This is a genomic window from Kitasatospora sp. NPDC058218 (assembly GCF_042882445.1).
Classification (GTDB): domain Bacteria; phylum Actinomycetota; class Actinomycetes; order Streptomycetales; family Streptomycetaceae; genus Kitasatospora.
This window is the reverse complement of sequence record NZ_JBHVWC010000026.1, coordinates 1-55928: the sequence shown is the minus strand read 5'-3', so window position 1 is coordinate 55928 and position 55928 is coordinate 1. Positions and strand designations below refer to the sequence as shown.

Sequence of the window (55928 nt, the reverse complement as noted above, 5' to 3'; positions counted from 1 at the left end):
GTTCCTCGCCACGGGGAGCCGGCCGGCCGTCGGCCTTCCCCGGTCCTTCGCCGTGTCCGCGCCGACCGCGTCCGCACCGGCGCCGGTGCGGACGCGGTCCGGGCCGAGCGGGGTGAGCAGGGCACGGCCGAGCAGAGCGGCCGAGCCGTCCAGCGCGGCGGCGAGTGCCGCCGCGGCCGAGGGCACCTCCCGGAGCCGCCAGAGCGCGCGGACGCTCGCCCAGGCCGCCTCCCGGGCGGCGTCGACCGACCAGGCGCCCAGCAGGTGGGTCAGCGGCTCGGCCCGCTCCAGGACGTCCGGTCCGGGCATCAGCTGCTCCCGGACGACCTCCTCCACCCCGGCCAGCAGGCCGTTGATCCGGTGGTAGTCCTCGGCGAGGTGCTCCGGCCCGCAGCCGAGCCGGTGGCAGGTGTCGACCACGGCGAGCGGCAGGTCGTGCTGGATGTGGGCGTTCATCCCGGCCAGCGCGAACTGCAGCGGGTGCACGCCCCGGTGCGCGCGCAGCTCGAAGAGCGGCCGCCAGCAGGCCGGGGCCGGCCGTCCGGCCGCCACCGCGTCCACGGCCAGCAGGTAGCGCCCGGCGAACACCACGTCCAGCTCGGCCATCGCGGCCGGGTCGGCGAAGTACGGGCGGCCGGGGCGTGGCGGCGTGCGGCGCGGCGGTGTGCGGCGGGGCGGGTCCGTGCGCGGCCGGGTGAGCCGGCGGCGCACCGCGTCCGTCACGGTGAGGTACATCCGGTTGAACACCGCCACGCCGTCGTCCGGGGGCAGCCCGGCTCCGATCTCCCGCAGCCGGACGATCACCCCGTCGACGGTGACCGCGCCGCCGGCCGTCGTCGAGGTCGCGGCAGTACCGGGCATGCGTCACCCTCCGATGTCGATCGTGCACTGATCGCATCATCGTGACAGCGGCCCGGGTGAACGGTCGGGCGCCGCGCGGAGACCGGCCCGGCGCGCCCCCGGCACGGTTCAGCCCAGCTCGTACTCCAGGACGTAGGTGTGCCCGCCCTCGTCGTCCGTCGACAGCTCGAACGTGCCGGTGATCCCCGTCAGCTCGCCGGCCCCGGTGCCCGCCACCACCCGGATGGCCAGCCGCTCGCCCTGGCTGCCCGGCGCCGAGTGCTGGAGCACGAACGAGCCCTTCCGCCCGTCCAGCTCGCCGGTGAAGTGCTCCACCGCGACGTACGCGGCCGGGCCGCCCGCGCCGTCCAGCACGGAGAGCATCCGCACCACGCTGGTGCCGGTCAGACCGCCCGTGAAGGCCTTGGTGATCCGGACCCGGCCGAGCGTCGTGCCCGGTTGCTCGTCCGTCTCCTCCGGTTCGAAGCCGGTCAGCTCGAACGATCCACTCGCGTTGCGCCCCATGGCCCTGTCCCCTCGACGCCGCAGCTCGGCCGGCACCCGCCGGTCCCGTCCACAGCCTGGCACGGGCCACCGACAGTCGCGCCCGGCCGGCCCGTGCGGCGGCGGGCGCCCGGGGCGGTCAGGTCTCCCAGCACAGCGCGAGGAGCGCCGCGTCGTCGGTCGGCCCGGCGTCGCCGAGCCAGTCGCCGACATCGGTGAGCAGCGCGTCCAGCACGGCCCCGGGGTTCGCCGCGGGCAGCCCGGCGAGCCGCTGCGCCAACGGGTAGAACCGGTCCGCGGCGTTGCGCGCCTCCGAGATGCCGTCGGTGTAGAGCAGCAGCAGGTCCCCCGGGAGCGGGTCGAAGCCGCCCGCCCGGTAGTGCCCGCCGATCAGCCCGAGCAGGCCCAGCGGAGGAGCGTGCTGCGGCGGCGCCAGCTCGGTCACCCGCCCCGCGCGGCGCAGCAGCGGGTGCGGGTGCCCGCAGTTGACGAAGCCGGCCCGCCCGCCGGAGCGCTCCACGTCGAACAGGAGCGCGGTCACGAAGCGCTCGTTGACCCGGCGGCCCGCCAGCGCGGCGTCCAGTCGCTCCGCCACCCGGGCGAGGTCCGGCTCGGTCCGGGCCGCCTCCCGGAACACCCCCAGGACGTCCGCGGCCGTCTCCACCGCGGGGAGCCCGTGTCCCTGCACGTCCCCCAGCAGGATCCGGATCCCGTGCGGGGTGTCCACCACCTCGTAGAGGTCCCCGCCGATCCGCGCCTCGGCCGCCGCCGCGGCGTACCGCACGGCCACCCGCAGCGGCCCGAGCCGCTCCGGCGGCGGCCGCAGCAGCGCCCGCTGCGCCGCCTCGGCCACCGTCCGCACCTGGGCCAGCTCGCGCTCCCGGGCGGACACCAGGACGACGTTGGCGGCACTGGCCAGGGTGGCGGCGAGGACGGTGATCAGCGCGGTGAGATGGACGGAGGTGGGCAGGCCGCTGTTGCTGAGCTCCAGCAGCACCACGGCGGCGGTGGCGACCGCCCCGGCGAACAGCGGGACCCGGGCCGAGCGGCTGGTCGCCCCCGCCAGCATCGGCGCCACCGCGAGGACGGGGGAGAGCGTCGTGCCCGGCCCGGAGAGCAGGTCGGCCACCACGGCCGCGACCAGCAGCAGGAACGCGCAGCAGAGCAGCCGGCGCGTCCGCCGGGGCAGGCGCAACGGCGGCAGCGCGTCCTGCGGGCCGTCTGCGGTCACACGTACACCTCCGGTGAGCGGGCGGCGGGGCCTCCATGTCCACTCTCCACCGGTCCGGCGGCCCCCGGCACCTCGGGCGTCCGGCGGCTCCGGCCCCCGCGGCGGCCCCGGTTAGGCTGGCCGCGAGATGAGACGCAAGCGCAAGGCACCGACCGCACCCCTCCCGCAGCGCCGGGGGGTGGACCCGGTGCACCTGCGGCTGCCGGCCGAGGGGCCGTGGCCGACCGTGCGTGCCTACCTGGCCGAGCGGCTGCCGACCGTCGACCCGGAGCGGATCGACGCGCTGCTGCGCGGGCGCGAGATCGTCGGGGTGGACGGCCCGATCGGGCCGGACGAGCCGTTCCGCCCCGCCGGGCACCTCTGGCTCTACCGCGACCTGCCCGACGAGGTCCCCGTCCCGTTCGCGCTGGAGGTGCTGCACCAGGACGACCACCTGGTGGTCGTCGACAAGCCGCACTTCCTGGCCACCACCCCGCGCGGCCGGCACGTCGTCGAGACGGCGCTCTCCCGGCTGCGCCACGGGCTGGACCTGCCCGCGCTCAGCCCGGCGCACCGGCTGGACCGGCTGACGGCGGGCCTGGCGATGTTCGTGGTGCGGCCCGAGGACCGGGGCGCCTACCAGACGCTCTTCCGCGACCGGCTGGTGCGCAAGGAGTACCAGGCCGTCGCGGCCTACGACCCGGCGCTCGCGCTGCCCCGCACGGTGCGCAGCCACATCGTCAAGGAGCGCGGCGTGATCGCGGCGCAGGAGCTGGACGCCCCGCCGAACAGCGAGAGCCGGATCGACCTGGTCGAGCACCGCGACGGGCTGGGCCGCTACCGGCTGCGGCCGCTCAGCGGGCGCACCCATCAGCTGCGGCTGCACATGAGCGGGCTCGGGGTGCCGATCCTGGGGGATCCGGTGTACCCGGTGGTGCTGCCGGAGCCGGCGCCGGACGACTTTCGCCGGCCGCTGCAACTGCTCGCCTCCGTGGTCGAGTTCACCGACCCGCTGAGCGGTCTGCCGCGCCGCTTCGAGACCCGCCGCACCCTGGCCGCCTGGGCCGAGCCGCGGTCCTGGGCGGCTCCCGGCCCGCTCGGCCGGCCCGACCCCGATTCCGATGCGGACCCCGACCCCGGTCCGGACCGCGGACCCGGTCTCGGTCCGGCGGTCTAGGCCGAACGGACGACCGGCCCCCCGGCCTGCGGGCCGATCCGGACCGGACCGGCCGGAGCGATCGTGGTGCCATGAACGCACCGCAGCACACCGCAGGATCCGCCGCCCCCGTCGCCCTGGTCACCGGTGCCTCGCGCGGCCTCGGCCGGGCGCTCGCCCGGGGCCTCGCCGCCGACGGCTGGCAGCTCGTGATCACCGCCCGCAACGCGGCCGAACTCTCCGCCGCCGAGGCCGAACTGGCCGCCACCACCACGGTGGTCGCGCTGGCCGGCTCGGTCGTCGACGACGACCACCGCGCCCGCCTCGCCGAGGCCGCCGCCGGGCTCGGCGGAGCACACCTCCTGGTCAACAACGCCGGCACGCTCAGCGGCTCCGACACGACCGACGTCCCGCTGCCGCGTCTCGCCGACGTCCCGCTGCCCGATCTGCTGGAGACCTTCGAGGTCAACGCCCTGGCGCCGATCGCGCTCACCCAGCTCGTGCTGCCCCAGCTGCGCAGGCACGCCGGGGCCGTCCTGAACATCAGCTCCGACGCGGCCGTCGAGGCCTACCCCGGGTGGGGCGGTTACGGGGCCAGCAAGGCAGCACTGGACCAGGCCTCCGCCGTCCTGGCCCGCGAGGAGGAGGCGGTGCGGGTCTGGGCGGTCGACCCGGGCACCATGCGCACCCGGATGTACCAGGACGCCTGCCCGGGCGAGGACATCTCCGACGAGCCGCTCCCGGAGACCGTGGTGCCCGCCCTGCTCGCCCTGGTGGGCGGCAGCCGGGCCTCCGGCCGTTACCGCGCCTCCCACCTGCCGGCCGTCGCCCAGGGCGAGCGATGACGGCGTCCACGGACCCGGGGATCGACGTCACCGTCCCGCCCGAACTCTCCGCCCGCGCCCCGGCGGAGGCGCGCGGCACCGCCCGGGACGGCGTGCGGATGCTGGTCGGCCGCCGGCGCGGGGCGACCGTCGAGCACCGCCGCTTCACCGACCTGCCCACGGTGCTGCGCCCCGGGGACGTCCTGGTGGTGAACAACTCGGCCACCCTGCCCGCCGCGCTGCCCGGCCGGCTGCCCGACGGCGGCCCGGTCGCGCTGCACCTCTCCTCGGCCCGGCCGGACCGTCGCGGTGCGTTCCTCGTCGAGCTGCGCCGTACGGCCCCCGGCGCGGCCGCCGCCTCCTACCCGCCGGACGAGTCCCCGGCCCGCCCGGGGCTGCGGGTGGCGCTGCCGGGCGGCGCCGCGGCCGAACTGGTCGAGGCGTTCACGCCCCGGCTCTGGCACGCCCGGCTCGACCTGCCCGAGCCGCTGTCCGGCTACCTGGGCCGCCACGGCAAGGCGATCCGGTACGGGTACGTGGACCGCGACTGGCCGATCGAGGCCTATCAGACGGTCTTCGCCACCGTCCCCGGCAGCAGTGAGATGCCCAGCGCCGCACGGCCGTTCACCGCCGAGGTGGTGGCCCGGCTGGCCGGGCGCGGCGTGCTGGTCGCGCCGATCACGCTGCACACCGGCGTCGCCTCGCCGGAGGCGCACGAGGCGCCGTACGCCGAGTGGTTCCGGGTGCCGGCCGCCACCGCCCGGCTGGTCGGACACGTCCGGGCCGGCGGCGGGCGGGTGATCGCGGTCGGCACCACCGCCGTCCGGGCCCTGGAGTCGGCGGCCGGCCCGGACGGGACCGTCCGGGAGGCGCAGGGCTGGACCGAGGTGGTGGTCACTCCCGAGCGCGGGGTGCGCGCGGTGGACGGCCTGCTCACCGGCTGGCACGAACCCCGCGCCTCCCACCTGCTGATGCTCGCCGCCGTCGCCGGCCGGCCGCTGCTCGAACGCTGCTACGCGGCGGCCGTCCGCGAGCGCTACCTGTGGCACGAGTTCGGCGACGTCAACCTGCTGCTGCCCGAGTAGGCCCTGCCCGATCGGGCGCTGTCCGGCCGGGGCCCGGCCGCCCCGACACCGTCGAGGGCCGCCGACCGGTCGTCAGCCGGCCGCCGGCGCGAACAGCGTGCGCGCCGCGTGCTGGGTGTCGAGGTACTCGCGGACGGCGGTGATCAGGCCGTTCTCGACGGTGAAGATGCCCAGGCACCGGTTGTCGTACGCGGAGCCGTTCGCCGCCGTCCCCCGCGCCGTCCACTCGGCGACCACCTGCGGGCCGTCGGCGAGCAGCCCGGTCAGGGTCACCTCCAGAACGGCGCCGGGTGCGAACAGGGTGCCCACCGAGCCGAGGAAGTCCTCGACGATGACGGCCCGGCCGCGCCAGACCCGGGACAGCGGCAGGTCGCCCGGGTACGACCAGGTGGCGTCCTCGGCGAACGAGGCCGCCGCGGTGGGCAGATCGCCGGTGGCGATGGCGGTGACGTAGCGCTCCACGACGGCGCGCGGGTCGAGCTGGTTCACGGGGGGCTCCTCTGGTCCGGTCGGGGGCGGCCACCCGGGCCCGCTGCCCGGGTGCGCCGTCCGGCGTCCTGCGGGAGCAAGCCAAGCCCCCGGTCGCCGGGACGGGCCAACAACCGTGCGGGAACGGCGACAAGCACCGGTTGTCGTGCCAGGTCGGGGCGGGTCTCCCGGGTGGGCTCGGGCCTACGGCGGCGTGGTGCCCGGCGGCAGCTCCAGCTCGAACCAGACCACCTTGCCGTCCCGGGTGCGGCGGCTGCCCCAGCGGTGCGCGAGCTCGTTGACCAGGTGCATGCCGCGCCCGCCCTCGTCCTCCTCCCGGGCGCGGCGGATCCGGGGCGACTCGCTGTCCCGGTCGGCGACCTCCACCGTGAGCAGCCGGTTGTGGAACAGCCGCAGCTGGACGGGGGAGCCGGCGTGCACGAGTGCGTTGGTGATCAGCTCGCTGGTGAGCAGCTCGGCCCAGTCGGCGAGTGCGCCGAGGCCCCAGCCGGTCAGCGTCTCCCGGGTGAAGCGGCGCGAGTGCGCGACCATCGCGTGGTCGTCGCTGAGCGAGAGGGTGGCGATCCGGTCGGTGCCGGTCGGCAGGGCCTGCGCCAGGATGATCGCGATGTCGTCCTCGCTGGTGCGGCCGGTGAGTTCGGCGAGCACCGCGTCGCAGGTCTGCTCCAGCGAGCGGCGCCGGTCGGCGATGGTCCGGCAGAGCAGGTCCAGGCCCTCGTCGATGTCCCGCCCCCGGCGCTCGACCAGGCCGTCGGTGTAGAGCGCCAGGATGCCGTCCTCGGGGAGGGTGAACTCGACGCTCTCGAAAGGGACTCCGCCGACGCCGAGCGGCGCGCCCGGGGGCAGTTCGATCAGCCGGGCCCGGCCCTCGGCGTCGGCCACCACCGGTGGCAGGTGGCCGGCGCAGGCGGCGGTGCAGCGCCGGTCCACCGGGTCGTAGATCACGCAGACGCAGGTGGCGAACTGGCCCTCGCCGATCTCCGCGGTGGCCTCGTCGAGCCGGTGCATCACCCGCTCCGGGTCGAGGTCGAGCGTGATCAACGTCCGTGCCACGGTGCGGAGCTGGCCCATGGTGGCGGCGGCGCGGATGCCGTGGCCCATCACGTCGCCGACGACCAGCGCCACCCGGCCGGAGGAGAGCGGGACGATGTCGAACCAGTCGCCGCCGACCTCGCTCACCACGCTGCTGGGCAGGTAGCGGTAGGCGATCTCCAGGCCGATCGTGCGGTGGATCTCCTGCGGCAGCAGGCTGCGCTGCAGGGTGAGCGCGGTGTCCCGTTCGCGGCGGTAGAGCCGGGCGTTGTCGATCGCGAGCGCCGTCCGCGCGGCCAGCTCCTCCGCCAGCGCCCGGTCCGCCGGCCCGTACGGCACCGGGTTGCGGGTCCGCAGGAACTCCGCGCCCCCCAGCACCATGCCGCGCGCCAGCAGCGGCACCATGAGATAGGAGTGCACCCCGGCGTCGAGGCCCGGCTGCACCCGGTCCGGCGAGGCCACGATCCGGCGCAGCGCCGCCTCGTCCACCTCCGAGACCAGGATCGAGCGGCCGGTGCGCAGGCTCTTCGCGTACACCTGCGCGGACTGCGAGGTGGCGCCGACCTGGTCCGCGGCGGCGGCCATGGTGCCGTCCGCGCCGGCCTCGCCGACGGCGACCGCCCGCATCAGGACGGAGCCGTCGTCCGGCACCGGGCTCGGGTCCTCGCCGCCGAGCACCGCGTCGCGCAGGTCGACGGTGACGAAGTCGGCGAAGCGCGGGATCACCACCTCCACCAACTCCTCGGCGGTGCGGTGCAGATCGAGCGTGGTGCCGATCCGGTTGCTCGCCTCGTTGAGCAGTGACAGCCGCTGCTGGGCCGCCCACGCCTCGTCCAGCGCGCGCTGGCGGGCGGCGGCCGCGTCGCGCTCCCGGGTGAACAGCAGCGCGTTGTCGATCGAGACGGCCGCCCGCACCGCCAACTCCCCGGCCAGCGCCAGGTCGTCGTCCTCGTACGGGCGCTCGACCACCGTCCGGTAGAAGGCGGCGACACCGACCGGCGAGCCGCGGGCGATCAGCGGCACCACCATGAACGAGCGGACGTTCTGCTCCTTCGCGGCCGCGGTGCGGACGGGGTCGTCGGCGAACCAGGCCATGCCCTCCTCGTCCATCCGCGGCACCAGCACCGGCTTGCGGTGGGTGAGGCTCCACGCGTACGGCGAGCCGGGCTCGAACCGCTGCACCCCGCCGGTGCGGTCGATCGGCTCCAGCGTCGAGCCGTGCGCCGAGTGGAACGCCATCCGGCGCAGTACGGCGGAGCCGTCCGCCGGGGTGCGGACCTCGCGCTCGCCGCGCACCAGGTCGTCCAGCACCTCCACCACCACGGTGTCGGCCAGCCGGGGTGTCGCGACCTCGGCCAGCTCCTGGGCGGTCTGGGCGAGGTCGAGGGTGGTGCCGATCCGCGCCGAGGCGACGTTGACCAGCGCCAGCCGCTCCTGCGCGGCCTTCGCCTCGCGCAGTGCCTGCTGGCGGGCCAGGACGGTCTGGTGCTGGCGCAGGTAGAGCCGGGCGTTGTCGATGGCGACGGCCGCCCGCGAGGCCAGCTCGTCACCGAGCGTGATGTCCGCCTCGGCGAAGGACTCGCGCTCGCCGCGCCGCGAGTACACCACCATGCCGAGCGTGGTGCCCCGGGCCACCAGGGGGGTGATCCGCACCGAGCGCGGGCGGTCGCCGAGGTAGGCCTGGCGGCGGCTCTCGGTGATCGCCGCGCTCAGCAGCGGCAGCTCCCAGGACGGCACCACCACCGTCCGCCCGGTCGCCAGGGCCCGCCCGTACGGCGAGTCCGGCGCCAGCTCGTGCACCGCGTCCACCGGCAGGGCCTCGGCGGGGTAGAGCGGGTCGGTGGTGGCGAGTGCGAGCCGGCGCACCAGGTGGGGAACGGTCGGGTCGAGCGGCTCCACGGTGCGTCCGGCGACCAGCGCCTCCAGCGCGAACACCCCGCTGATGTCGGCGACCCTGGGCACCATCGCGTCGGCCAGCTCGCGGGCGGTCTGCCGCAGGTCCAGGGTGGTGCCGATGGACGCGGTGGCGTCGACGAGCAGCGCCAGCCGCTCCTGCGCGCGGGCGGCGCGGGCGTCCGCGCGGAACCGCTCGGTGATGTCGATGACCGTCGAACTGACCCCGAGGACCTCCCCGCCCGGGTCCTCCAGCCGGAAGTAGGAGGCCGACCAGGCGTGGTCGTGCGCCGGGTCGCCGGGGGTGCGGCCGTGGGAGCGGGTGTCCACGACCGGCTCGCCGGTCTCCAGGACCCGCCGCATCACCGCCTCGCTCTCGGCGCCGTTGATGCCGGGCAGTAGCTCGGTGAGGCGGTGGCCCAGGTGCGCCTCGGCGGGCAGGCCGTTGACCCGGGCCAGTGCGTCGTTCAGCCGGACGAAGGCCAGCCGGCTGTCGTACACGGCCATGCCGACGGGGGACTGCGTGAAGAACCCGTTCAGCACGGCGAGGTCGGCCTGGATCCGGCGCAGCGTCGTCACGTCGGACGCGACGGCCAGGACCAGCGGGCTGCCGCCGGGCCCGGAGATCGGGTGGGTGCGGAACTCCAGGTTGACGTAGTGGCCGTCCCGGTGTTTCACCGGGAAGACGCCCGACCAGCCGCGGCCGTCGACGATCCCCTGGAAGAGCTCCAGGATCTCGGGCCGCTGGTCGTCGGTGGCCAGCAACTGTGCGGCCAGGGAGCCGATCGCCTCCTCGGCGCTGTAGCCGAGGAGGGCCTCGGCGTCGTTGCTCCAGTGCAGGATCCGGCCGTCCGCCTCGATCAGGGCGGTCGCGATCGGGACCATCAGCAGGGCGTCCTGACGCGACCCCCCGGTACCCGGCTGCCCCGGGCGCGGCGCCTCGGGCCCGCCGGTATCACGCTGCTCGTTCACCATGGCCAGAGAACCGCCCGGAGATCGTTTCTGCCAGCCCTGCCATCTTCCCACGGGGTGCCGCGGCCCCGCGCGTTCCGCCCGCCCCACCTGCGCCGCCCGCCCCACCTGCGCCGGACCCCGCCCGGCGCAGGACGCCGGCCGCGGTCCGACGTCCTGCGCGCGGCTGCTCGGGAGGCGAGGCCGGCCGCCGGCCGGTCAGTCCAGCGCCTCCAGCACGGTGGCGTTGGCCAGGCCGCCCGCCTCGCACATGGTCTGCAGTGCGTAGCGCGCGCCGCGCCGGCGCATCGCGTGCACCAGCGTGGTCATCAGCCGGGTGCCGCTCGCGCCGAGCGGGTGGCCGAGCGCGATCGCGCCGCCGTTGACGTTCACCTTCGCCGGGTCGGCGCCGGTCTCCTGCAGCCAGGCCAGCACCACGGAGGCGAACGCCTCGTTCACCTCGAACAGGTCGATGTCCGCCAGGGAGAGCCCGGACCGCCGCAGGACCTTCTCGGTGGCGGGGAGCACGCCGGTGAGCATCAGCAGCGGGTCCGAGCCGGTCACCGCGAAGGAGTGCAGCCGGGCCAGCGGGCGGAGCCCCAGCCGGGCGGCCGTCTCGCTGCTGGTGATCAGCACCGCCGAGGCGCCGTCGTTGATCGGGCTGCTGTTGCCGGCCGTCACCGACCACTCGATCTGCGGGTACCGCTCGGCCATGGCCGGGTCGACGAAGGCGGGCCGGAGCCCGGCCAGCGCCTCGGGCGTGCCGCCCGGGCGCACCGACTCGTCCATCGTGACCGTCCCGGCGGCCGTCGCGACCGGGGCCAGCTCCGCCTCGAACCAGCCCGCGGCGTGGGCGTGCGCGGCCTTGGCGTGCGATTCCAGGGCGAAGGCGTCCATCGCCTCGCGGGGGACGGACCACTTGGCGGCGATCAGCTCGGCGCTGACGCCCTGCGGGATCAGCCCGCCGGGGTAGCGGGCGGCGATCGCGGCGCTGAACGGGTCCGCCCCGGGCGGCACGTTGGACCACATCGGCACCCGGCTCATCGACTCGATGCCGCACGCCACCACGAGGTCGTACGCGCCCGCGATCACGCCCTGGGCGGCGAAGTGGACGGCCTGCTGGGAGGAGCCGCACTGCCGGTCCACGGTGGCCGCCGGGACGGACTCCGGCAGGCCGGCCGCGAGCCAGGCGTGGCGCGTGGTGTTCATGGCCTGCTCGCCGACCTGGTCGACGCAGCCGCCGATCACGTCGTCGACCAGGGCCGGGTCGATCCCGCTGCGCCCGACCAGGGTCCGGAGGGTGTGCGCGAGCAGTTCCACCGGGTGGACGCCGGAGAGCGCGCCCCCCGGTTTGCCCTTGCCGATGGGGGTGCGGACGGCTTCGACGATCACGGCGTCACGCATGACGGCCGCCTTCCTCTGAGGGGCTCCGGGCGGTCGGCTCGGAGCAGGAGGGTAGTTGGAAAGGCAAACCCACTATAGGGCAGTGGGTTTGGAAGTCCAACCATCTCGCCTCGGTGGAGCCGGTGTCCGCGGTCACTCCACCTGAGCCCTGTCACCAACCTCCATGGTCAGTACAGCTAGCCGCCGTTCTGCAGGGTGCGCAGCAGGGCGATGCCTCCCGGGTCGACCGATCGGCGGGTGTTGGCCAGGACTATGACGCCCACCTGCTTCTCGGGGTCGAAGGCGACGAGGGAGCGGAAGCCCCCGGTCTCACCGTTGTGCCAGATCTGCAGGTGGCCGCCCTGGCGCGGGTGCAGCCGGTGGCCCAGCCAGCCGAGGTGCGCCCAGGCGAAGGGGTTGACCTTGTGCTCCACCTGCCGGGTGAGGGCGATCGCGGGCGCCAGGGGAGAGTCGCCGCCCGTACCGGAGGCCAGCTGGGCCCGCAGCAGCACCGCCAGGTCGGCGGCGGTCGAGCGGAGCCCGCCGGCGCCGGCGAGGTCGGCCAGCTGCCACCCGGGCACCGGGCGGCGTCCGGGTGTGTGCCCCCGGGCGAGCCGGGCGGCCCGCTCCCCGTCGATGCCGATCACCGTGTCGGCGAGACCGAGCGGTTCGCAGATCTCCCTGGTCACCAGCTCCTCGTACCCGGTGCCGGCCCGGTGGGCCAGGGCCAGGCCGAGCAGACCGGCGCCGAGGTTGGAGTAGCGGAAGCCGCGCCCGGGCACCGCCCGCAGTCTGGTCCGGGCGAGCCCGGCGAGCAGCATCTCGCCGGTGCAGTCGCGGTACGGGTCCGGCTTGTTCGGGTGGAGCAGGGCCGGCAGCAGCATCCCGGCGGGCAGCCGGGGCAGGCCGGAGGTGTGGGTGGCGAGGTGCCGGAGCGCGATCGGCGTACCGCGCCGCGCCGGGACGCTCGTACCGGGCGGCAGCGCGTCCGCCAGGACGTCGGCCAGCGGCTCGTCGAGCCGGGCCGAGCCGGCGAGCACCAGTCGTGCCAGCGCGAGCGAGGTGAACACCTTGGTCACCGAACCGATTTCGAACAGCGTCCGCGGGCCGGGGACGTCGCCGGCTGGGCCGGCGGTGGTGCTCCCGGCGCCGCGGATCTCCACCGCGCCGCCGGCCAGGGCGGCGACCACCACGCCGACCTGCTGGGCCGCGAGCCGGTCGGCGGTCTGCTGGACAAGGCTGCCAAGGTCGTTCATGGCTTCGAGCGTAGGGGCCCCGTCGGTGCCCGGTCGTCCGCCGTGACGATGATTCCGGCCCCCGCCGGTCCTCCGGCAGGCGTACGCCCCGCTGCTCCCCGTGGTGTGCCGGGGGAGCGGCGGGGCGTACCGGGGTGGTGTCACCCCTGGTACGGCGTCAGCAGCCCAGGTTCGAGCCGGGGACGGTGCCGAGGATCTGGGTGAAGGACTGGTAGGCGTTGATCCGGCTCTGCACCTGCGCGGGGTTGCCGCCGTTGCACTCCAGCGAGCCGTTGATGCTGCGGATCGTCTCGCCGAAGCCGTACCCGTTGACGATGGCGTTGTGCGGGGTCATGGTGCCCGGGCCGGTCTGGGTGTTCCAGTACCAGAGCGCGGTCTTCCAGGCCACCGCCGGGTCGGTCTGCACCAGGTTGGGGTTGTGCAGCAGGTCGATGCCCAGGGCGTCGCCGGCGGCCTTGTAGTTGAAGTTCCAGCTCAGCTGGATCGGGCCGCGCCCGTAGTACGCGGCCTGCCCGGCCGGGCACCCGTACGGCTGCGAGCCGTCGCAGTAGTGCGGGTAGTTGGCGGTGTTCTGCTCGACCACGTAGACCAGGCCGCCGGTCTCGTGGTTCACGTTGGCGAGGAAGGCCGCGGCCTCCTGCTTGCGGACGGTGTCGCTGCCGGTGTTGGCGAACCCGGGGTAGGCGCCGAGCGCGTCGAGCAGGCCCTGGTAGGTGTAGAAGGAGTTCCGGTTCGGGAACATCTGGTTGAACTGCGCCTGGCTGACCGGGAATCCGCCGGGGTTCGGGGTCGTGGTCGGGGTGGGGGTCGGCGTCGTCGGGCCGCATGCGTACGGCTCCCAGTACCAGGTGCTGATCACCGGGTCGTAGCCCGGGTTGTCGTGGGTGGCCCGGTAGAGCCCGCCGTTGGAGTGGCGGACGATCGCGCCGGTGGTGTAGGTGCGCCCGGCGACCCAGTCCGGGTAGGCGCAGCTGCCGGGGGTGGGCGTCGGGTCGGTCTGGCCGCCGCAGGTGCCCTGGTCGGCCCAGACGCCGGTGCCGGCGGTGCTCGGGGTCTCGTTCTGGGTCCACCACTTGGCGGACCAGTTGTGCCCGTTGTAGGAGACGGACGCGCCGCCGGTGTACGCGGTGGACGCGTTCCAGGGTGCGGCGCAGGCCGCCGCGTTGGCCGCCGCGGCGGGCAGCAGCAGGATGACGGCCAGGGCCGTGACCATCGCGGAGAGCAGTGCGAGCAGGCGTTTCGTTGACACTTGATCACCCCTTGTGCGGTGGGGGCCGCACGGTCGTGGAGGGAGGTGGGTGGTGGCAGGGGGCCGCGGCCCCGCGGTGCGGCGGCGCGTCGTGGGGGGACGGGCCGACGGGTGCGGTCCGACCGGGGTGCGGGCGGACCGGGGTGCGTGCGGACCGACCGGGGTACGGGCCGGTGCGGGCCGTGCGGGGTTGACCCCAGACTCAAGCGGAATGGTCTATACCTGTCAAGGGGCGACGGCGCCCGGGGGCGAATTCGGCCGGAACCGGACGGTGCCGCGGAGTCTGCGAGGATGGCGCAATGGAAGAGACCTCCGGGCCGGCCACCCCGCCCGGCCCCGGCGCGCCGTTCAGGTCGGGCATCCCCGAACACGGCCGGGTGCCCAAGTACTACGCGGTCAAGGGTCAGTTGGAGGGGCTGCTCGACGAACTCGGCGAGGGCGGCGTGCTGCCGACCGAGCGCGAGCTCGCGGCCCGCTTCGAGGTGGCCCGGGAGACCCTCCGGCAGGCCCTGCGCGACCTGCTGATCCAGGGGCGGGTCCGCCGGCGCGGGCGCAGCACCGTGGTCGCCGGGCCCAAGCTGGAGCAGCCGCTCTCGCTGGCCAGCTACACCGAGGGCGTCCGCCGCCAGGGCAGGGTCCCCGGCCGCAACCTGATCGGGCTGGAGCAGTTCGCCGCCGACCCGCTGCTCGCCGGGCAGTTGGCGATCGGGGTGGGGGAGCGGGTCTGGCACCTGGAGCGGGTGCTGCTCGCGGACGGCGAGCGGGTCGGCCTGGAGAGCACCTACCTGGCGGTGGCCCGGGTGCCCGCGCTGGACCGGGAGTTCGACCCCGGAGCGTCCCTCTACGCCTTCCTCCGGGAGAAGGCCGGCATCGAGTTCGGTGCGGCCGACGAGCGGATCGAGACGGTGCTCGCCTCCCCGCGCGAGGCCCTGCTGGTCGGCACCCCACCCGCCCTGCCGATGCTGCTGCTCCACCGGCTGACCAGGGACACGGCCGGCGTTCCGCTGGAGCGGGTGCGCTCGCTCTACCGGGGCGACCGGTTCAGCTTCACGACCCGGCTGGAAGCCGACTGACGCCTCCGGTCACCGCCCGCCCGGAGTCGTGCCCGCCCGGAGCCTCGCCGGGCCGTCGTACCTCGCCGGGCCGCGCTGCGTGCCGTCCCGCGATACCCGTGCGCCGGCCCTTCCTTGATCACTGAATGGTAACGGGTCTGGACCGAGTTCCCGCGCTGTTCACGCCCGGGACGAAACCCCGGCGACCGCCGTCCATCCGCTGCTCCGAGCCTTGTCGTCGCCCCCCTTCGCTTCATGACGGACCCTCAGGAGTACGACGTGACCGCAGGAATGCCCCGCCGCAGCCTGTTCCTCGGCGCCGCCGCCGCCGCACTCGCGGCCGGCCTGCCGGCCCTCGCCACCCGCCCCGCCTCGGCCGCCACCACCGCCGGCCGCACCCCGAAGGTCCTGGTCATCGGCCTCGACGGCGCCATGCTCAACCGGATCAAGGACGCCGGTGCCGCCAACCTCAACGCCCTGATGGCCGGCGGCCTCACCGCCGCCAGCAGCCTCTACGCCGCCCCGATGGCCGGCACCTCCTCCGGCCCCGGCTGGTCCACCATCGCCACCGGCGTCTGGCCCGACAAGCACAACGTCCGGGACAACAACTTCACCGCCCCAGCCTTCGCCGCCTACCCCGACTTCCTCACCCGGATCGAGACGGCCGCCCCCGCGCTCGCCACCTACGTGGTCGCCTCCTGGGCGCCGATCGCCAACACCATCTACTCCAGCCGGGTCGACACCCGGGTGGCCACCCCGGACGCCGAGTACGACACCGGCACCACCTCCCGCGCCGTCGCCAGGCTGCGCGACGGCAACCCGGACGCCGTCTTCGTCCAACTCGACAACGTCGACCACGCCGGCCACGCGAGCGGCGCCGCCAGCCAGGCCTACCTGGACGCCATCCGCGGGGTGGACGCCCAGGTCGGCCAGCTCGTCGCCGCGGTCCGGGGCCGCGCGAGCTACGGGCAGGAGGACTGGCTGATCATGATCACCGCCGACCACGGCCACACCGACACGGGTGGCCACGGCGGGTCCACCTGGAGCGAGCGGCAGACCTTCGTGATCGCCAACGGCGGTGGCCTCCCGGCCGGTTCGGTCCGCCACGACGTCCGCATGGTCGACCTCGCGCCCACCGCCATCGCCCACCTCGGCATCGCGATCGACCCGGCCTGGAACCTCGACGGCAGCCCGATCGGCGGCCTCGTCCCGGACGCCTTCGACGCGCTGCGCCCGCAGCTCACCGGCCCGGTGGACGAGACCGGCATCGCCGCCGGGACGGTCGGCTTCACCCACACCCCGCCGAGCGGCTGGTCGATCGACAACTCCGCGATGGGCACCGGCGGCGTCACCGAGTGGCGCGGCTGGGCCTTCACCACCGACGAGTTCTGGACGAAGACCCAGCGCGACCAGTACCGCGAGCTGAACGTCCGCTCGCGCAACGTCTTCGCGGTCGCCGACTCCGACGAATGGGCCGACAAGACCTTCAAGGGCACCTACGACTCCACCCTGGTCAGCCCCGAGTACCCGGTGGCGGGCCTGGGCACCGTCCCGGTCTCCTTCACCACCTACTACCAGCAGGAGGGCAGCCAGACCGCCCAGGTGCTGGCCGTCTGGGACGGCGGCACGCCCGTCGTCGTCAAGAGCTACGGCGCCGAGACCAACGGCCGGCAGGTGCTCGCCCTGGCCGTGCCGCCCGGCGCGAGCCGGCTGCGGCTGCGCTTCCGCTACACCGGCAGCAACAACTGGTACTGGGTGCTGGACGACGTCCGCGTCGGCTGACGGCCGGGGCCGCGCCCACCGAGCGCCAAAAACCGGGGGCCCGCCGACCGGCCGTGACGGCGCCCACACCGAGGGCCCACCGGGGCCTACCGACCGGGCGCGGCGAGCGCGGCCCGCAGCCGGTCGGCGACCGCCGCCGCGCCCGCCTCGTCCGGGTACGTCCCGCGCGGCCAGAAGAAGCCGCGCAACCCGTCCTTCGGGTTGCGCGGCACGACGTGCACGTGCAGGTGCGGCACCGACTGACTGATCCGGTTGTTCGCCGCGACGAAGCTGCCGGCCGCCCCGAGCCCGTGCTCCACGGCGGCGGCCACCCGCTGCACCCGCAGGAAGAACGGCCCCACCTCCGCCGCCGGCAGGTCCGCCAGCGTGCGGTGGTGGGCGCGCGGCACGACCAGCACATGGCCGGGGAAGAGCGGCCGGCGGTCCAGGAAGGCCACCGCCGCCTCGTCGTCCAGGATCCGGTGGGCCGGCTCCTCGCCCGCCACCACCGCACAGAAGACGCAGTCCATCCGTTCATTCAAGCCACCCCCCGCCGGCCCGGCACCCCCGCGGACCCGGCGCGGTGGCGCTTCACCCGTCCGGCCGTCGACCGGGTGCGGCCGCCGGACGCGCGGGCGCACGGTGCAGGAGGGGCGCGCCGTGCGTCCCGATCGAGGAGGTGGCCCGGATGGCGGGCAAGTTCGAGGTCTACGAGGACGCCGGGGGCAAGTACCGGTTCCGGCTCAAGGCGGGCAACGGCGAGATCGTCGCCACCGGTCAGGGCTACGCGAGCAAGGAGGCGGCCCACAAGGGCGTCGACGCCGTCCGGCGGGCGGCCGCCGACGCGAACGTGGTGGACGTCAAGGCCGCGGCCTGAGCGGGGTCCGCGCCGGCGGCGGTCCGTCCGGTCCGCCGCGCGGCGCGGTCCGGCCTCCCGGCGCACGGCCGCGCCGCACCGGCGGGCCCGCCTACTCGTACCGGTGGAGCAGCGACTCCCGCTCGGTCTGTTCGATCATCTCGATGGTCAGGCCGGGATCCCGCAGGTGGGAGAGGGTGACCTCGGCCGAGCTGGGCTGCTCGTCCTTGCCGAGCCAGTTCCCCGGCTTCCACGCCGAGCTGCGCAGGAACGCCTTCGGGCAGTGCGCGTACACCTCCTCGACCGCCACCACGATCGCGCTGCGCGGCGGCTTGCCGACCGCCGTCAGTTGCTCCAGCAGTCGCGGGTCGGTGGACACGCAGGCCCGTCCGTTGACCCGGAGCGTGGTGTCCCGGCCCGGCACCACGAAGATCAGCCCGACCTGGCCGGTCTCGACGATGTTGTGCAGGGTGTCCAGCCGCTTGTTCCCGGTGGCGTCCGGGAGTGCCAGCGTGTGCTCGTCCAGGACCGACACCAGCCCGGCCGGCCCGCCGCGCGGCGACACGTCGCACCGCCCGGCCGCGTCCGCGCTCGCCACGAAGACCAGCGAGGAGCAGGCGATCAGCTGTCGTGCCACCTCGTGGATGTGGTCGACCTGCTTGCGCCGCGCGTGGTCGCCGGGCTGCTCGTAGATCTCCCGCAGCTCCGCCGCGGCGCGCACCGCGTCCGCGCTGAGCGCCGCGAACAGGCTCGCCGGCGCGGTGGGCCCGCCGCTTGACGGAACGACGGTTTCCGGTGTGGTGGTCATACCCGGAAATCTAGCGAAGGCGTCCCGGGCAGTGACCGGGCGGCTCTCATCAAGGCTCTGCCGGACCCTCCCCACCAGCGGTTTTGCGCAGATAATGGGGCCAGGGGCCTTCACGGGAGGTGGTGGACGTGATCGTCAGGATCTGGGCCGGGCAGGTCATGGCCGGGCGCGTCGAGGAGTTCTGCGCGGTGCTGACCACGCAGGTGATCCCCCAGCTCGGACGGACGGACGGCTGCCTGGGCGGCGAGCTGCTGCGCTCGGTGGCGGAGGACGGCCACCGGGTGCTGGTGTTGAGCCGGTGGCGCGACGAGGACGCCCTGCGCGGGTACGCGGGCCCGATGTGGCGGATCAGGCCGGTCTGGTCGGAGGGCGAGCTGAGCTACCTCGCCCACCCGCCCGAGGTCAGCCACTTCACGCCGGTGCCGGCCCTCTGAGTCTTGCGGAGCCCGCCGTGCGAACGGCGTCACACCGCGAGGTGCGAACGGCGTCACACCACGAGCGGCACCGGGTTGATCTCGTCCGCCGGGTGGCCGGTGCGCTCGTGGACGCGCTGCACGGCCTCCTTCGACGGCGCCTCGGAGAGGCAGTAGACGGTGCCCGACTCGGGATCGGCCCAGGCCTGCTCGAAGTGCACGCCTTCCTCGCCCTCGACCGCCAGGTCGGCCTGGTGGGCCATCCGCAGCTGCTCACCGGTGATTCCGGTCATGCCGTGGTGGACGTCCATGAACTTGGCCATCGTCCTCGCACCTCCTGGAGCCCGGTCGGCCGGTACCGGCCGTGTACCACCAGCCTGCGCCCGCCGCACCCCGGCGCGCCACCCGGGCGGCCCGGAGCCCTGGGCGGGCCACCGCGCGCACCGCCCGCGCACCCCCGCGCATTCCCGCCCCGCGCGTGAAACAGACCACAGCCGAAGCCTCTCCCTCGGCCTGCGCGGGCCATGGCACAATGACGTCAGTAGTAGCAGTGACGTTCAGCGCACTCCGGGGTCGGTGAAAATCCGAACCGGCGGTTACAGTCCGCGACCCGTCCGCAGCCAGCGGCCGGTTGACCAGGTGAAATTCCTGGACCGACGGTTAAAGTCCGGATGGGAGGCGTGCGCGGCGGACGAAGAGCAGTACCCGTGGTCCCCCGGTGGACCTCGGGGAGGTGTGCGACGGGAGAACTCTCTCCCGGCGGTTGTGCGGCAGCCCGGCGACGGGTCCTGTCCGTCGGCCCGCGCTCCGGTGCCCGTCCGTGTCCTCTCCCGTGCCACCACCCCGGAGTCCGCGCCCCAAGCGCGAGGAGAACCCGGGTGTTCACCGGCATCATCGAAGAGCTCGGCGAGGTCGTGTCGATCGAGGAGATCGGCGACTCCTCGCGAATCCGCCTGCGCGGTCCGGTGGTCTGTCAGGACGCGCACCACGGCGACTCCATCGCGGTCAACGGCGTCTGCCTGACCGTCGTCGACACCCCCGAGCAACTGGCCGCCGGTGCGGTCGAGTTCAGTGCCGACGTGATGGCCGAGACGCTCCACCGCTCCAGCCTGGGCGAGCTCGCGCCCGGCTCCCGGGTCAACCTGGAACGCGCGATGGCACTCGGCGCGCGGCTCGGCGGACACCTCGTCCAGGGTCATGTCGACGCCACCGGCGCCCTGTTGGGCCGCGAGCCCGGCGAGCGCGACGCCGACGGCAACCTCCGCTGGGAGGTGCTGCGCTTCTCGCTGCCCGCCACCATCTCCCGCTACCTGGTGGAGAAGGGCTCGATCACCGTGGACGGCGTCAGCCTGACCGTGGTCGAGGCCGCCCGCGACAGCTTCACCGTCAGCCTCATCCCGGCCACCCTCGCGCTGACCACGCTCGGGACCAAGGCCGTCGGCGAGAGCGTCAACCTGGAGGTCGACGTCCTCGCCAAGTACGTGGAGCGGCTGCTCGACTCCCGCACCCTGCCCTCGACGATCGCCGGAGAAGACCAGTGAACTGGCTCAGCGCGGAAGCGTTCACCGTCTTCGGTGAGCACGTGAAGTGGGCCGACATGATCGGCAACCTGCTGGGCCTGTCCGGCCTCGCGCTCGGCTGGCGCCGCTCGGTGTGGAGCTGGCCGGTCCAGCTGCTCTCCGGTGCCGTGCTCATCACGGCCTACCTGAACGGCCACGTCCCCGGCCTGATCGGCAAGCAGCTGATCGTGGTCGCCACCGCCGCCTGGGGCTGGACGCAGTGGCAGCGCGGCCGGCGCGGGGCGGACGGGATCGCCGTCCGGTTCGCCAGCTGGCCCGAGCGGGCCGCCCTGGTGGCCGGGACGGCGCTCGGCACCGGCGCGCTGGCCTGGCTCTTCCTGGCCAACCCCAGCCTGTCGTGGAGCCCCTGGTCGGACGCCTACATCTTCGTCGGCACGCTGGCGGCGATGGTCGCCCAGGCCCGCGGCTGGGTGGAGTTCTGGTTCGCCTGGATCGCCGTCGACGTGGTCGGCGTCCCGCTCGCCTTCAACAGCGGCTACTCCTTCTCCGGCCTCACCTACTCGATCTACTTCGTCCTGGTACTGCTCGGCCTGCGGTCCTGGTGGCTGAGCACCCGTGAGCCGCGCCCCACGTCCGCCACCGTCCCGCAGGGAGCCACGGCATGACCGCCAACCAGACCGACGACCTCGACCTCGCGCTCGACCCCGTCGAGCGGGCCGTCGCCGACATCGCGCTCGGCCGCGCCGTGATCGTGGTCGACGACGAGGACCGCGAGAACGAGGGCGACATCGTCTTCGCCGCCTCCGCGGCCACCCCCGAGCTGATGGCCTTCACCATCCGCTACAGCTCCGGCGTGATCTGCGTCCCGATGACCGGTGCGGAGCTGGACCGGCTCAAGCTGCCCCCGATGACCCAGGTCAACGAGGACCGCAAGGGCACCGCCTACGCCGTCTCGGTCGACGCCCGCGACGGGGTCGACACCGGCATCTCGGCCGCCGACCGCGCGCGGACCGTCCGGCTGCTCTCCTCCACCGGCACCGAGCCCGGCGACCTCACCCGCCCCGGGCACGTCTTCCCGCTGCGGGCCGTCGAGGGCGGCGTGCTCGTCCGCCCCGGCCACACCGAGGCCGCCGTCGACCTGGCCCGGCTGGCCGGGCTGGCACCGGCCGGCGCCATCGCCGAGGTCGTCAACGACGACGGCACCATGGCGCGGCTGCCCGAGCTGGTCGCGTTCGCCCGCGAGCACGGCCTGGCGATCATCTCCATCGAGGACCTGATCGCCTACCGCCGCCGCACCGAGCTCCACGTGGACCGGGCCGCCGTCACCGCGCTGCCCACCGCGTACGGGGAGTTCACCGCGGTCGGCTACCGCGGCACCATCGACGGCGTCGAGCACCTCGCCCTGGTCGCGGGCGGCCTGGACGCCGACGGCCGCCTCCCCGACGGCGAGGACGTGCTGGTGCGGGTCCACTCCGAGTGCCTCACCGGTGACGTGTTCGGCTCGCTGCGCTGCGACTGCGGCCCGCAGTTGGAGGCCTCCCTGCACAAGGTGGCCGAGGCCGGCCGAGGCGTCGTCCTCTACCTGCGCGGTCACGAGGGCCGGGGCATCGGCCTCGCCCACAAGCTGCGCGCCTACGAGCTCCAGGAGCAGGGCCGCGACACCGTCGACGCCAACCTCGACCTCGGTCTGCCCGCCGACGCGCGCGACTACAGCATCGGCGCCCAGATGCTCGGCGACCTCGGCGTGCGCTCGCTCACGCTGCTCACCAACAACCCGGAGAAGCTCGCCGCGCTCACCGAGCACGGCCTCAAGGTCAAGGGCCGCGAGCCGGTCGAGACCCCGGCGGGCGAGCACAACCTGCGCTACCTGCGGACCAAGCGCGACCGGATGGGTCACGACCTGCCCGGCCTCGGCTCCTGAACCACCTCCGTCCCGACCCCCCGAAAGAGGAACAGCACATGAGCGGCCACGGAGCCCCCGAGCTGACCATCGACAACGCCGCCGGCCTCAAGGTCGCCGTGATCGCCGCCCAGTGGCACGAGCAGGTGATGAACGGCCTGCTGGACGGCGCCCACCGCGCCCTCAAGGAGCTCGGCATCGACGAGCCGACCGTGCTGCGGGTGCCCGGCACCTTCGAACTGCCGGTCGCCGCCAAGCGCCTCGCCGACCGCGGCTACGACGCGGTGATCGCGCTCGGCGTGGTCGTCCGCGGCGGCACCCCGCACTTCGACTACGTCTGCCAGGCCGCCACCGTCGGCCTCACCCAGGTCAGCGTCGACACCGGCGTTCCGGTCGGCTTCGGCGTCCTGACCTGCGACAACGAGCAGCAGGCACTGGACCGCGCGGGCCTGCCGGGCTCCGCCGAGGACAAGGGCCACGAGGCCGTCACGGCAGCCGTCGCCACCGCCGCCGTCCTCAAGTCGCTCGCCTGAGCCCAGCACCCGCCCGCCGGCACGGTCCCGGGCCGTGGACGTCCAAACGACTGTCCACGGTCCGGGACCGTTTACCGCCTGTAAGCCCGCACGCCGTAAGGTGAGTCCATCATGGCTTCGAAGACATTCGAGGAGCTCTTCACCGAGCTCCAGCAGAAGGCCGCCACCGGCGACCCCTCGTCCTCCCGTACCGCGCAGCTCGTCCAGCAGGGCGTCCATGCGATCGGCAAGAAGGTCGTCGAGGAGGCCGCCGAGGTCTGGATGGCCGCCGAGTTCCAGTCGGACGAGCAGACCGCCGAGGAGATCTCCCAACTCCTCTACCACCTTCAGGTGATGATGGTCGCCCGCGGGCTGACGCTCGACGACGTCTACAAGTACCTCTGAACCGGTCCGAACAGCACACCCCCCTCCCAACAGGTAAGGAACCGACCTCCATGCTGCGCATCGCCGTCCCCAACAAGGGTTCGCTCTCGGGTCCCGCGGCGGAGATGCTCCATGAGGCCGGCTACCGCCAGCGCAAGGACCCCAAGGAGCTCGTGCTCGTCGACCCGAACAACGAGGTCGAGTTCTTCTTCCTGCGCCCGCGCGACATCGCGGTCTACGTCGGCTCCGGCCGGCTGGACGTCGGCATCACCGGCCGCGACCTGCTGCTGGACTCGCACTCCAACGCGGAGGAGGTGCTGGCCCTCGGGTTCGGCGGCTCCACCTTCCGCTTCGCCCGCCCGGAGGGCGTGGACGTGAAGGACGTGCAGGGCCTGGAGGGGCTGCGGATCGCCACCTCGTACACCGGCCTGGTGGAGCAGCACCTGGCCGACCACGGGATCAAGGCCACCGTCACCAAGCTGGACGGCGCGGTGGAGACCGCGGTGCAGCTGGGCGTGGCCGATGTGATCGCCGACGTGGTGGAGACCGGCACCAGCCTGCGCAACGCCGGGCTGGAGGTCTTCGGCGAGCCGATCCTGATCTCGGACGCCGTGGTGATCCGCCCCAAGGGCGCGGGGGAGGACGCGGGCGTCGACCAGTTCCTGCGCCGCCTCCAGGGTGTGCTGGTGGCCCGCCGCTACGTGCTGATGGACTACGACATCCGCGCCGAGAGCGTGGGCGCCGCCGTCGCGCTGACCCCCGGCCTGGAGTCGCCGACCGTCTCCCCGCTGCACACCGAGGGCTGGGTGGCCGTCCGTTCGATGGTGCTCCGCAAGGAGGCCCAGCGGATCATGGACGACCTCTGGGGCATCGGCGCCCGGGCCATCCTGGTCACCAACATCCACGCCTGCCGTCTCTGAACCACCGCGCGTGAAGGCGCGGAGTTAAGCAGCGGTTCAATGGGGGCGGGGGCGCCGGTCGGCGCCCCCGCCCTTTCGCTGACAGCCGGCAGCCGGTCCGCCGGCGGCCACCCCGTCTGGAAACCCCCGGAGACCCCACGTGACCACCCCCGCCGAGTTCCCCGTCACCTGGGCCCCGCGCCGCACCCGGGCCGTGCTGGTGCCGGTCTGCGTGCTGCTGGTCGTGATGTTCGTCGCGATCGCCGTCGCGCTCCCGGCGAGCTGGCAGTTCAACGACCGGCTGATGATGGTGCTCAGCGGCGTGCTCTTCGCCGGCGTCGGCCTGATGCTGGCCCGGCCCCGGGTGAGCGCCGACGCCGAGGGCATCACCGTGGTGAACTTCGTCCGCCGCCGCCGGCTGGCGTGGGCCGAGATCGTCCGGGTCAACTTCCGCCAGGGCGACCCGTGGGCGACCCTCGACCTCGCCGACGGCACCTCGCTTGCCGCGGTCGGCATCCAGTCCGGGCTCGGCAAGGCCCAGGCGATCGCGGACGCCCGGGCGCTGCGCGACCTGGTGGAGCGCCGCGGTCACTGACCCGGTCGGGGGCCGCGGCCCGAGCCGCCGGGGACGCCTCCGCACGGCCGCCCGAGCCGTCTCGGAGCCACCCCTCCGTGGCGGGCCGAACGGGGGGCCGACAGTCGCACAGGTATCGTCTACGCTGGTAAAAAGCAGGGCAAAGCCATGCCATTTGACAGCGGGCCCTGCCCGGAAACGACTTGAGGAGTGACTCCCCCCGTCCATGGACGATCCGTCCGGTAGTACCTGCGCCGCCCGACTTCCTCGCACCGGAAGGCAGGCGGCACTGTGATCACCGCCTGGCTGCTGCTGCTCGCGGCGTTCCTGCTCATCCTCGCCAACGGCCTGTTCGTGGCCGCCGAGTTCGCCTTCGTGACCGTCGAGCGCGGCGCGGTGGAACGCTCCGCCGCCGCCGGCGACGCCAAGTCCGGCCGGGTCTCCCGGGCCCTGCGGCACCTCTCCTTCGAACTCTCCGGCGCCCAGCTCGGCATCACCGTCACCTCGCTGGTGGTCGGCATGCTCGCCGAGCCGGCGCTCTCCGTCCTGCTGAAGCCGGTGTTCACCGCCCTCGGTCTGCCCGACGGGGCCGCCCGGGGCATCGCGGTGATCGTCGGCATGCTGCTGGCGACCGTGGTGCAGATGGTGATCGGCGAGCTCGTCCCGAAGAACTGGGCGATCTCCCGGCCGCTCCAGGTCGCCCGCTCGGTGGTCGCCCCGCACACGGCGTTCTCGCACGCCTGCCGCCCGCTGATCAGCTTCCTGAACGGCTCGGCGGACCGCACCGTCCGCGCGTTCGGCATCGAGCCGCAGGAGGAGTTGGGCCATGCCCGTACCCCGGCCGAGCTGGGCTCGCTCGCCCGGCACTCCGCCCGCGCGGGGGCGATCGACGAGGAGTCGGCCACCCTGTTCGTGCGGACCCTCGGCCTCGGGGACCTCACCGCCGAGTCCGTGATGACCCCGCGCATCGACGTCGCCGCCCTCCAGCACGACGCCAGCGCCGCCGACGTGCTCAACCTCACCCGGGCCACCGGGCTCTCCCGCTTCCCGGTCTACACCGACAGCCTGGACGAGGTCACCGGCACGGTCACGCTCAAGGACGCCCTCGCGGTGCCGCCCGCCCGGCGCTCCCAGGTCAGGGTCGGCGACCTCGCCGTACCGCCGCTGCTCGTCCCCGAGACGCTCTCCGCCGAGCGCCTGCTCGACCAGCTGCGCCGGCTCCAGCCGATGGCCATCGTGGTCGACGAGTACGGCGGCACCGCCGGCGTCGTCACCGTCGAGGACATCGTCGAGGAGCTCGTCGGCGAGGTGCAGGACGAGCACGACCCCGCCGACACCCCCGAGCTGCTCCCGCTGCCGCCGATCCACGGACTGCCCGTCTGGGCCGCCGACGGCCGGGCCCGGCTCGACCAGCTGGAGTCCATCGGCCTGCACGCCCCCGACGGCCCGTACGAGACCCTGGCCGGCCTGGTCTCGGACCTGCTCGGCAGGCTGCCCGTCCCGGGCGAGCAGGCCGAGCTGCCCGGCTGGCGGTTCACCGTCGAGGCCGTGGACCGCCACCGCACCAGCCGGGTGCGGGTGGAACGCACGACCGGGCGCCCGCGCCCCGGCGACGACGAGGACGGGACCCGATGACCGCGCTCCAACTGGCCGTCGCCCTCCTGCTCCTGCTCGGCAACGCGTTCTTCGTCGGCGCCGAGTTCGCGGTCGTCTCCGTCCGGCGCAGCCAGATCGAACCGCTCGCCGAGGCCGGCAACAGGCGTGCCCGCACCGTGATGCACGCGCTCTCCAACGTCTCCGCGATGCTCGCCGCCGCCCAGCTCGGCATCACCGTCTGCTCGCTGGGCCTGGGCGCGCTCGCCGAGCCGACCATCGCCCACCTGCTGGAGGGCCCGTTCCACGCCCTCGGCGTGCCCGCCGCGCTGATGCACCCGCTCTCGTACGGGATCTCGCTGGCCGTGGTGGTCTTCCTGCACATGGTGATGGGCGAGATGGTGCCGAAGAACATGGCGCTGGCCGGGCCGGAGAAGGCCGCGCTCTGGCTCGGCCCGCCGCTGGACCGCCTCGCCCGCTGGCTCACGCCGGTGATCGTCTTCCTGAACGCCTTCGCCAACCTCGTGCTGAGGCTGTTCAAGGTCGAGTCCAAGGACGAGGTGGAGTCCGTCTTCACCACCGAGCAGCTGATGTACCTGCTGGTCGACTCGCGGGACGCCGGCCTGCTCGACGAGGGCCGCCAGGAGCGCCTGGAGGACGCCCTGGAGCTGGGCCGCCGCCCGGTCACCGAGGTGCTGCTCAGGCCCGAGCAGCTCGTCACCGTGGACACCAAGGTGACCGCCGCCCAGGTCGAGGAGCTGGCGCTGCGCACCGGCTTCTCGCGCTTCCCGGTCACCGACGGCGACCCGGCCGGCCACGGCTACCTGGGCTACCTGCACCTCAAGGACATCCTGGACGTCGACGACCAGTCGCTGCCCGTACCCGCCCGTCTCTGGCGCCCGATCACGGTGGTGCGCGGCACGCTCCCGCTGGACGACGCGCTCGCCGCGATGCGCCGGGCCGCCTGCCACCTGGCCGCCGTGCTCGACCAGGACGGGCGCACGCTGGGCGTGGTGACCCTGGAGGACGTGGTGGAGGAGCTGGTCGGCGAGGTGCACGACCCGGACCACCGCTCCGCCGCCTGACGGCCGCCCCGCCCGGTTCCGTCCGGCCCTCCCGGCCCGGCCCTCCCGGCCCGGTTCCGCTCTGGGCGATTCTGCTCTGAGCATGCGGCTGTTCCCAGATCGCCGTCCGCTGGGCAGGGTGGTCGACATGAGACTGCTACTGCTGGGTGGGACGGAGTTCGTCGGTCGGGCCGTGACCGAAGAAGCGCTGGCGCGGGGTTGGGAGGTGACGGTCTTCCACCGGGGGACGCACGAGCCGCCGGCCGGCGTGCGCGCGCTGCACGGGGACCGGACGGCCGAGGGCGGCCTGGCCGCGCTGGCCGAGGGGGAGTGGGACGCCGTCGTGGACACCTGGTCCGGCGCGCCCTCGGCGGTGCGCGACAGCGCCCGTCTGCTGGCGGACCGGGTCGGCCGCTACGCCTACGTGTCGAGCCGGTCGGTGTACGCGTACCCGACCCCGGCCGGGGCGGACGAGAGCGCGCCGGTGGTCGAGGGCTCGCCGGACGACGGCGACGTCCCCTACCCGCAGGCCAAGCGCGGCGGCGAGCTGGCGCTGCTCGACACCTTCGGCGACCGGGCGCTGCTGGCCCGCGCGGGGCTCATCCTCGGCCCGTACGAGAACATCGGCCGGCTGCCCTGGTGGCTGGGCCGGATCGCCCGCGGTGGCCCGGTGCTCGCCCCGGGTCCGCGCGACCTGCCGGTGCAGTTCATCGACGCCCGGGACCTCGCCGAGTGGACCCTCGACGCCCTGGCGGCCGGTCTCGGCGGCGCGTACGACCTGGTCAGCCCGCAGGGGCACGCCACCATGGGCGAGCTGCTGGAGGCCTGCGTCCAGGTCACCGGCTCGGACGCGGAGCTGCGCTGGACGGAGCCCGCCCCGATCCTGGCGGCCGGCATCGAACCGTGGAGCGACCTGCCGGTCTGGATCCCGCGGGGCGAGCTGCACGACACCCTGCACGGCTCCGACGTGGCCAAGGCGGTCGCCGCCGGGCTGCGCTGTCGGCCGGTCACGGAGACGGTCGCGGGCACCTGGGCGTGGCTGCGGTCCATCGGCGGTACGGCCCCCCAGCGCCCGGACCGGCCGGTGGTCGGCCTGGACGCGGAGCGGGAGGCCAAGGTGCTCGGGGTCGAGATCCGGGCCTGAACGCCTGAGGGCATGAGCGGCTGAAGGCCTGAACACCTGGACGCACGGACGCCTCCAGGTGTGAAGGCCGGATCGACGGCCGGGGCCGACCGGCTCAGCCCCGGCCGTCGATCAGTTCGCCGTACGCCTGGACGAGGTCCGGCAGCCGCAGGGTCGACAGGTCCTCGCGGCCCGGCGGTTCGCGCAGCAGCGAGAGCCGCAGGTCCCGGTAGGCGCAGGACTTCTCGTACAGGGTCCGGATGAACCGCCCGTTGCCCAGGTCGTCGATCCAGCCCTCGCGGACCACGTGGATGCAGATGCTGGCCAACTCCTCGGCGGCGTCCTCGTCCCAGCCGTCGCCGTCCCGGTCGGCCAGCGCGGCGCCGATCGCGGTGAGCTCGCCGGGGCGGTAGCTGGGGAAGTCGACCCGGGTGGTGAAGCGGGAGTTGAGGCCGGGGTTGGTGGCGAGCAGCCGGTTCATGCCCTCCGGGTAGCCGGCCAGGATCACCACCAGCCGGTCGCGGTTGTCCTCGGCCCGCTTCAGCAGCACCTGCAACGCCTCGTCGCCGTAGGCGTCGCCCTTGCTGTAACCGGAGTTGGAGAGGCTGTACGCCTCGTCGATGAAGAGCACGCCGTCCAGTGCGGAGTCGATCAGCTCATTCGCCTTGACGGCCGTCTGACCGAGGAACTCGCCCACCAGGTCGGCCCGCTGGGCTTCCACCAGGTGGTCCCCCGAGAGCAGTCCGAGGGCGTGGAAGACCCGCCCGAGGATGCGGGCCACGGTGGTCTTGCCGGTGCCGGAGGGGCCGGAGAAGACGAAGTGGCGCTTGGGCGGCTGCACCGGCAGCCCCTGCGCGGCCCGCAGCCGCGACATCCGCAGCTGTGCGGAGAGTGCCCGGACCTGCCGTTTGACCGGCTCCAGGCCGACCATCCGGGAGAGTTCGGCCAGCGCCGCGTCCAACTCCCGTTCGTCGCCGCCCCGTCCGGCGGGCGCGAGGCCGCCGCCCGCCGGTCTGGTCAGTGCCTCGCCCCGGACCGGTACCGCGGGCCCGGCCGATGCGACGGGGGACGGCGGGGGCGTCGGCGAGCCGGAGCGTTCGCCGGCGGACAGCGGCGGACGGGCCTCCCGGTCGGGCGCCGCTCCCTCGGCCGGCGGCTCCGGTGCGGCCGGTCCACCGGCCCCGGCCGGGAAGGCCTCGGCCTGGAACGGCTCGCCGGGGAAGGGCTCACCGGGGAACGGCTCGGCCTGGAACGCCTCTCCCGGGAACGGCTCGCCCTGGAACGCCTCGCTCTGGAACGCCTCGCACCCCGAGGCCTGCAGCGCCGCGGGGTCCAGCTCCGACTCCTCGGCACCCACCGTGTCCAGGCCCAACGACAGGGCGTCGAAGCCCTCGTCGCCGCCCGCCGGCGCCCCGGCCTCGCGGCCGAGGCCGCCGACCGCGTCCAGCAGCGCGTCGACCACACCGTCCTCGGCCGATATCGCGGCGAGCCGCGCCGCGGTGTCCATGAAGGCCGGATCGGCCCGGTGCACCGCCCGGTAGAGCGGCAGCGCGGCGGCGCTGCGCCCGGCCCCCTCGTAGGCCCGCGCCAGCCAGTACCGAAGCTCCTTGCGCTGCGGCTGCTCGGAGCGGCAGCGGGCGAGCGAGGCGGCGAGCGGTGCCTGGGCCTGGGCGCACATGTCCAGCCGGACGCGCGCCATGCCGGCGAAGAGTCCGGCCTCGATCCCGAGCAGGTGGTCGTCCAGCAGCCGGTCGGTGTCCCGGATCAGCTGCTCCCAGTCCTTGAGCAGGTAGGAGCGGCACGCGTGCAGGAAGCGCGCCGAAGGGTCCTCCTCCGGGAGCGGACACTGCTCCAACGCCTTGTCCAGCTCGGCGAGATGGCGGCCGTCCAGCCAGTGCGAGGCGTGCGCCAGCGCCAGGTCGCGGCCGTCCTCCAGGACGGGCTGCACCCACCAGCCCAGCCAGTACCAGGAGCTGAGCGGGCGCCGGTGGAGCCGGCGCTGCTCGCCGAAGCGCTGCCGGTGGCGGTACATCGCGAGCAGCGCGCCGGAGGTGTCGCTGCGCAGGGCGTGCAGGCCCAGCCAGGCGTCGGCCATCCCCGGATCCAGCCGCACGGCCGCGCGGAACTCCTCCTCGGCGCGGGCGTACGCGCCCGCCGTGTAGGCGTCCATGGCGCGCAGCCAGGCACGGTCGGCGAGCCGGTTCGGAGCCGGGCCGCCCGTGTTGTTGCCGTCGGAACTGTCCACCGTCGTCACTCACGCCCCCCGCGGTGTGCCTCGGGGCCCGGTCGGCGATTCGAAGTGCGGAGAAGCCGGCCGGTCGTCGATAGCCCCCGGGGCGCATATGCGCCTCCAGGAATCGTACCGGCGCGGCGCTGATCCGGAAGAGTGCCGCGCGAAGCCAAATACGATCGGGCGCGCGGTGGTTGGGCGCCGGTGCGGATCCGGCTGGGCGCGGCCCGGGAGGAGGGCTCCGGGCGGCGGGAGGGGGGACGGCACCCCCGGCTCACGGGGGAACAAGCCGGGGATGCCGAGTCCGATGTTGCGCGATCAACAACTTCGGCAACTGGGGAGAACCTAAGTCCTGGTGATACCGCAGGTCAAGGGCTTGTTGAAGGTTCACCGACGGTGCCCGCTGAGATCCGGCCGGTCACCCCGTCCACGGTCGTCGCGGCGTACGGGCGGCTGGGGTCGGCCGCGAAATGTGCCGATTCGGCCCGCGCCCAGCCCGCCCAGAAATCGGCCAGCGCCGGTCCGTCCCGTTCCTCGCCGCGCCGCCGGGCGTCCTCGGCCGCCAGCTCCATCCAGATCAGCCGGGCCAGCCGTGGCCGCACCGCGCGCCGCCCGGCGCCCACTCCCTCGATCAGCACCACCGGGGCGAGCGGCACCGCCGCTGTCCCCGCGAAGTGGCCCAGCGTCCAGTCGTACACCTGGTGCTCGGTGCTCCGGCCGGCCGCCAGCGGGTCCAGCACCTGCGCGCGCAGCCGCTCCGTCCAGTCGAACGGCTCGGCGTGCGTCGCCAGGTCGTCCAGGTGCACCACCGGCGCGCCCCCGAGCGCGGCGGCCAGCCGGCCGGCGAAGGTGGTCTTGCCGGAGCCCGCGTGCCCGTCCACCGCGACCAGCCGGACCGGGCCGCAGGACGGCGCCAGCGCGCGCAACTCGGCGGCGAGCGCGTCCAGCGGGCCCCGGGCGTTATGCGGGCCGCGTTCCCGGTACCGGCCGTGGGCGTCCAGCGGCCCCCGGGCACCGTGCGGGCCGGGTGCCCCGGCATGCCGGCCGGGCGCGTCGGGCGCCCCGCCGGCCCCGGGGGCGGTCAGGTCGCCCGGAGGGGTTCTGGAGGTTTCGGAAGAGGCCACAACGGCAACCCTACGGTGGCCCGCACGCCAGGACGGACAGTGATTCTCCGCAGGTCGTGACGGCAGCGCCGGGATCGGGCATACTCACTTCGCCACGCTTGTGAACGGCCGTTCACCGCAACCCGGTGCCGGTCGGGCCGACCTGCCACACCCGCGTCGGGCCCGCCACACCAGGGCCCGGTGCCCGAACGAGGAGGCGACCAGCCGCCATGACCCCGTCCCCTGCGAACGCCGTGGAACGCCAGCTGCCGACCGATGAGGCCCGCGAACTGCTGAGCCTCACCCGGGACCTGGTCCAGCGCGAGATCCAGCCGCGCGCCGCGGAGGACGAGGCCGCCGGACGCTTCCCGCGCGAGCTCTTCCGCACCCTCGGCGAGGCCGGCCTGCTGTCCCTCCCGTACGAGGAGAAGTACGGCGGCGGCGACCAGCCGTACGAGGTCTACCTCCAGGTCCTGGAGGAGCTCGCGGGCGGCTGGCTGGCGGTCGGCCTCGGAGTCAGCGTGCACACCCTCTCCTGCCACGCCCTGGCCGGCTTCGGCAGCGAGGAGCAGCGCGCCGCCTGGCTGCCGGGCATGCTCTCCGGCGAGCAGCTCGGCGCCTACTGCCTCTCCGAGCCGCAGTCCGGCTCGGACGCCGCCGCCCTGCGCACCCGCGCCGACCTGGACGGCGACGAGTACGTGGTCAGCGGCACCAAGGCGTGGATCACCCACGGCGGGCAGGCCGACTTCTACAGCGCCCTGGTGCGCACCGGCGAGCCGGGCCCGCGCGGCATCAGCTGCCTGCTGGTGCCCGCCGGGGTGGCCGGCCTCTCGGCCGCGCCGCCGGAGCACAAGATGGGCATGCGCTCCTCGCCGACGGCGCAGCTGCACTTCGACGGTGCCCGGGTCGACCGCGCGCGGCTGATCGGCACCGAGGGCCAGGGCTTCCAGCTCGCGCTCGCCGCCCTGGACTCCGGCCGGCTCGGCATCGCGGCCTGCGCGATCGGTGTCGCCCAGGCGGCGCTCGACCTCGCGGTCGACTACGCGGGCACCCGCCGCCAGTTCGGCCGGCCGATCGCCGACTTCCAGGGCCTGTCCTTCATGCTCGCCGACATGGCCACCCAGATAGAGGCCGGGCGCTCCCTCTACCTGGCCGCCGCACGTCTGCGCGACGCCGGCCGGCCGTTCTCCAAGCAGGCGGCGATGGCCAAGCTGTTCTGCACCGACGCGGCGATGCGGGTCACCACCGACGCCGTCCAGGTGCTCGGCGGCTACGGCTACACCCAGGACTTCCCGGCCGAGCGCTACATGCGCGAGGCCAAGGTGCTGCAGATCGTCGAGGGCACCAACCAGATCCAGCGCCTGGTGATCGGCCGCCACCTCACCGCGAGCTGACGGCCCCCGAAACGGCCTCCGGGCGTCACTGCAGGGTGCGCAGTGGCGCCCGGAGGCATCTCCCGCCCGGGGCCGACCGAGAACTGACGGTCGGTCAACCCCTGGGGCGGGGGCGGCCGTCAGCGCCGGACGAGACGGCTGCGCTGCTGCGGGATGGCCGGCGCGGGCGCCGTCTGCACCGGGCGGTGCGCCACGGCGTGGGAGAACGGCTGGGTGCGCCAGTCGAGTTCGGACGGCAGGGCGAGCAGCGCCGCCAGGCCTGCGGCCTCGGCGTCCTCCGCCGACTCCACCTCCGCCAGGTCGTCCGTCGGTGCGCCCGAACCGGGGCAGAGCGCCGGCGAGAAGGGGTGCCAGGCGGTGGGCAGCACGGCGTGCTGCGGCAGCCGCTCCTCGTCGCCCACCAGGGCGATCGGGCGGCGGCACTCGGGGCAGTGCACCCGGAAGATCTCCCAGGTCTCGCCCTCGCCCGGATCCACCCCCGCCGCGAGGTCGTGGGGGACCGCGAGATCCTCGCGGTCGGTCATATCGTGGGTGTCGTCGGCGCTCAGCGAATGCTGGTCAGTTGCACGCATGGTGATCCCCCTCGGATCGGGCCCGGCGTGGTCGCCCGGGGCCACAACCAGCACTTCCCGCCGATACGGACTCATAACCCTGCAGGCCGGTGCACTGTGATGCACCGGGTGTGTCCTTCGCCACATTCGCCCGGCATGTGCCCGCCCGGCACCCCGTGCGACCGCGAGTGACACCGTGCGCGCCCGCGGTGGCGCCGCGCGCGCCCCCGACCGGGTAGGTTTGCGCCTTGTGGAGGATCTCGACCAACGCATCGTTCAGCTGCTCCTGGAGGACGGCCGGATGAGCTACACGGACCTGGGCAAGGCCACCGGCCTGTCCACCTCGGCGGTGCACCAGCGGGTGCGGCGTCTGGAGCAGCGCGGCGTGATCCGCGGTTACACCGCGATCGTCGACCCCGACGCGGTCGATCTGGCGCTGACCGCGTTCATCTCGGTCAAGCCGTTCGACCCCAGCGCGCCCGACGACACCCCCGAACGCCTCGCCGGGCTGCCCGAGATCGAGGCCTGCCACAGCGTCGCCGGGGACGAGAACTACATCCTCAAGGTCCGTGTCGGCGCCCCCGGCGACCTGGAGGACCTGCTGGCCCGGATCCGCAGCGCGGCCGGCGTCTCCACCCGCACCACCGTCGTGCTCTCCACACCCTACGAGGCGAGACCCCCCAAGTTCTGACGGTGCCCCGGGAGGTGCGCACCGGGAGCCTGCGGCACCCGGGGAGCGACGGCGCGGGCCGACGGCTCCCGCCCGGAGCGCGTCGTCGTCACCCGCCGCCTTTCCCCCGGCCGGGAGGTGCCCCCGTCCTGTGCCCCGTCGGGCCCGGCTCCCGCCCCGCTCCCTCACCCACCCCCGTCTGCAAGAGGCTCTCAGCGCCATGACCGAACGCACCCTCCCTCCTCGCCCGTCCTCGGGCAGGAGGGGCCCCCGGACCGTCCTGCTGCGCGGCGGCGCCGTCTACAGCCCCGCCGACCCCTTCGCCACCGCGATGCTCGTCGAGGGCGAGCACGTCGCCTGGGTCGGCAGCGACGGTGCCGCCGAGGCGTACGCCGACTCCGCCGACGAGATCGTCGAACTCGACGGCGCGTTGGTCACCCCCGCCTTCGTCGACGCCCATGTGCACGCCACCGCCACCGGACTGGCGCTCACCGGCCTCGACCTCACCGGTCTTCCCTCGCTCGGCGCCGCGCTGGACGCCGTCGCCGCCTTCGTGGCGGCCCGGCCCGAGCCGGGCGGCGTGCTCATCGGTCACGGCTGGGACGAGACCGGCTGGCCCGAGGGCCGCCCGCCGACCCTCGCCGAGCTGGACGCGGCCGCCGGGGGCGCCGCCGTCTACCTCTCCCGCACCGACGTGCACTCCGCGCTGGCCACCACCGCGCTGCGCGCGCTCACCGCCGGCCTCGCCGACCGGCCCGGCTTCGCCGCCGACGGCCCGCTCACCCGCGACGCCCACCACGCCGTGCGGCGCACCGCGCTCTCCCACCTCACCCCCGAGCAGCGCCGGCGCGCCCAGCGCGCGACGCTGGCCCGGGCCGCCGAGCTCGGCATCGGCGCGCTGCACGAGTGCGCCGGCCCGGAGATCTCCTCGGAGCAGGACCTGACCGCTCTGCTGGCCCTCGCCGCCGACGGTGACGGGCCCGAAGTCTACGGTTACTGGGGCGAGTTGGGCGGTGTCGAGACGGCCCGCCGGCTCGGCGCGGTGGGCGCCGGCGGAGACCTCTTCGTCGACGGCGCGATCGGCTCGCACACCGCCTGCCTGCACAGCCCGTACGCCGACGCCGACCACACCGGCACCTCCTACCTGAGCGCCGAGCAGGTCGCCGACCACGTCGCCGCGTGCACCGAGGCCGGGCTGCAGGCCGGCTTCCACGCCATCGGCGACGCCGCCGTCGGCGCCGTCATCGCGGGCGTCCGGGCGGCCGGCGAGCGGGTCGGCGCCAACCGCGTCAAGGCGCAGCGCCACCGCGTGGAGCACGCCGAGGCGCTGGACGAGGCGTCCGTCGCGGCCTTCGCCGAACTCGGTCTCACCGCCTCCGTGCAGCCCGCCTTCGACGCCGCCTGGGGCGGCCCGGACGGCATGTACGTCCAGCGGCTCGGCGCCGAGCGCGCCGCGGCGCTCAACCCGTTCGCCGCGCTGCTGCGGGCCGGCGTCCCGCTGGCCTTCGGCTCGGACGCCCCGGTCACCCCGCTCGACCCCTGGGGCACCGTCCGGGCGGCGGCCTTCCACCGGACCCTCGACCACCGGATCTCGGCCCGCGCCGCCTTCACCGCCCACACCCGGGGCGGCTGGCGGGCGATCGGCCGCGACCAGGACGGCGTCCTCGTCCCCGGCGCGATCGCCAGCTACGCGGTCTGGGCCGCCGACGAGCTCGTCGTGCAGGCCCCCGACTCCCGGGTGGCGGGCTGGTCCACCGACCCGCGCTCCGGCACCCCCGGCCTGCCCGACCTCACCCCGGGCCGTCCGCTCCCGGTCTGTCTGCGCACCGTGGTCCGCGGCCGGACCGTCCACGAGGCCGCGGCGGACGACCGGGCCGCGCGCTGAGCCGGCAGGGCCCGGTGCGCGGTGGACTGGGCCGCGCGGTGAATCCGGGTGAGCCGGCCGGTCCGCGCCGCGTAGGTTGACCGGCATGAGTGATCATCCGCTGGTGCCCGCCGGCTTCGTCGTCCCCCGCACCCTCAGCGCCGAGGGGTTCCGCCTGGAGCCCCTCGGCGAGCAGCACAACGAGTCCGACCTGGCCGCCTGGACGTCGAGCGTCGACCACATCCACGCCACCTCCGGCTGGACCGGCACCTGGCCGCCCGCCGAGGGCATGACGCCGGAGCAGAACCTCGCCGACCTGCGCCGCCACGCCGCCGACTTCGAGCACCGCCGCAGCTTCACCTACACCGTGCTGGAGAGCCCCGGGGACGCCGTCGTCGGCTGCGTCTACATCCACCCGGACGGCGAGGACCCGACCACCGCGAAGGTCAGCTCCTGGGTCCGGGCCGACCGCGCCGAACTGGACGCCCCGCTGCACCGCGCCGTGTCGGCCTGGCTCGCCGCCGACTGGCCGCTGCGAGCGGTCCGCTACAGCCCGCGCTGACGCCGCGCTCCGGGGGCGCGAACCCGCTGATCGGCGGGCCACCCGGCCTCACGCGCGGGGCCCGTTCCGGGGTACCGTCTTCGCACAGCGTCCGAACTCAACGGACGGTGAAGAACGCGCGAACGGACCGACAAGCGCGGACAGCCCGACCAGGAAGAATGGTGCGCCGGTGGCACTGCCCGTCACACAGGAGCGGCCGGATGCCCTCCCCGAGGCGTCCGTGACGCCCGCCGCCCCCGGCCGCGCCGCCCGCGCCCTCACCAAGGTCCGGTCCGGGCTGCCCCGCACCGGACTGGCCGTGCTCGCCGGGCTGCTGCTCGCCCTCTCCTTCCCGCCTTTCGACCTCTGGCCGCTCTCGCTGGTCGGCGTCGCCGCGCTCTCGCTGCTCACCCTGGGCCGCACCGCCCGGCAGGCCGCCTGGACGGGCTTCGCCTTCGGCCTGCCGTTCTTCCTGCTGCTGCTCAGCTGGCTGAGGGTGGTCGGCTGGGACGCCACCGTCGGGCTCTCGGTGATCGAGGCGCTCTTCCTGGCGGCCCTCGGCTCCGGTCTCGCGCTCACCTCCCGGCTGCCCGGCTGGCCGCTCTGGGCGGCCTGCCTCTGGGTCACCCAGGAGTGGGCCCGCGACCGGCTGCCGCTCGGCGGCTTCCCCTGGGGCCGGCTCGCCTTCGCCAACACCGCCACTCCGTTCACGCCGCTCGCCGCGATCGGCGGCGCCCCGCTGGTCACCTTCGCGGTCGCGCTGTCCGGCGCTCTGCTGGCCTGGGCGGCGCTGCGGCTGCGCGGCCCCCGGCGGGCCCCCCGGGCGGCCGCGCTGGCCGCGCTCGGCGCCGTCGCGGCGCTGCTGGCCGGCTACCTGGTCCCGGTGCCCACCGCGCCCGCCGACACCGTCAAGGTCGCCCTGATCCAGGGCAACGTGCCCAACCCGGGCATGGACTTCCTCGGCCGGCCGATGATGGTCCTCAACAACCACGCCGCCGCCACCGAGAAGCTCGCCGCCGACATCAAGGCCGGCAAGGTCGAGAAGCCGGACATCGTGATCTGGCCGGAGAACTCCTCCGACCTCGACCCGTTCAGCGACCCGCTGGCCTACCGGCGCATCGACGAGGCCGTGAAGGCGGTCGGCGTGCCCACCCTGGTCGGCACCCTGGTCGACGGCCCGGACGAGCAGCACGTCCAGAACGAGGGCATCGTCTGGGACCCGAAGACCGGCCCCGGCGCCTCCTACACCAAGCAGCACCCCGTCCCGTTCGGCGAGTACGTGCCGTTCCGCGACCAGCTCTCCAAGGTGATCACCCGCCTCCAGCGGGTCGCCCGCGACTTCTACCCCGGCGACCACAACGGCGTCATGCAGCTGGGCCCGGCCAGGATCGGCGACGTCATCTGCTTCGAGGTGGCGTACGACGAGATCGTCCGCGACACCGTCGACCAGGGCGCCCGGGTGCTCGTCGTCCAGACCAACAACGCGACCTACGCCAAGACCGGCCAGCCCGAGCAGCAGCTCGCGATGTCCCGGCTGCGCGCCGTCGAGCACGGCCGGGCCGTGCTGATCGCCGCCACCAGCGGGATCAGCGCCGTGATCGCCCCCGACGGCTCGGTGGTCCAGCAGACCGAGGAGCTGACCGCCGCCGAGCTGTCGGCCGTCGTCCCGCTGCGCGACGGCACCACGGTGGCCGACCGGGTGGGCGCCGTGCCCGAGTGGACGCTGGCCGTCGCGGGCCTGCTGGCCTGCGGAGCGGCCGTGCTGATCGGCCGCCGCCGGGTCTCCCGCCCGCTCGGCGCCGGGCCCGCCTGACCCGGCGGGCGTCCCGCCCGCCCGCCTCCGGGGCCGCCTGACCCGGTGCTCGGGGCGGGCTGGAACACCGGCCGACGGCGGATCGTTGGACCAGGTGGTGCCGTAGCCGGCCCGGACCTCCCGTGCGGCGCGCAGAGCACCGCTATGGAGTGGATTCGTACCGTGACCCAGCAAGCTACCCCTGCCCCTCAGGCCCGGCGCGGAAAGCTCCGCCGGGTGCTGCCGCTGGTGGTCACCGCCTGGCTGGTGCTGGAGATCTGGCTGCTGGTCCAGGTGGGCTCGTGGCTGGGGGCCCTGACCGTCGTACTGCTGCTGATCGCCGGCGCGGTGATCGGCGGCTCGCTGATCAAGCGCGCGGGGCTGAAGGCCTTCTCGGCCGCGATCGACCAGAGCCGGGACCCTAAGTCGCAGCAGCCCCAGACCGGCACCAGCCTCACCGTGCTGGCCGGCCTGCTGCTGATGCTGCCGGGCTTCCTCTCGGACGCGCTGGCGCTGACCCTGCTGTTCCCGCCGACCCGGGCGCTCTGGCGGGCCGCCGGGCGCCGCTTCGCGGACAAGGCGCTGCGCAGCACCGCCGCCGTCGGCGCCGATCCGCTCGCGGACGCGATGCGGCTGCAGGAGCAGCTGCGCATCCACCGCCCGGACGGCAAGGTGATCCAGGGCGAGGTGGTCGAGCCGGGCATGGGCCCGCAGGGGCCGGACACCGCCTACCGGCCGCCGCTGAAGGGCTGACCGAAAGCCTGTGGCCACCCGGAGCTCCGGGTGGCCACAGGCTTTCGCGGGTGCCGGGTGCGGCGCCCGCGGACAACGCGAAAGGGACCCTGGGGGCCAGGGTCCCTTTTCGCGTGCTCCCGCTGGGGCGGGAGCGGGGTCAGGCGCTCTTGCGGGTGTCCCGCGGGTGTACCGCGAGGTTCATCCCTCCGGAGCGGAGAACGGCCAGCCGCTCGGCCAGCACCTCCTCCAGCTCCTCGCGCGTGCGGCGCTCCATCAGCATGTCCCAATGGGTACGCGTGGGCTTGGTCTTCTTCTCCTCAGGTTCGTCACCGTCGAGGAGTACTGCCTCCTGGCCGCAGAAGCGGCATTCCCAGGCCGAGGGGATCTCCGCCTCGACCGAGAAAGGAACCTCGAATCGGTGTCCGTTCTGACATGCGTACTCGACGGTCTGGCGGGGAGCCAGATCGATACCACGGTCGGTCTCGTAGCTAGTGGCCCCGAGTCGCGTGCCGCGGAGAGCTCGCTCGCTCATGAATCGTGCCTCCCGGGCTTATGGCCCACAGGACTAGTGGTCGCTGTTCTTCGTCGTTCGGTCAACGCTCGGCTTCCGACGAAGATTCCCGTCCCGGGACATGCGTCGTCTGTCGTGCCGCCCCTGTTTGTACCCACCGGCGCCCGATTTGTCACATCTGGCCGTGGATATCACCCCAGGTGTCACCTATTTCACATCTGGTGATCGGTCGGCCTTTCCACCACGAGCGTACCGGGGCGGGTTCCGTCGCCGTACGCCGCCCCGCCCCGGCCGACCCGTTCAGGCCAGTGGACGGAACCGCAGGGCGGTGTGCTCCTTGCCCAGGTCGACCGGCTGCGGCTGCTGGACCGGCTCGGCCGGCGGCACCGGCGGCGGGCCCACCGGGCGGGGTGGGAGGTCGACCGGCGCGGCCGCCTCCGTCCGGGTGTCGCGGTGCGGGAGCAGGGCGATCACCGCCTCGCGCAGCTGGGCCGGCGCCTCCTCGTCCAGCGGGTCGACGGTGGCGGGCACCTGGAGGCGGACCGGCGTGCCGGTGCCGATCCGGGCGTAGCCGCGGCCGGCCGGGGCGTGTGCGGCGGGCACGATGTCCAGCGGTGCGCCGAGCGCGGCGTAGCCCTCCTCCGGGCCGGTCGGGCCGAGCAGGACGCGGGCCCGGGTGGTGGCCCGGACGGTCGGGGTGATCCGGTCCCGGGCGTCGATGTCGTCGGCGATCACCACGGTGACCCGGGCGGCCCGGCCGTGCCGCAGGGGGAGTTCCAGCAGGTCCTGCGGGTCCGGCCGGCCCTCGGCGTGGGCCAGTTCGCTCAGCTCGGTCGGGTGGTCGAGCAGCAGCCAGAGCGGTCGGGTGACGTCCTCGGGCGGCGCCGTCCCCGCGTGCCGGGCGGTGTTCAGCGCGGTCAGCCGGCGTTCGGTCTCCTGGGCGGCCCACTCCAGCGCGGCCAGCGCGCCGTGCAGGCTGGTCTCCACGGTGTGCACCCCGGGCCGGTTGACCAGGCAGGCGTGCTCGCCGGTGCCGGCGCCGTCGATCACCACGAGGTCGCCGAAGGGCAGGGCCTGGAGCGCGATCGAGCGGATCAGGCTGGAGGTGCCGTAGCCGGTCACGCCGAGCGCGAGCAGGTGCGGCTCGCCCGAGCGGGGGCCGGTGCGCCAGACCACCGGCGGCTGCTGGGTGATCGCGGCGCCCTGGCCCAGCGGGATGGTCCGGGCGCTGCCGTCCTCGTCGGTGAAGCCCAGCACGATCTCGCCGGGGGTGGTCACGAAGCGCTGGGCCGCGATGTCGGTGGCCAGTGGGGTCAGCGCGGCGATCCGCAGCCGGTTGGACTCCTCGTCCCAGTCGAAGCGGTACTCCCGGGCGCGGCCGGCCTTGCCCTGGACGACCTGCTCGATCCGGGCCCGGGCGGCGGGCTCGGTGTCCGTGAAGTAGGCCGGGTAGACGAGCTCCAGCCGGGCGAGCCGCCCCTCGGCGTCGAACTCCCAGGAGCCGAAGACGTCCTTGTAGGCGCCCTCGTGGTGGTAGAGCGGGGCGAGGTCGTCCGGCGCGGCCAGGTACGGGGTCAGCGCGGCGTACAGGGCGGTCAGCTTGACGTCGGCGACGTCCGGCTCGGGCGGGGTCGGCGGCCCCTTGGGGGAGCGCCCGTTCCAGGCGGCGCTGGCCATCAGGGCGACCAGGGCGAACAGCAGCCCGTGCGGCAGCAGGTAGATGCCGAGCAGCATGGCGGCGGTCAGGAAGACCGTCGGCCCGCGCCGCTCCTTCGGGGTGGCCTGCCAGCGGCCCTTGGTCCAGGCGACGTGGTGGCGCAGTCCGCGCCCGATGACGGTCAGCGGCGCGAACATGTCGGAGGCGTGGTCGCCGGCCGTGCGGGCGAGGTCGCGGCCCTTGCTGAGGTGGCGGTTGAGCGGCATTCCTTGGCTCCCCGGGCGAGTGGGACGGTCGGGTTCAGGGATCGGCGTCGGGTGTACGACGGGGCCCGGGGCGGTGGGATCCGCGCCCGGGCCCTGACGGGGGAGTGGCCGCGCTAGAACTTGAGGCCGCCGAGCAGGCTGGCCAGGCTGGCGCCGCCCGCGGTGATGCTCGGAGCGATCGAGGAGCCGGCGATGTAGAAGCCGAGGAGGGCGCAGACGATGGCGTGGGAGACCTTTAGTCCGTCCCTGCGGAAGAAGAGAAAGGCGATGGTGCCGAACAGGACGATGCCGGAAATCGAGAGGATCACAGTCTGCTCCTCGGGGAGGGGGACAGGGACAGTGTCACGGAAAGTGCCCTAATCGTGACAAAAAGTAATAGATGATGGAACGGTGCAAATGGGTGGTTTTATCGGTCAATACCGGCCTGTGGGCCACGTGGAGGTATGCGAACCGCCCCGAACGGGGGCCGGGCGGCCCTGTGTACCGGCGCGGCGAGGTATTCCCGGTGGGCGGGCGGGAAGCTTCCGGGGGTACCGGGAAGTTCGCTCGAATGGCTGCGAAACCTTCCCGCACGCGTGTCGTACGGGGAATGCCGCAATCCGGCCGCCGTCCGCGTGGCGGACGCGCGCTGGATCGCCCGCGTACCGGGCCGCTACGGTGCGGTACGCGCGACCGACCGACCGAGAAGCTCCCGGGGCGAGTCCCGGGGGCGCCCGAGAACGCCCAGGAGAGGCCCGCCATGACCGACGCCGCCAGCCAGCAGCCCGCCGACGCCCCGGACACCGAGGTGATCGATCTGGCCGGGAAGCTCTTCGACGCGGCCCGGGCCGGTGACACCGACACCCTCGCCGCCTACGTCGACGCCGGTGCGCCCGCCAACCTCACCAACGACCGCGGCGACAGCCTGCTGATGCTCGCCGCGTACCACGGCCACGCCGCCACCGTCACCGCCCTGGTGGCCCGCGGCGCCGACCCCGACCGGGCCAACGACCGGGGCCAGACCCCGCTGGCCGGCGCCGTCTTCAAGGGCGCCGAGGACGTGCTCACCGCCCTGCTGGCCGGCGGCGCCGACCCGACGGCCGGTACGCCGTCCGCCCTCGACACCGCCCGGATGTTCGGCAAGGACGAGTGGGTCGCCCGGTTCGAGGGCCGCTGACCCCGGGTCGTAGGCTTTTCAACCATGGAGAGCATCACCGGGACCGCCGGCACGCGGGACAGCAAGGGCGACAGCATCGAGATCCGCGTCACCGGCTACGGCCACCCGGACGCCCAGCGACTCTCGGCCGAGGTGCAGGAGGAGTACGTCCGCCGCTACGGCGAGGGCGACCTCACCGAGCTGCACCCCGACGACTTCGAGCCGCCGGCCGGTCTGTTCCTGATCGCCTACCTCGACGGCGAGCCGGTGGCCTGCGGCGGCTGGCGGGCCAAGCAGGCCGGCCCGCACGGGATGCGGGACGGCGACGCCGAGCTGAAGCGGATGTTCGTCGTCCCCGCCGCCCGCGGGCGGGGCCTCGCGCGGACGGTGCTGCGCCGGCTGGAGCGGACCGCCGCCGAGGCCGGTCGGACCAGGTTCGTGCTGGAGACCGGTACCGAGCAGCCCGAGGCGGTCGCGCTCTACGGCTCCGAGGGGTACGACCCGATCCAGAAGTTCGGCATCTACCGCGACCACCCGCAGAGCATCTGCCTCGGCAAGGAGTTCGACGGCGTGCCCGCCGTCTGACCGCCCGCCCGCTGGGTAGGCTCCCGGCGGACCGGTGGCCGAGCGGGCGGGGGCAGGCATGGACGAGCATCCGCGACGAGCCGCCGCCCCCGACCCGCCGGCCGTGCCCGCCTCCCCCGGTGGGGAGTTGGCGCGGCTGGTGACGGCCGGGCTGCACCGTGTCGGGGCGGGCGGCGTCTGGGCCGTCGGGGACGCCGGCGGTGTGCGCGAGCGCGGAAGCGCCGGCCCGCTCGGTCAAGGCCCTTACGGGCGGCTGGAGATGGGGCCCGACACGCTCTTCGACCTCGCCAGCCTGACCAAGATCGTCGCACTCTGGCCCTGCGCCGGCGCCCTGTGGCAGGCCGGCCGGCTCCCGCTCGACCGCCCGCTCGGCACCTACTGGCCGCCCGCCGCCGGGCAGCCGACCGGGCTGGTGACGGCGCGTCAACTCCTCACCCACACGGCGGGAATGCCGCTGCGGACCGAGTTCGAGCAGCGCTACGGCCGGGACCGGGAGGCGATCCTGGCCGGCGTCCTCGCCGCCCCGCTGCACCGCCCGCCCGGCAGCGCCGTCGAGTACACCGACCGCGCCGCCGTGCTGCTGGGCCACCTCGTCGAGCACCTGGCCGGCGCCCCGCTCGACGCGCTCGCGCAGCGGCAGGTCTGGCGCCCGCTCGGGATGGCCGACACCCGGTTCGGCCCGCTCGGCCCGGCCGGGACCGCGCGCACCGCACCCACCGAGTACGACGAGGCCACCGGCGCCCACCTGCGCGGGGTGGTGCACGACCCCTCGGCCCGGCTGCTCGGTGGCGTCTGCGGCAACGCGGGCGCCTTCTCCACCGCCCGCGACCTCGAACGCCTCCTCACCGCGCTGCTCGACCCGCCGGCCGTGCTGCCCTGGGCCGGGCCCTGGATCGCCGAGTCGCTGCGCGAACAGACCGGCGGGCTCACCCCGGCGCGCGGTCTGTCCTGGCTCTGCGCCCCCGGCACCGACCCCGCCGAGGGCACCTTCGTCCACTACGGCTTCACCGGCACCGGGATCTGGGTCTCCCGCCGGCTGGGCCGCTGGGCGCTGCTGCTGACCAACAAGGTGCACTACGGCCGCGAGATCCAGCCGCTCACCGACCTGCGCAACGCCTTCCGCCGGGCGGTCTTCGGATAGGCCCTGTCCGCCGGTGGCCCCGCCCCGGCCCGGCCGGGACGCGGCCACCGGCGCCGCAGGCTCAGAGGAGGGTGCTCCAGTAGTACCAGAACCGGTTCAGGACCAGCAGCGCGATCACGGCGGCCCACAGGACCGGCAGCGCCCAGTGGTAGCGGGCGGCCTCGCGGACCACCGGTCGCAGCCGGGGGCCGACCGGTATCACCCCGGAGCGCAGGTTGTGCAGCGTGGTGTACCAGCACAGCGGCACCACCGTCGCCCAGACCACCATGCAGTACGGGCACAGCGCGCCGATGTCGTACAGCGCCTGGTCGATCAGCCAGTGCACGAAGACGACGCCGGTCAGGGTGCCCGCCTGCAGGCCCAGCCAGAACCAGCGGCGGTAGGCGGCACCGGCCAGCAGCCCGGCGCCGACCGCCGCCAGCGCCCCGAACGCGGCCAGGCCCAGCAGCGGGTTCGGGAAGCCGAAGACCTCCGCCTGCTCGGTGCGCATCACCGAACCGCAGCTGATCACCGGGTTGATGTTGCAACTGGGGACGTAGGACGGGTTCTCCAGGATGCGGAGCTTGTCGAAGGTCAGGACGGCCGAGGCGGCCAGTCCGAGGAGTCCGCCGAGGAACAGGAACAGGGCGAACGCCCGGCCCGCGCCGATCGGCGTACGGCCCGGCGGTGCGGTGGTGGCGGGGACGGGGCGGGGCGGGTTCACGGCGGTCGGGGCGGTCATGGCAGAGCACTCCGGTGGGTGTGAAGGGCCGGCCCGGCCGGGTGATCGGCCGGGCCGGTGGTGCTCACTGCAAGCCCGCGGCCTGCTTCACCTGGGCGGTGAACTGCTCCGGCGTCACCGCGTTCTTCCCGCTGAACAGGGTGATCGGCTTGCCGTCCAGCTTGACCGTCGGCGTCCCCGTCACCCCGCTGTCGTTGAAGGCGTCCGCGACCTTCTTCGCCCACGGCCCGTAGGTGCGCTCGGTGACCGCCTTGACGAAGGCGTCCGTCTTCAGGCCCGGCACCTGGTCGGCCAGGTCCAGCAGGTGGTTGACGTCGCCGAAGCCGTCCTCGCGCTCGTCCGGCTGGTTGGCGTACAGCACGTCGTGGAACTGCTTGAACTTGTCGACGCCCTCGTTGAGCGCCGCGCCGACGGCGGCGAGCGCGGTGCGCGAGCCCTTGCCGCCGAGGTTCTTGTCGAGGAACGCGGCCAGGTGGTACTCCACCTTGACCGTGCCGTCGTCCGCCAGCTTCTTGACGGTGTCGCCGTTGGTCGTCTCGAAGCTCTTGCAGACCGGGCAGCGGAAGTCCTCGAACACCTGCAGGGTGTGGGCGGCGTCCGCCTTGCCGTAGACGATCACGGTGCCGTCCGGGCCGGTGGCGTTGGCCGGGACGACCAGCGCGGTCGGCTCGGCGGCGGCGGACGCGGTGGACGAGGTGTCGCCGCCCGCCGCGTTGATCGCCAGCGCCGTACCGCCCGCCAGGGCGAGGACGGCGACGATCGAGACGCCGACGACGATCCGCTGCCGGCGCTTGGCGGCGAGCCGCTCGCGCTGCTGCGCCTCCTGGATCCGCTCGCGGGCGCTCACGCGCTGGGACTGCTTGCGGCCGGGCTGCTGTCCGGTGGGCTGGGCCATGGTGGGTCAACTCCTGTACGCGGCGCGCGAATGCGCGCGGGGGTGCCCGCCTCGGCGCGGCAAGGGGCGCCGCGGGCGCGAGGGGGCTGGGATCGGTGAACGCGGGAGTCGGGCGCGCTGCCTGCGGGGCGCCGGGGCGGTGGCCCGGGGCCCGTCCGTGGTTCCGGACGCCGGGGTGTCAGGACGCCGGGGTGTCAGGGTGCCGGGGTGTCAGGGCGTGCCGCCCTCACGGACGGGGCGGTGCCGGACGCCGGGCGTCAGCAGGCAGGCGCGAAGGCCGGCGGACCGCGCCGCGGCGCCGGGCTGAGCACCACGGCCTCGCGGAGCGGCAGGGGCCGGTCCGAGACCGGCAGCGGCACCCGCCGCACCGGGCGGACCGGCACCGGCGCCAGCAGCAGGAACAGCGCCCGCAGCGGGGCCGCGAGCGACTGGCGCAGTGCGCGCAGGGCCCGGGCCAGGCCGGACAGCGCGGCGTCGCCCAGCCGCAGCCAGGTCGCGGCGGCCAGCGCGACCAGCAGATGGACCAGCAGGACCAGCAACTGGGTGGCGGCCGGTGCGACCGGCCCGGCGTGCCCCAACGGTCCCGAGAACAGCGACCCGTCCACCGAACCGCCGCCGCAGACCAGCAGGTTCATGCCGCGTGCGGGGGCGTGCTCCGCCCCGAGGACGGGGCCGCAGCCGGCCTGGCCCAGGTTGAAGGTGGTGTTGAGCAGCAGCTCGACCGGGACCAGCACGGCCGAGATGTGCAGCAGCCGGCGTTCCCGGCCGGCCAGTGCGGTCGCGACCAGGAAGACGACGGCGGTCGCGGCGGCCACCAGAGCGAGCGGCAGCGGGCGACCGGTGATGACGACCTGGCCCAGCGCGGACAGCGGCACGGCGAGCGCGGTGAACACCGCGGCCCGCAGGGCCCTGGTCGCAGGGGTGGAAGTCGTCATGCCCCGGAGTATGCCACGACGCTTACACGCCGCACGAGGGTGCGTCGGCGGATGGCGAACAGATGGTTCGCCATCGGTCGCCCGTTCGTGGTGCGGGGGCCGGGAGTTCACCAGGGGGATGGGTTTGGACGGGGGAGCCGGGGTGAGCGGGCGTCAGGGGCTGCCGCCGGCGGCGGAGGTGATCCGACAATCGGCCGATGGACCACGCCACCGGCTCGGCGCACCCGCGTCCACCCGCGGCCCCCGCGGCGCAGACCCCGGGGCACGCCTCGGGGCAGGTCCCGGTGCACGGGCCGCTCCGACCGTCGCCGCCGGTTCCGCCGCCTGCGTCGCCGCCGTCCCCTCCCGCGCCGCACTGGCCTTCGCCGCACTGGCCTTCGCCGCCCTCGCCGCCCGCGCCACCGTCCGTCCACCCACCGCCGATCCACTGCCCGGTACCGGCGCACACGTCGACGCCTTCACCGCAGCCTGCCGCGTCGCCGTCCGCGCCCTCGCCCGCGCCGTCCCCTGCCGTGCCCGCGCCGTCCCCTGCCGTGCCCCCGCCGGCACCTGCCGCGCCGCCCGACCCGAGCCGGCCCGCGTCGCCCGGGCCCGAGGTTGCGCAGCACCCGCCTCCGGCCGGAGCGCCGTCGGCCGCCCCGCTCGTCGGTGCGGCCCCGGCGTCGCCCGCCGCTCCACGCCCGACGGCCACCGCGACCGTCACATCGCCGACGGTCCCGACGCCCCCGCCGACGCCCGGGCCGGCTCTCACGCCGACCCCGGGCCCGATCGCGACGGTCGCGGTCGTCGGGCCACCCCCGCCCCCGGTCGGCGGGCCGCCGCCCGCGCTCGAACCGTCCGTCTGGGCCACCGTCGTGATCCTCACCGTCCTCGTCCCGGCCGCGCTGGCCGCGGCCCTCGGCCACCACCCCCCGACCTCCAGGAGCCGCAGGTGAACCCTGGCCCCCTGCTCAGCGCCGCCGCGGCCGTGACGGTCGCCGTCACGGCCCTCGCCGTCGCCCACCGGCTGCGCCCCGCCCTGCCCGAGGGCGAGGAGCCGCCCGAGCCGCACCCCGCGCTCGCCAGCATCGGCTCCGGGCTGCTCTCCGGATTCGTCCTGCTCACCGGCTTCCTGGTCGCCACCGGCTGGGCGGCCCGCACCACCGGCGTGGTCCCGCCCGGTGGCCTCTACATCGCCGACCTGGCCGCCGGCACCGCCGTTCTCCTCTTCCCCTCGCTGTCCGGGCTGCCCTTCACCCCGCGCCACGCCACCGCCGTCTGCTTCTTCGCCGCCCTCGTCGGTTACACGATGTCGCTGGCGCTCCAGCTGAGGCCCTGATCCCGGTCCGGCCGGATCCCGCCCCCGGCCGGGTTCGGCCCGCGCCCGCCCGGGTTCGGCCCGCCCCCGGCCGGGTTCGGCCCGCGCCCGCCCGGGGCCGGCGGGCTAGCCTGGAAGGCGTCCCGCAGGCCCCGACGGGAGGGGTGAACGCGCATGGCCGCAACCGACACCACGGTGGGCGCGGTGGTGCTCGACCGGATCGGGGCGCAGGCCGAGGTGCTCGCCGGCCTCGACGACGCGGTGCGGGCGGACGAGCCGGACGCGGTGCACCGGATGCGGGTCGCCTGCCGGCGGCTGCGCAGCGCACTGCGGACGTACCGGCGGCTGTTCGTGCCCGGCGCGACCGACGAGCTGGTGGCCGAGCTGCGGTGGCTCGGGGAGGCCCTCGGCCGGGCCCGGGACGGCGAGGTGCTGGGTGAGCGGCTGGTGGCGCGGGCCCGGGAGCTGCCGGCGCCCTGCGGGCCGGAGCGGCTCGTCCGGCGACTGGAGCGGTGGGGCCGGGAGGAGTACCGCAAGGTGCGCCCGGAGGTCGTCGCGGCGCTGGACAGCGGGCGGCGGCGCGCCCTGGCACAGGGTCTGGCCGCCTTGCTCGCGGATCCGCCGCTGCGCGGGCGGGCGGGGCGGGCCGCCGCGTCGGAGCTGGCCAAGGTGGCGGCCCGGGAGCAGCGGCGCACGGCGGAGCGGATCCGGCTGGCGGCCGTCGGCGGGCCGGGGCGGGACGCCGCGCTGCACGAGGCACGGAAGGCGGCCAAGCGGGCCCGCTACGCGGGGGAGACGGCGGTGCCGGTGGCCGGCCCGGCGGCGCAGCGGTACGTCGCGCGGATGAAGGCCGTCCAGGAGGTGCTCGGGGAGCACCAGGACGCGGTGGTGGCGGCGGCCGCACTGCGGGAGCGGGCGGCCGGGTCCGGCGAGGCGTTCGGCTACGGCGTGCTGTACGGGCTGGAGTTGGCGGCCGCCGAGGCGGCGCGGGCACGGCTCCCGGAGGTGTGGGCGCGGGCGGCCGGTCGGAGGCTGGCGCGGTTCGCCTGACCCGGTCGCACCGCGGTGCCCGTGGGGGCGCTCCGATGCTCCGGCGGGAACCGGACGGTTGTCCGGTAGGGATCGGGCCCGCCCCGGCGCGGCGGGACCGGAGTCCCGGTCCCGCCGCGCCGGTCGTGCCGGTGGATCATTTCTGACGATGCGTCAACTGTGCCATGAGGGTGAGGACGGCGAAGCCCAGGATGACCGCGAGCCCGGGGTAGAACATCGACAGCTCGGTGCCGGGCATGATGACGGCGGTGACGACCGCGAGGCCGAAGGCGCCGCCGACCTGAAGCGAGCTGTTGAGCAGGCCGGCCGCGAGCCCCTGCTCCTCGTCCGCGATCCCGTTGGTGCCGGCCACCATCAGTGTCGCGATGCTGAGCGCGAAGCCCACGCCCCACAGCACCGACGCGGGCAGCAGGATCCGCCAGAGGTCCGGCTCGGGGCCGATGAAGAGCATCAGCAGGTAGCAGGGGAGGAACGCCACCAGCCCGACCATCAGCACCTTGGTCACGCCGAACCGCTCCATCAGGGCGCCGAGCTTGGGGCCGATGATGACCACCATGAGGCCGGCCGGCAGCAGGACCAGTGCCATCTGCCACGGCTTCCAGCCCTGGAGGTCCTGCAGGTAGAGCGCGAGCAGGAACTGGAATCCCATCGCGCCGCCGTACAGCAGGGCGATGCTGATGTTGGCGCTCACCAGGCTGCGGTTGCGGAAGATGTCGAGCCGGATCAGCGGCTCCTTCACGCTGCGCTCGATGATCAGGAAGGCGGCCAACAGGGCGGCGGAGAGGGCGAATCCGCCGACCGTCCGGACCGAGCTCCAGCCGGCCTCGGCGGCGGAGACCACGGTGAAGACCAGGAGCAGGGTGCCGGTGAGCAGGGTCGCGGCGCCCCCGATGTCGAGGCGCGGCCGCTCGGTGCGCGGCGGGTCGGGCGGCAGGAAGCGCAGCGCGCCGATGAGCAGCAGGATGGAGAGCGGGATCGGCAGGATGAAGATGGACCGCCAGTTCAGGGCGGCGAGCATGCCGCCGACCAGCAGGCCGGAGGAGTAGCCGGAGGCCTCGAAGACGTTGAAGATGCCGAACGCCTTGTTGCGCTGCGGGCCTTCGGGGAAGGTCGTGGTCAGCAGCGACATCGCGGCCGGGGCGGCGAAGCCCGCCGCCATGCCCTTGACGAAGCGGGAGACGATCAGCAGCATCGAGCTGTCGGCGAGCGCGCCGAACAGCGAGACGACCGCGAAAGCGGCCATCGCGATGATCAGCACCCGCCGCCGGCCGAACAGGTCGGCGACCCGGCCGCCCAGCAGCAGGAAGCTGCCGAAGGCGAGGATGTAGGCGCCGACCAGCCACTGAGCGGTGGCTGCGGTCATCCCGAGCTCGTTCTGGATCTCGGGGATCGTCACCACGATCATCGAGACGTCGAGCCCGTCGAGCAGGATCACGCCGCTGAAGATCAGCAGCGACACCCATAACCGTGCCGACCAGCGCAGGGAGTCCTGCTGGACCTCGGATGCCGCCGTCTCGGGCGCTGCCTCGGATGCTGCCAAGGCGTCGCCTCCCGTTCGGTGTTCACTCGGAGCCGAGCTGCCTGACATGGGCACGTCCCTCCCACTAGAATGATCTTGAGCGCGCTCAACCCGCGTCCGCGATAATTGTGTGCGCGCTATATTGCATAAGCTTGATGCTGCCCTAAGTAACCAGACCTTCGCAAGGCGAACACGGCAAGCGTGTCAACTACCGGCCCCCGGGCTCCGGTGGGCGGTCCCGGGCGGCGTCGTTCGGTCGGGTCGCATGCGCCGGGTCGGCGGCGCCGAGCCCCGCGCCGCTTCCCCCGTCACCACCGCCCGGTCGGCAACAAGACCGCAGGCGAAGGACTTTGTGCGCGCCCGGGAGAACTCGCCGCGCGGTGACCGGCATACGGCCGACCTGACAGATCGTCGTTCGTTTGTTCAGGAACCCGGTTCGGCTCTGGTTAGCATCGGGGCACGAACTCGGAGCGACGGACGGATCGTCCGGGAGAAGAGTGTGCCGTCGTCGGCGTGCAGGCCGACGAGCACCGGTCCTTCGAATTCCAGCCACAACAGTCTGCCAGCGATGCGATGCGGAGACCCAGAATGCGGCTTGCGCAAACGTTAGCAAATGTCATGCAGCGCCACACGGATCGGCCCGCAATCGGTGAACGCGCGAAGGAGTTCGTGCGGGATGCCGACACCGGCCGCGTTTCGCTCCGCCTCCTGGGCCACTACGAGACGACCAGCTACAGCGAACTCTGGGGGCGGGTCCGCGCGGTGGCCGCGGAATGGCACCGCCACCCGGACCATCCGCTGACGCCGGGTGAACGGATCGCGCTGCTCGGCTTCGCCAGCGGTGACTACTCGGTCGTCGATCTGGCCTGCAACTACCTCGGCGTGGTCAGCGTCCCGCTGCAGACCAGCGCCCCGCTCCCGCAACTCGCCTCGATCGTCGAGGAGACCGAGCCCTTCGTCGTCGCGGCGAGCATCGAGCGGCTGCACGTCGCCGTCGACCTCCTGCTGGCGAACTCCTCGGCCCGCCGACTGGTGGTCTTCGACTACCACCCGGAAGTCAGCGACCAGTTCGAGAAGTTCACCGCCGCCCGGGAGCGCCTGGAACAGGCCGGCCGCGACGTGGTCGTCGACACCCTGACGGAGGTCGTCGGCCGCGGATCCGCGCTCCCCGACGCGCCGTTGTTCGTGCCCGAGGACGACGACGACCCGCTGGCGATGCTCATCTACACCTCGGGAAGCACCGGAACGCCCAAGGGCGCGATGTACACCGACCGGCTGTTGAGCGCGATGTGGGGCGGCGCCTGGTCGAAACTGTTCTCCGACCTCCTCGCCATCAATATCAACTACATGCCGATGAGCCATGTCGCCGGGCACTCGTCGCTGAAGAACACCCTCGCCCGCAGCGGGATCAGCTACTTCACGGCGAGCAGCGACATGTCGACCTTCTTCGAGGACATCGCGATGGTCCGGCCCACCGAGCTGTCGCTGGTGCCACGGGTCTGCGAAATGCTCTACCAGAAGTACCAGAGCGAGCTCGACCGGCGGGTGCTCGCCGGCGCCGACCGGCAGGCCGTCGAGGCGGACGTCCTGACCGAGCTGCGGGAGAAGCTCCTGGGCGGCCGGCTCGCCTGGGCCAGTTGCGGCTCCGCGCCGCTCTCCGCCGAGCTGCGGGTCTTCGTCGAGGCGCTGCTGGGCTTCGAGTTGACCATCATCTACGGCTCCACCGAGGCCGCCGCCGTCTCGGTCGACGACAAGCTGCTCCGCCCGCCGGTGATCGACTACAAGCTGGCCGACGTGCCCGAACTCGGCTACTACCGGACCGACTCCCCGCACCCGCGGGGGGAGTTGCTGTTGAAGTCCGAGGCCATCGTCCCCGGGTACTACAAGCAGCCCGAGCTGTCGGCGGAGATCATCGACGAGGACGGCTACTACCGGACGGGCGACATCGTCGCCGAGCTCGGGCCGGACCGGTTCACCATCCTGGACCGCCGCAAGAGCGTGCTGAAGCTGTCCCAGGGCGAGTTCGTGGCCACCGCGCGACTGGAGTCCGAGTTCGCGGCCAGCCCGCTGGTCCGGCAGATCTTCGTGTACGGCAACAGCGAGCGGTCCTATCTGCTGGCCGTGGTGGTGCCCACGCCGGCCGCCCTCGAACAGTTCGGCGGCGAGCCGGAGAACCTCCGTCAGCTCCTGAGCGAATCGTTTCAGCAGATCGCCGGGGAAGCCGGTCTGAACTCCTACGAGATCCCGCGCGACGTCCTGATCGAGACCGAGCCGTTCAACCAGGCGAACGGCCTGCTCTCGGACCACCGCAAGCTGCTGCGGCCCCGGCTCCAGGAGCGCTACGGCCGGCAACTGGAGGAGCTGTACGCCGACATAGCCGCCCGGGAGAGCCAGGAGCTGCTGGAGCTGCGCCGCACGGGCGCCGACCGGCCGGTGCTGGAGACCGTCCAGCGGGCCACCCGGGCGCTGCTCGCGGGCTCGACCGTCGAGGTCGGCCCCGCCGCGCACTTCCGGGACGTCGGCGGGGACTCCCTGACCGCGGTCTCCTTCTCCAACCTGCTCCACGACATCTTCGGCGTGCGCGTCCCCGTCGACACGGTGATCAGCCCGGCCTACGACCTGCAGCAACTGGCCGGCTACATCGAGACCAAGCGCGCGACGGGCCCGAGCGGGACGACCTTCGCGTCGGTGCACGGCGAGGACGGCACCAGGGTCCACGCGAAGGACCTCACGCTGGACAAGTTCCTCGACACCCGGACGATCGCCGACGCCCGGACCCTCCCAGGGCCGACCGGCGAGCCCCGGACGGTGCTGCTGACCGGCGCGAGCGGCTACCTCGGCCACTTCCTCTGCCTGGAGTGGCTGGAGCGGCTGGCCCCCGTGGGCGGGACGGTGATCTGCGTCGTGCGCGGGCGGGACGCGGACGCGGCCCGCAAGCGCCTCGACGAGGCCTTCGTCAGCGGGGACGACGAACTGGTGCGCCGCTACCGGGAGCTCGCCGACGGGCATCTGGAAGTCCTGGCGGGCGACATCGCGGAGCCGCGGCTGGGCCTGGACGACACGACCTGGAAGCGGCTCGCCGACGACGTGGACGTGATCGTCCACGCGGGCGCCCTGGTGAACCACGTTCTCCCGTACAACCACCTGTTCGAGGCCAACGTGGTCGGGACGGCCGAACTGATCCGCCTGGGGCTCACCGGCCGGATCAAGCCCTTCACCTACATCTCCAGCGTGGCCGTCGCCACCTCCCGGGCGGGGCGGCCCCTGGACGAGGACTCGGACGTCCGGGTCGCCATCCCCGTCCAGCAGACCGACGAGGGCTACGCCGGCGGCTACGCGACCAGCAAGTGGGCCGGTGAGGTCCTGCTCCGCGAGGCGCACGACCAGTGCGGACTCCCGGTCACCACCTTCCGGTCGAACATGATCCTCGCGCACAGCCGCTACGCCGGGCAGCTGAACGTCCCCGACCAGTTCACCCGGCTGCTGCTCAGCGTCATCGCGACCGGCATCGCGCCGCACTCGTTCTACCGCACCGACGACGGGGGCGGGCGCCGGCGGGCGCACTACGACGGCCTGCCGGTGGACTTCACCGCCGCCGCCGTGGTGACCCTGGGCGGGCACGGCGCCGAGGGCTACCGGACCTTCAGCCTGGTCAACCCGAACGACGACGGGATATCGCTCGACAGCTTCGTGGACTGGCTCTCCGAGGCCGGTCACCGGATCGAGCGGGTGGCCGACTACGACGACTGGTTCGTCCGCTTCGAGGCCGCGATGCGCGCCCTGCCCGAGGGGCAGCGGCAGCACTCGGCGCTGCCGTTGGTCCACGGGTTCAAGCGGCCGGAGGCCGCGGTCCCCGGGTCGGTCATCCCCTCCGACCGGTTCCGGGCCGCCGTCCGGGCCGCCGGGGTCGGGCCGGCGCGGGACATCCCGCAGCTGTCGCCGGAGTTCATCGCCAAGTACGCCGCCGACCTGTCGCTGCTCGGCGAGCGCCTCGGCTGGTGAGTCCGCGGTAGCGGGCGCCGGCGGGAGACGGGGGAGAGGGCCGTCGCCGCGCCGCTCCCGCAGCCCGGGACGGGCCGGCCGGGAGCCGGACGGGCCCGGGAGCAGGAACGAACCACGCCCATCGGACATCGACACCTGGAGGAGAGAACCATGGAGCAGACATCCGAGAAGTTCGAGGAGCGCTACGACCTCGGACGCCGTCTCGTCGAGCAGCTGGGGACGGCGGAGACCGAGCCCACCACGTTCGAACTCCTCGGCCTGGAGTGGGATTTGATCCCGGGCACCTACGAGCCGCGGCAGGGTACCGGTACCGAGTGGTACACCGGGGCGATCCCCTACCCCCAGGGCGGCAGCTTCCTGGAGATCGGCTGCGGGGCCGGCGTCACCGCGGTCTGGGCGGCGCTGCACGGCTGTGCGCGGGTGACCGCGACCGACATCACCGACACCGCGGTCGACAGCGCCGCCCGCAACGCCGAACGGCACGCAGTCGCCGACCGGGTGCGGGTGCTGCGCAGCGACGTGTTCGACGCGCTCGACCCCGAGGCCCGCTTCGACACCGTCTTCTGGAACTGCAGCGTCTTCGAGGCGCCGAAGGACTTCGAGTTCACCCAGGACGTCGAGTGGGCGATCTTCGACCGCGGCTACAGCGCGCTCGGCCGCTACCTCGCCCAGGTGCACGACCGGCTGCTGCCCGGCGGCCGGGCCCTCGTCACCTTCAACAGCTTCGGCGACGCCGGCCGGATCGCCCAACTGGCCGCCGAGGCGGGCAGCTCGCTGACGATGCTGGGCAGTGCCGACCGGCAGCTGGCGGGGGTGGACGTCACCTACAAGCTCTTCGAGATCCGCCGGCTCGGGCACTGACCGCACGCCGCCCGACGCAGCAGGACCCCGCACACCCGGTCGCCGGGGGGGCGGGCCCCCCCCGGGGGGCCGGGCGCGCCCGCGCCGGGCGCGGCGGGCGGGGGGGCGGGGGGGGGGGGGGAAATTAAACCGGCCCCGGCGT

Annotated in this window: 51 protein-coding genes and 1 riboswitch (1 of these 52 running past the window's edge); of the genes, 30 read left to right on the top strand and 21 right to left on the bottom strand. The window is 74.2% G+C overall.

All coding sequences use genetic code 11. The features are described from left to right. The 3 genes from ACFVYI_RS18365 to ACFVYI_RS18355 form a co-directional block, all read right to left on the bottom strand. Nucleotides 1-861, bottom strand: the 5' portion of a protein-coding gene (locus tag ACFVYI_RS18365; RefSeq protein WP_387886545.1) for a DUF5995 family protein. 18 nt of this gene lie to the left of the window's left edge; only the first 861 of its 879 coding nucleotides appear in the window; its start codon is at nt 859-861; its stop codon lies off the left edge, out of view. A gap of 108 nt (nt 862-969) precedes the next feature. Then, the gene (locus ACFVYI_RS18360; protein WP_387886542.1) at nt 970-1365 is read right to left on the bottom strand and encodes a DUF3224 domain-containing protein; all 396 of its coding nucleotides are present in this window, start codon (nt 1363-1365) and stop codon (nt 970-972) included. Between the two features lie 118 nt (nt 1366-1483). Then, nucleotides 1484-2575, bottom strand: coding sequence for a PP2C family protein-serine/threonine phosphatase (locus tag ACFVYI_RS18355; protein WP_387886539.1), 1092 nt, complete (start codon nt 2573-2575; stop codon nt 1484-1486). Nucleotides 2576-2702: 127 nt separating this feature from the next. On the opposite strand from ACFVYI_RS18355, the gene ACFVYI_RS18350 reads away from it, so the two are divergent. The 3 genes from ACFVYI_RS18350 to ACFVYI_RS18340 all read left to right on the top strand — a co-directional run bounded on the left by ACFVYI_RS18350 (nt 2703) and on the right by ACFVYI_RS18340 (nt 5619). Then, the gene (locus tag ACFVYI_RS18350) at nt 2703-3731 is read left to right on the top strand and encodes a pseudouridine synthase (protein WP_387886536.1); all 1029 of its coding nucleotides are present in this window, start codon (nt 2703-2705) and stop codon (nt 3729-3731) included. A gap of 71 nt (nt 3732-3802) precedes the next feature. Beyond that, nucleotides 3803-4555, top strand: a complete 753-nt coding sequence (locus ACFVYI_RS18345) for an SDR family NAD(P)-dependent oxidoreductase (RefSeq protein WP_387886533.1) — start codon at nt 3803-3805, stop codon at nt 4553-4555. Next, nucleotides 4552-5619, top strand: coding sequence for an S-adenosylmethionine:tRNA ribosyltransferase-isomerase (locus ACFVYI_RS18340; protein WP_387886531.1), 1068 nt, complete (start codon nt 4552-4554; stop codon nt 5617-5619). Before ACFVYI_RS18345 ends, ACFVYI_RS18340 begins: the two co-directional genes overlap by 4 nt. A gap of 72 nt (nt 5620-5691) precedes the next feature. On the opposite strand, the gene ACFVYI_RS18335 is transcribed toward ACFVYI_RS18340, so the two are convergent. The 5 genes from ACFVYI_RS18335 to ACFVYI_RS18315 form a co-directional block, all read right to left on the bottom strand. Continuing rightward, a complete protein-coding gene (locus ACFVYI_RS18335; RefSeq protein WP_387886528.1) occupies nt 5692-6108 on the bottom strand; it encodes a nuclear transport factor 2 family protein in 417 nt (138 codons plus the stop codon). A gap of 183 nt (nt 6109-6291) precedes the next feature. After that, nucleotides 6292-9918, bottom strand: coding sequence for a SpoIIE family protein phosphatase (locus tag ACFVYI_RS18330; protein WP_387886526.1), 3627 nt, complete (start codon nt 9916-9918; stop codon nt 6292-6294). A 285-nt stretch (nt 9919-10203) separates the two neighbouring features. Next, nucleotides 10204-11388 (bottom strand): thiolase family protein, encoded by a 1185-nt coding sequence (locus tag ACFVYI_RS18325; protein WP_387886524.1) that lies wholly within the window; start codon nt 11386-11388, stop codon nt 10204-10206. Nucleotides 11389-11564: 176 nt separating this feature from the next. After that, nucleotides 11565-12623, bottom strand: coding sequence for a serine hydrolase domain-containing protein (locus ACFVYI_RS18320; RefSeq protein ID WP_387886522.1), 1059 nt, complete (start codon nt 12621-12623; stop codon nt 11565-11567). A gap of 157 nt (nt 12624-12780) precedes the next feature. Further along, a complete protein-coding gene (locus tag ACFVYI_RS18315) occupies nt 12781-13872 on the bottom strand; it encodes a glycoside hydrolase family 19 protein (RefSeq protein WP_387886519.1) in 1092 nt (363 codons plus the stop codon). Nucleotides 13873-14171: 299 nt separating this feature from the next. On the opposite strand from ACFVYI_RS18315, the gene ACFVYI_RS18310 reads away from it, so the two are divergent. Continuing rightward, a complete protein-coding gene (locus ACFVYI_RS18310) occupies nt 14172-14945 on the top strand; it encodes a GntR family transcriptional regulator (RefSeq protein WP_387886517.1) in 774 nt (257 codons plus the stop codon). A gap of 234 nt (nt 14946-15179) precedes the next feature. Next, on the top strand, nt 15180-16706 hold the full coding sequence (locus ACFVYI_RS18305; protein ID WP_387886514.1) for an alkaline phosphatase family protein: 1527 nt from the start codon (nt 15180-15182) through the stop codon (nt 16704-16706). A gap of 86 nt (nt 16707-16792) precedes the next feature. On the opposite strand, the gene ACFVYI_RS18300 is transcribed toward ACFVYI_RS18305, so the two are convergent. Further along, nucleotides 16793-17215, bottom strand: a complete 423-nt coding sequence (locus tag ACFVYI_RS18300) for an HIT family protein (protein WP_387886512.1) — start codon at nt 17213-17215, stop codon at nt 16793-16795. Nucleotides 17216-17373: 158 nt separating this feature from the next. On the opposite strand from ACFVYI_RS18300, the gene ACFVYI_RS18295 reads away from it, so the two are divergent. Further along, a complete protein-coding gene (locus tag ACFVYI_RS18295) occupies nt 17374-17562 on the top strand; it encodes a YegP family protein (RefSeq protein ID WP_387886508.1) in 189 nt (62 codons plus the stop codon). Nucleotides 17563-17653: 91 nt separating this feature from the next. Here the strand turns inward: ACFVYI_RS18295 and ACFVYI_RS18290 are convergent, their stop codons facing one another. Continuing rightward, the gene (locus ACFVYI_RS18290; RefSeq protein WP_387886506.1) at nt 17654-18349 is read right to left on the bottom strand and encodes an MSMEG_1061 family FMN-dependent PPOX-type flavoprotein; all 696 of its coding nucleotides are present in this window, start codon (nt 18347-18349) and stop codon (nt 17654-17656) included. 128 nt (nt 18350-18477) lie between these two features. Here ACFVYI_RS18290 and ACFVYI_RS18285 point away from each other — a divergent pair, with 128 nt between their 5' ends. Continuing rightward, nucleotides 18478-18783, top strand: coding sequence for an antibiotic biosynthesis monooxygenase family protein (locus tag ACFVYI_RS18285; protein WP_387886504.1), 306 nt, complete (start codon nt 18478-18480; stop codon nt 18781-18783). A gap of 53 nt (nt 18784-18836) precedes the next feature. Here ACFVYI_RS18285 and ACFVYI_RS18280 read toward each other — a convergent pair whose 3' ends face one another. Further along, entirely contained in the window at nt 18837-19085 is a 249-nt protein-coding gene (locus ACFVYI_RS18280; protein ID WP_387886502.1) for an SCO4226 family nickel-binding protein, read from the bottom strand. A gap of 236 nt (nt 19086-19321) precedes the next feature. Beyond that, nucleotides 19322-19449: riboswitch (FMN riboswitch) on the top strand. Nucleotides 19450-19640: 191 nt separating this feature from the next. Here ACFVYI_RS18280 and ACFVYI_RS18275 point away from each other — a divergent pair. The 10 genes from ACFVYI_RS18275 (at nt 19641) to ACFVYI_RS18230 (ending at nt 28352) form a co-directional block, all read left to right on the top strand. Next, nucleotides 19641-20303: a riboflavin synthase gene (locus tag ACFVYI_RS18275; RefSeq protein ID WP_387886499.1), complete on the top strand. Its 663-nt coding sequence runs from the start codon at nt 19641-19643 to the stop codon at nt 20301-20303. Then, nucleotides 20300-20947, top strand: coding sequence for a nicotinamide riboside transporter PnuC (locus ACFVYI_RS18270; protein WP_387886497.1), 648 nt, complete (start codon nt 20300-20302; stop codon nt 20945-20947). Before ACFVYI_RS18275 ends, ACFVYI_RS18270 begins: the two co-directional genes overlap by 4 nt. After that, the gene (locus ACFVYI_RS18265) at nt 20944-22203 is read left to right on the top strand and encodes a bifunctional 3,4-dihydroxy-2-butanone-4-phosphate synthase/GTP cyclohydrolase II (protein WP_387886495.1); all 1260 of its coding nucleotides are present in this window, start codon (nt 20944-20946) and stop codon (nt 22201-22203) included. Before ACFVYI_RS18270 ends, ACFVYI_RS18265 begins: the two co-directional genes overlap by 4 nt. Nucleotides 22204-22241: 38 nt before the next feature. Beyond that, nucleotides 22242-22715, top strand: coding sequence for a 6,7-dimethyl-8-ribityllumazine synthase (gene ribH, locus ACFVYI_RS18260; RefSeq protein ID WP_387886492.1), 474 nt, complete (start codon nt 22242-22244; stop codon nt 22713-22715). A gap of 111 nt (nt 22716-22826) precedes the next feature. Then, nucleotides 22827-23099, top strand: coding sequence for a phosphoribosyl-ATP diphosphatase (locus tag ACFVYI_RS18255; protein WP_030306151.1), 273 nt, complete (start codon nt 22827-22829; stop codon nt 23097-23099). A gap of 50 nt (nt 23100-23149) precedes the next feature. Beyond that, nucleotides 23150-23998, top strand: coding sequence for an ATP phosphoribosyltransferase (gene hisG / locus ACFVYI_RS18250; RefSeq protein WP_380573064.1), 849 nt, complete (start codon nt 23150-23152; stop codon nt 23996-23998). A 139-nt stretch (nt 23999-24137) separates the two neighbouring features. Next, the gene (locus tag ACFVYI_RS18245) at nt 24138-24572 is read left to right on the top strand and encodes a PH domain-containing protein (protein WP_387886490.1); all 435 of its coding nucleotides are present in this window, start codon (nt 24138-24140) and stop codon (nt 24570-24572) included. A gap of 270 nt (nt 24573-24842) precedes the next feature. Beyond that, entirely contained in the window at nt 24843-26186 is a 1344-nt protein-coding gene (locus ACFVYI_RS18240) for a hemolysin family protein (protein ID WP_387886487.1), read from the top strand. Then, entirely contained in the window at nt 26183-27229 is a 1047-nt protein-coding gene (locus ACFVYI_RS18235; RefSeq protein WP_387886486.1) for a hemolysin family protein, read from the top strand. The genes ACFVYI_RS18240 and ACFVYI_RS18235 overlap by 4 nt, the downstream gene beginning before the upstream one ends. Before the next feature lie 127 nt (nt 27230-27356). Continuing rightward, on the top strand, nt 27357-28352 hold the full coding sequence (locus ACFVYI_RS18230) for an NAD-dependent epimerase/dehydratase family protein (protein ID WP_387886483.1): 996 nt from the start codon (nt 27357-27359) through the stop codon (nt 28350-28352). 94 nt (nt 28353-28446) lie between these two features. On the opposite strand, the gene ACFVYI_RS18225 is transcribed toward ACFVYI_RS18230, so the two are convergent. Together ACFVYI_RS18225 and ACFVYI_RS18220 are read right to left on the bottom strand one after the other, a co-directional pair. Next, complete coding sequence (locus tag ACFVYI_RS18225; RefSeq protein WP_387886664.1) at nt 28447-30501, bottom strand: AAA family ATPase; 2055 nt, start codon at nt 30499-30501, stop codon at nt 28447-28449. A gap of 428 nt (nt 30502-30929) precedes the next feature. Further along, nucleotides 30930-31508, bottom strand: a complete 579-nt coding sequence (locus ACFVYI_RS18220; protein ID WP_387886661.1) for a uridine kinase — start codon at nt 31506-31508, stop codon at nt 30930-30932. Nucleotides 31509-31894: 386 nt separating this feature from the next. On the opposite strand from ACFVYI_RS18220, the gene ACFVYI_RS18215 reads away from it, so the two are divergent. Next, a complete protein-coding gene (locus ACFVYI_RS18215) occupies nt 31895-33058 on the top strand; it encodes an acyl-CoA dehydrogenase family protein (protein ID WP_387886481.1) in 1164 nt (387 codons plus the stop codon). A 119-nt stretch (nt 33059-33177) separates the two neighbouring features. On the opposite strand, the gene ACFVYI_RS18210 is transcribed toward ACFVYI_RS18215, so the two are convergent. Beyond that, on the bottom strand, nt 33178-33630 hold the full coding sequence (locus ACFVYI_RS18210; protein ID WP_387886478.1) for a hypothetical protein: 453 nt from the start codon (nt 33628-33630) through the stop codon (nt 33178-33180). A gap of 229 nt (nt 33631-33859) precedes the next feature. On the opposite strand from ACFVYI_RS18210, the gene ACFVYI_RS18205 reads away from it, so the two are divergent. The 5 genes from ACFVYI_RS18205 (at nt 33860) to fxsA (ending at nt 39229) form a co-directional block, all read left to right on the top strand. Next, nucleotides 33860-34300 (top strand): Lrp/AsnC family transcriptional regulator, encoded by a 441-nt coding sequence (locus ACFVYI_RS18205; RefSeq protein WP_387886475.1) that lies wholly within the window; start codon nt 33860-33862, stop codon nt 34298-34300. 199 nt (nt 34301-34499) lie between these two features. After that, the gene (locus tag ACFVYI_RS18200; protein WP_387886472.1) at nt 34500-36164 is read left to right on the top strand and encodes an amidohydrolase; all 1665 of its coding nucleotides are present in this window, start codon (nt 34500-34502) and stop codon (nt 36162-36164) included. Between the two features lie 85 nt (nt 36165-36249). Continuing rightward, on the top strand, nt 36250-36705 hold the full coding sequence (locus ACFVYI_RS18195) for a GNAT family N-acetyltransferase (RefSeq protein WP_387886469.1): 456 nt from the start codon (nt 36250-36252) through the stop codon (nt 36703-36705). A 169-nt stretch (nt 36706-36874) separates the two neighbouring features. Then, entirely contained in the window at nt 36875-38497 is a 1623-nt protein-coding gene (gene lnt / locus ACFVYI_RS18190) for an apolipoprotein N-acyltransferase (protein ID WP_387886467.1), read from the top strand. 162 nt (nt 38498-38659) lie between these two features. Further along, nucleotides 38660-39229: an FxsA family membrane protein gene (gene fxsA, locus ACFVYI_RS18185; RefSeq protein WP_387886465.1), complete on the top strand. Its 570-nt coding sequence runs from the start codon at nt 38660-38662 to the stop codon at nt 39227-39229. 139 nt (nt 39230-39368) lie between these two features. Here the strand turns inward: fxsA and ACFVYI_RS18180 are convergent, their stop codons facing one another. The 3 genes from ACFVYI_RS18180 to ACFVYI_RS18170 form a co-directional block, all read right to left on the bottom strand. Further along, complete coding sequence (locus ACFVYI_RS18180; protein ID WP_030396357.1) at nt 39369-39743, bottom strand: RNA polymerase-binding protein RbpA; 375 nt, start codon at nt 39741-39743, stop codon at nt 39369-39371. Between the two features lie 279 nt (nt 39744-40022). After that, nucleotides 40023-41645: a hypothetical protein gene (locus tag ACFVYI_RS18175; RefSeq protein WP_387886462.1), complete on the bottom strand. Its 1623-nt coding sequence runs from the start codon at nt 41643-41645 to the stop codon at nt 40023-40025. Nucleotides 41646-41758: 113 nt separating this feature from the next. Then, nucleotides 41759-41953, bottom strand: a complete 195-nt coding sequence (locus tag ACFVYI_RS18170) for a hypothetical protein (protein ID WP_327674940.1) — start codon at nt 41951-41953, stop codon at nt 41759-41761. Between the two features lie 431 nt (nt 41954-42384). Between ACFVYI_RS18170 and ACFVYI_RS18165 the strand changes: the two genes are divergently transcribed. The 3 genes from ACFVYI_RS18165 (at nt 42385) to ACFVYI_RS18155 (ending at nt 44506) form a co-directional block, all read left to right on the top strand. Beyond that, nucleotides 42385-42801, top strand: coding sequence for an ankyrin repeat domain-containing protein (locus ACFVYI_RS18165; RefSeq protein ID WP_387886460.1), 417 nt, complete (start codon nt 42385-42387; stop codon nt 42799-42801). A 75-nt stretch (nt 42802-42876) separates the two neighbouring features. Further along, nucleotides 42877-43365, top strand: a complete 489-nt coding sequence (locus ACFVYI_RS18160; RefSeq protein ID WP_387886658.1) for a GNAT family N-acetyltransferase — start codon at nt 42877-42879, stop codon at nt 43363-43365. Nucleotides 43366-43423: 58 nt separating this feature from the next. After that, a complete protein-coding gene (locus tag ACFVYI_RS18155) occupies nt 43424-44506 on the top strand; it encodes a serine hydrolase domain-containing protein (RefSeq protein WP_387886459.1) in 1083 nt (360 codons plus the stop codon). A 61-nt stretch (nt 44507-44567) separates the two neighbouring features. Here the strand turns inward: ACFVYI_RS18155 and ACFVYI_RS18150 are convergent, their stop codons facing one another. The 3 genes from ACFVYI_RS18150 to ACFVYI_RS18140 all read right to left on the bottom strand — a co-directional run bounded on the left by ACFVYI_RS18150 (nt 44568) and on the right by ACFVYI_RS18140 (nt 47057). Continuing rightward, entirely contained in the window at nt 44568-45227 is a 660-nt protein-coding gene (locus tag ACFVYI_RS18150) for a vitamin K epoxide reductase family protein (RefSeq protein WP_387886456.1), read from the bottom strand. Between the two features lie 64 nt (nt 45228-45291). Beyond that, nucleotides 45292-46122, bottom strand: coding sequence for a DsbA family protein (locus ACFVYI_RS18145; protein ID WP_387886454.1), 831 nt, complete (start codon nt 46120-46122; stop codon nt 45292-45294). Nucleotides 46123-46379: 257 nt separating this feature from the next. Then, the gene (locus ACFVYI_RS18140) at nt 46380-47057 is read right to left on the bottom strand and encodes a hypothetical protein (RefSeq protein WP_387886452.1); all 678 of its coding nucleotides are present in this window, start codon (nt 47055-47057) and stop codon (nt 46380-46382) included. Nucleotides 47058-47988: 931 nt separating this feature from the next. On the opposite strand from ACFVYI_RS18140, the gene ACFVYI_RS18135 reads away from it, so the two are divergent. Next, entirely contained in the window at nt 47989-48375 is a 387-nt protein-coding gene (locus ACFVYI_RS18135; protein ID WP_387886449.1) for a hypothetical protein, read from the top strand. Between the two features lie 153 nt (nt 48376-48528). Beyond that, the gene (locus ACFVYI_RS18130) at nt 48529-49404 is read left to right on the top strand and encodes a CHAD domain-containing protein (protein ID WP_387886447.1); all 876 of its coding nucleotides are present in this window, start codon (nt 48529-48531) and stop codon (nt 49402-49404) included. Between the two features lie 136 nt (nt 49405-49540). On the opposite strand, the gene ACFVYI_RS18125 is transcribed toward ACFVYI_RS18130, so the two are convergent. Beyond that, entirely contained in the window at nt 49541-50944 is a 1404-nt protein-coding gene (locus tag ACFVYI_RS18125) for an MFS transporter (RefSeq protein ID WP_387886445.1), read from the bottom strand. 492 nt (nt 50945-51436) lie between these two features. Between ACFVYI_RS18125 and car the strand changes: the two genes are divergently transcribed. Both car and ACFVYI_RS18115 read left to right on the top strand, forming a co-directional pair. Then, nucleotides 51437-54925, top strand: a complete 3489-nt coding sequence (car, locus tag ACFVYI_RS18120) for a carboxylic acid reductase (RefSeq protein ID WP_387886444.1) — start codon at nt 51437-51439, stop codon at nt 54923-54925. A 150-nt stretch (nt 54926-55075) separates the two neighbouring features. After that, nucleotides 55076-55786: a methyltransferase domain-containing protein gene (locus tag ACFVYI_RS18115; RefSeq protein WP_387886442.1), complete on the top strand. Its 711-nt coding sequence runs from the start codon at nt 55076-55078 to the stop codon at nt 55784-55786. Nucleotides 55787-55928 lie beyond the last annotated feature (142 nt).

Excerpts from the sequence above, each read along its gene's own strand:
- ACFVYI_RS18295 (WP_387886508.1), top strand. The coding sequence starts at position 17,374 with ATGGCGGGCAAGTTCGAGGTCTACGAGGACGCCGGGGGCAAGTACCGG.
- ACFVYI_RS18115 (WP_387886442.1), top strand. The coding sequence starts at position 55,076 with ATGGAGCAGACATCCGAGAAGTTCGAGGAGCGCTACGACCTCGGACGC.
- ACFVYI_RS18300 (WP_387886512.1), bottom strand. The coding sequence starts at position 17,215 with ATGGACTGCGTCTTCTGTGCGGTGGTGGCGGGCGAGGAGCCGGCCCAC.
- ACFVYI_RS18210 (WP_387886478.1), bottom strand. The coding sequence starts at position 33,630 with ATGCGTGCAACTGACCAGCATTCGCTGAGCGCCGACGACACCCACGAT.
- ACFVYI_RS18310 (WP_387886517.1), top strand. The coding sequence starts at position 14,172 with ATGGAAGAGACCTCCGGGCCGGCCACCCCGCCCGGCCCCGGCGCGCCG.
- hisG (WP_380573064.1), top strand. The coding sequence starts at position 23,150 with ATGCTGCGCATCGCCGTCCCCAACAAGGGTTCGCTCTCGGGTCCCGCG.
- ACFVYI_RS18215 (WP_387886481.1), top strand. The coding sequence starts at position 31,895 with ATGACCCCGTCCCCTGCGAACGCCGTGGAACGCCAGCTGCCGACCGAT.
- ACFVYI_RS18340 (WP_387886531.1), top strand. The coding sequence starts at position 4,552 with ATGACGGCGTCCACGGACCCGGGGATCGACGTCACCGTCCCGCCCGAA.
- ACFVYI_RS18290 (WP_387886506.1), bottom strand. The coding sequence starts at position 18,349 with ATGACCACCACACCGGAAACCGTCGTTCCGTCAAGCGGCGGGCCCACC.
- ACFVYI_RS18145 (WP_387886454.1), bottom strand. The coding sequence starts at position 46,122 with ATGGCCCAGCCCACCGGACAGCAGCCCGGCCGCAAGCAGTCCCAGCGC.
- ACFVYI_RS18280 (WP_387886502.1), bottom strand. The coding sequence starts at position 19,085 with ATGGCCAAGTTCATGGACGTCCACCACGGCATGACCGGAATCACCGGT.
- ACFVYI_RS18155 (WP_387886459.1), top strand. The coding sequence starts at position 43,424 with ATGGACGAGCATCCGCGACGAGCCGCCGCCCCCGACCCGCCGGCCGTG.
- ACFVYI_RS18360 (WP_387886542.1), bottom strand. The coding sequence starts at position 1,365 with ATGGGGCGCAACGCGAGTGGATCGTTCGAGCTGACCGGCTTCGAACCG.
- ACFVYI_RS18140 (WP_387886452.1), bottom strand. The coding sequence starts at position 47,057 with ATGACGACTTCCACCCCTGCGACCAGGGCCCTGCGGGCCGCGGTGTTC.
- ACFVYI_RS18200 (WP_387886472.1), top strand. The coding sequence starts at position 34,500 with ATGACCGAACGCACCCTCCCTCCTCGCCCGTCCTCGGGCAGGAGGGGC.
- ribH (WP_387886492.1), top strand. The coding sequence starts at position 22,242 with ATGAGCGGCCACGGAGCCCCCGAGCTGACCATCGACAACGCCGCCGGC.
- ACFVYI_RS18175 (WP_387886462.1), bottom strand. The coding sequence starts at position 41,645 with ATGCCGCTCAACCGCCACCTCAGCAAGGGCCGCGACCTCGCCCGCACG.
- ACFVYI_RS18195 (WP_387886469.1), top strand. The coding sequence starts at position 36,250 with ATGAGTGATCATCCGCTGGTGCCCGCCGGCTTCGTCGTCCCCCGCACC.
- ACFVYI_RS18180 (WP_030396357.1), bottom strand. The coding sequence starts at position 39,743 with ATGAGCGAGCGAGCTCTCCGCGGCACGCGACTCGGGGCCACTAGCTAC.
- ACFVYI_RS18230 (WP_387886483.1), top strand. The coding sequence starts at position 27,357 with ATGAGACTGCTACTGCTGGGTGGGACGGAGTTCGTCGGTCGGGCCGTG.
- ACFVYI_RS18325 (WP_387886524.1), bottom strand. The coding sequence starts at position 11,388 with ATGCGTGACGCCGTGATCGTCGAAGCCGTCCGCACCCCCATCGGCAAG.
- ACFVYI_RS18225 (WP_387886664.1), bottom strand. The coding sequence starts at position 30,501 with ATGGACGCCTACACGGCGGGCGCGTACGCCCGCGCCGAGGAGGAGTTC.
- ACFVYI_RS18235 (WP_387886486.1), top strand. The coding sequence starts at position 26,183 with ATGACCGCGCTCCAACTGGCCGTCGCCCTCCTGCTCCTGCTCGGCAAC.
- ACFVYI_RS18345 (WP_387886533.1), top strand. The coding sequence starts at position 3,803 with ATGAACGCACCGCAGCACACCGCAGGATCCGCCGCCCCCGTCGCCCTG.
- ACFVYI_RS18265 (WP_387886495.1), top strand. The coding sequence starts at position 20,944 with ATGACCGCCAACCAGACCGACGACCTCGACCTCGCGCTCGACCCCGTC.
- ACFVYI_RS18255 (WP_030306151.1), top strand. The coding sequence starts at position 22,827 with ATGGCTTCGAAGACATTCGAGGAGCTCTTCACCGAGCTCCAGCAGAAG.
- ACFVYI_RS18305 (WP_387886514.1), top strand. The coding sequence starts at position 15,180 with ATGACGGACCCTCAGGAGTACGACGTGACCGCAGGAATGCCCCGCCGC.
- ACFVYI_RS18165 (WP_387886460.1), top strand. The coding sequence starts at position 42,385 with ATGACCGACGCCGCCAGCCAGCAGCCCGCCGACGCCCCGGACACCGAG.
- ACFVYI_RS18150 (WP_387886456.1), bottom strand. The coding sequence starts at position 45,227 with ATGACCGCCCCGACCGCCGTGAACCCGCCCCGCCCCGTCCCCGCCACC.
- ACFVYI_RS18130 (WP_387886447.1), top strand. The coding sequence starts at position 48,529 with ATGGCCGCAACCGACACCACGGTGGGCGCGGTGGTGCTCGACCGGATC.
- ACFVYI_RS18320 (WP_387886522.1), bottom strand. The coding sequence starts at position 12,623 with ATGAACGACCTTGGCAGCCTTGTCCAGCAGACCGCCGACCGGCTCGCG.
- ACFVYI_RS18330 (WP_387886526.1), bottom strand. The coding sequence starts at position 9,918 with ATGGTCCCGATCGCGACCGCCCTGATCGAGGCGGACGGCCGGATCCTG.
- ACFVYI_RS18350 (WP_387886536.1), top strand. The coding sequence starts at position 2,703 with ATGAGACGCAAGCGCAAGGCACCGACCGCACCCCTCCCGCAGCGCCGG.